Source organism: Streptomyces lacrimifluminis (genome assembly GCF_014646095.1).
Lineage (GTDB): Bacteria > Actinomycetota > Actinomycetes > Streptomycetales > Streptomycetaceae > Streptomyces > Streptomyces lacrimifluminis.
Map to the genome: position 1 here is coordinate 57,672 of NZ_BMMU01000021.1, position 56,977 is coordinate 114,648.

Genomic DNA, 56,977 nt, shown 5'->3' on the forward strand with positions numbered 1-56,977 from the left:
TCCGACCGTCCGGTTCCGCCGCGGGCACGTGAGATCCGCCCTTGTCCCACACCCGATCTGATCTTCATACTTGCGTTCTTTGTCATCACCCCCCACGAAAGGACGTACGTTGACCCACACCTCGTCGGTCGGAAGAGGTCTCTCCCTGGTCAAGCGGGCCGCGGCGGTCGGTGCCGCGGCCCTCGCGATCGGGAGCCTCCAGCCGCTCGCCGCACAGGCCGCGCCCGCGCCCGTCGTAGGAGGAACGCCCGCCGCGCAGAGCGAGTTCCCGTGGCTCGTGCACCTCTCGATGGGCTGCGGCGGCGCGCTCTACAAGAAGGACGTCGTCCTGACCGCCGCCCACTGTCTGGACGGCTCCGGCGCCAACACGGGCATCACCGTCACCGCGGGAGTCGCCGACCTGAACGCCCCGGGTGCGATCAAGGTCAAGTCGACCAAGGTCCGCCAGGCGCCGGGCTACGACGGCAACGGCAAGGACTGGGCGCTCATCAAGCTCGCCCGGCCGATCAACAAGCCCACGCTGAAGATCGCCACGACCACCCGGTACAACCGCGGCACGTTCACCGTCGCGGGCTGGGGCGACACCTCGGAGAGCGCCGGCACCGGCACGACCAAGCTCCTGAAGGCCACCGTCCCGTACGTCAGCGACGCGGGCTGCAAGCTGCACTACGGCAAGCGGCTCGTGCCCGGCGACGAACTGTGCGCCGGCTATCTGGCGGGCGGCGTCGACACCTGTCAGGGCGACTCCGGCGGGCCCATGTTCCGCAAGGACGACACCGGCGCCTGGATCCAGGTCGGCATCGTCAGCTGGGGCGACGGCTGCGCCCGGCCCGGCGTACCCGGCGTCTACTCCCAGGTGTCCACGTTCGCGAAGGACATAGCCCGGGCGGCGTCCGCGCTGTAGGGCGACCGAGTCCGGCGGGGCGCCCGGTCCCGCCGGAAACGGCTCGCCACTTCCCGCCCAGGCTGGCCGTAACCGCCGTAACCGCCGTAACCGCCGTAACCGCCGTAACCGCCGTACTCGTTCTCGACCCGCACCATCAGCACCCGGTCCGCCCCGGCCGGCCGGCCGCGACACGATCTCCGGGAGAGACGGCCGCACGATCGCCCACAGCCCCGCCTCCCGCACCGCGCCCGGGACCGGCCCGGTGCCCGGCATCGCGGACGTCACCGGGGTGCGGCTCGTGCGGGTTCCACGGGACGTACGTCTCCACGCGGTCGAGGCCCAGCGCCCGCGGCACCGCCGGCCTTGCGCCTGCGGCTCCTCGTGCACCCGGAACCAGTGCGGCGCCCCGGACAGCAGCCGCACCGGCCGCCCGGCCGGCGGGAATTCCGTGTCCCTCACCGTGAACTCGCTCAGGTGGCGCACCCTCACCTCTGGCGGCGGCGCCGTCCATGGACAAAGATCAGCGCCAGTCGGACCCGGGGACCGGGATCCTCAACTGCTCGTCGCCCTGTGCCGCACCCGCGCCGACCTGGCACCCGACGGCGACCAGGTCCTCGCCGCCCTCGCCCGGGACGCCTGCCGGCCCCTGAGCGTCGCCGAACACGCCGCCCGGCACGGCATGACCCCCGCCGGACTGCGCACCGCCGTACGACGCGGCGCCGGATGCGGCCCCAAGGACTACCTCCTCGGCATCCGGCTCGGCCGTGCCCAAAGAACCCTCGCCGCCACCGAACTGCCCGTCGCCGCCGTCGCCCGCCGTGTCGGCTACGACGACCCCGCGTACTTCTCCCGCCTCTTCACCCGCCGCGTCGGCATGGCCCCACTTCCGGGCCCGACAGGGACGCACGGTCCCGGGCGGCTGGAACGACCGCGTCCCCGACCCCGCCGACCCACCGACGATCGAACACCCGCACACGACATGACGCCGGGATCCCGTCCACCCCACCCAGCCCGCGCAACCCCGACGCCCCACGGCCCGCCCGATCCGCGCCACGTAATGTGGACGCCCATGACCACCAGCAACAACCGTGAAGTCGACCCCGCGATCCGAGCGGAACTCGGCCGGTTGCGCGAGAGCATCGACAACATCGACGCCGCCGTCGTCCACATGCTCGCCGAGCGCTTCAAGTGCACCCAGCAGGTCGGCCATCTCAAGGCCGCACACCACCTGCCGCCCGCCGACCCGAACCGCGAGGCCCAGCAGATCGCCCGCCTGCGCAGACTGGCCGAAAGTGCCAACCTCGACCCCGCGTTCGCCGAGAAACTCCTGAACTTCATCATCGCCGAAGTGATCAGACACCACGAGCGCATCGCCGAGGACGCCCTGAACGGCGTGAAACCACCGGTGAATTGACCCCCGGGGCGTGACAGCCGGGTCCCCGCGGAGGCATGCTGCGCTGTGCACTCCATGTGCACTCGCAGTCAGCTGACGGGCACGGCGCGTCAGCGGCGCGGGCACCAGCCGGTTGCCCACACGGGAGGGACGTCGGGCCATGCCGTCGGATGCCAAGATCCTCATCGTCGACGACCACGAGGACACCCTGTACGCCCTGGAAAGCGCCCTGGCCCCGCTCGGCTACCTGCTCGCCCGCGCCACCAGCGGCGACGAGGCGCTCAAACAGGTACTGCGCGGCCAGGTCGGCCTCCTCCTGCTCGACGTACGCATGCCCGGCGTCAGCGGCCTCGACGTCGTGCGCTACATGCGCCGTCTCGAACAGACCCAGCGCATCCCCGTCGTCCTGCTCACCGGCTTCGGCCCCGACGCCGAACTCACCTCCACCGCCTTCGGACTCGGCGTCGCCGACCTCGTCATGAAACCCGTCGACCCCTGGACCCTGCGCGCCAAGGTCCGCTACCTGTACGACGCCCACCGCCGCCACCTGGCCCTCGAACAGGAAGTGCGGGAACTGCGCGCCCGAGTCAAGGACCACGACGTACTCACCGAACACACCCTGCGCCCCGCCCTCCCGCACCCCCGCGGGACCGACGACGGGCCTGCCCGGGTCCCCGGCCCGGAACTGGAGGAGGGCCGCCGCGCGTAGGCAGCGTCCGAGCCCCGCAAACGGCCCCACGGGCCGGACGGAGGCAGGGGCGCGCGCACGGACAAAGGCCGTGTACCGATCCGCCCCTGTGCCCTGTCGGCGGCATCAGGCAGCATGTCCTCCATGTCCGTACTGACGCGCGACGAAGCGCAAGCCCGTGCCACCCTCCTGGACGTCCACCGGTACACGGTCGAACTCGACCTCACCACCGGGGACGACACCTTCGACTCCCGTACCGTGATCCGCTTCGCGGTGACGGCGGGCCACACCGGCGCGGACACGTTCGTCGAGGTCAGGCCCGCCGAGCTGCGATCGGCCACCCTCGACGGCCGGCCCCTGGACACCGGCACCCTCACCGACGGCCGACTGCCCCTGACGGGCCTCGCCGAGGGCGAGCACGAACTGCGCGTGGACGCCGCGATGCGCTACTCCCGCACCGGCGAGGGCATGCACCGCTTCACCGACCCCGTCGACGACGAGACCTACCTCTACACCCAGATGTCCCTGGACGACGCGGCAGCCGTCTTCGCCAACTTCAACCAGCCCGACCTCAAGGCCGTCTTCGAGTTCACCGTGCGCGCCCCCGAGGGCTGGACCGTCCTCGCCAACGGCATCACCACCGAAACCAGCGACGGACTCTGGCAGGCCGCCCCCACCCCGCGCATCTCCACCTACCTCGTCGCCGTCGCCGCCGGCCCCTGGCACTCCGTCCGCAGCGAGCACCGCGGCCTCCCCTTCGGCCTGCACTGCCGCCGCTCCCTCGCCCCCCACCTCGACACCGACGCCGACGAACTCCTCGACATCACGCGCGCGTGCTTCGACCGCTACCACGAGAAGTTCGAGGAGCCCTACCCCTTCGACTCCTACGACCAGGCGTTCGTCCCCGAGTTCAACTTCGGCGCCATGGAGAACCCCGGCCTCGTCACCTTCCGCGACGAGTTCGTCTACCGTTCCGCCGTCACCGACACCGAACGCCAGACCCGCGCCATGGTCATCGCCCACGAGATGGCCCACATGTGGTTCGGCGACCTCGTCACCCTCCAGTGGTGGGACGACATCTGGCTGAACGAGTCCTTCGCGGAGTACATGGGCTACCAGACCCTCACCGAGGCCACCCGCTACACCGACACCTGGACCGACTTCGGCGTCTCCCGCAAGGCCTGGGGCTACGACGCCGACCAGCGCCCCTCCACCCACCCCGTCGCCCCCGAGGCCGTCGACGACACCGCCGCCGCCCTCGTCAACTTCGACGGCATCTCCTACGCCAAGGGCGCCTCCGCCCTGCGCCAACTCGTCGCCTGGCTCGGCGAGAAGGACTTCCTGGCCGGCATCAACACCCACTTCGCCCGCCACCGCTTCGGCAACGCCACCCTGGCCGACTTCATCGACTCCCTGGCCGCCGCCACCGAACGCGACGTCCACGCCTGGGCCGACGCCTGGCTGCGCACCACCGGCGTCGACACCCTCACCCCGCGCCTCACCAACGGCGACGCCGGCGGGTACACCCTCACCGTCCGCCACGACGGCAGCCGCCCCCACCGCGTCGCCGTGGGCCTCTACGACCACGACGCCGGCGGCGACGGCACGCTCACCCTCCGCGAGCGCCTCCACGTCGACGTCCCCCAGGACGCCCCGGAGCCCATCGGCAAGCGCCCCGCCCTGCTCCTCGTCAACGACGGCGACCTGACCTACGCCAAGGTCCGCTTCGACCCCGAGTCCTTCAAGACCGTCCGCACCGCCCTCTCCGGCCTCCCCGACCCGCTCACCCGCGCGGTCGTCTGGAACGCCCTGCGCGACGCCGTACGCGACGGCCAACTCCCGCCCGCGGACTATCTGGAGACCGTCCGCGCCCACCTCCCGCGCGAAACGGACCTCGCCCTCGTCCAGGGCGTCCTCACCTTCGCGTCGACCGTCGTCGCCGACCGCTACCTGCCCCCGCAAAAACGCCCCGCGGCCCTCGCCGCCCTCGCCTCCCTGTGCCGCGACCTCATCCGCCGCACCGAGGACGGCGACCACCCCGGCCTGCGCCTCATCGCCGTACGCCACTTCATCGACGTCGCCGCCCACCCCGACACCATCGCCGCCTGGCTCGCCGACGGCACGGTCCCCGGCGGCCCCGAACTCGACCCCGAACTGCGCTGGCGCGTCCTGGCCAGGCTCGCGGTCCTCGGCGCCACCGACGAGGCGGAGATCGACGCCGAACTCGCCCGTGACCCCAGCGCCTCCGGCCAGGAAGGCGCCGCCCGCTGCCGGGCCGCCCTGCCCGACCCCGAGGCCAAACTCCGGGCCTGGGAACAGATGTTCAGCTCGGACGCGCTCTCCACCTACCTCTTCGTCGCCACCGCCCAGGGCTTCTGGCAGCCCGAACAGACCGACCTCACCGAGGAGTACGTCAAGCGGTACTGGACCGACGCCGTCGCCGTCGCCGCCGGCCGCGGCCCCGCCATGGCCGACGCCGCCGGCCGCTGGGCCTTCCCCGCCCACGCCGTCACCCCCGACACCCTCCGCCTCGGCGAGGAGTGCCTGCGCGACGCCGCCCCCATACCGGCACTGCGCCGCAAACTCGCCGACCAACTCGACGACCTGGACCGCGCACTGCGCGTACGGGAAGGAGCGCGGGAGCAGGCGTAACGCCCCCACCGTCCGGAACGGGTACGTACGGGTACGGGCAACGGGCCCGCGTACGGTACGGGTGTCCGTGTGGGGCCGGGGACACCCCCTGCTCCACACACCCTCCCCACGGCAAGCCCCGTACCCCCTTTCGGGTTCCGATCGTTGGTCTTCCCGGGCGCGTCGCCCCAGCCCCGTTCAAGCTGGAACTCCCCAGCCACGCGCCCCGGGAGGACCACCATGCGCACGCCGCCCCTCGCCTCAGGCGCCGAAGGCCCCGACGCCCTGCGGCCCTTGCTCGACACGGTCCTCGGCGCCCTCGCGGACGGTGGACACGCGCGCGGCGGCCCCCTCCCGGCCGGCGGACCCGAAACCGTCGCTCAGCGGATACGCGCCGCAGCCGGTGACTTCCTGCCCGACAAGGGCGACGACAACGCCCTGTACGACCTCGTGCGCGCCCTCGCCGAAGGCGCCGCCGACCCCGCGCACCCCCACTGCGCCGCCCACCTGCACTGCCCGCCCCTCGCCGTCGCCACCGCCGCAGACCTCGCCGCCAGTGCCCTCAACCCGTCCCTCGACTCCTGGGACCAGGCCCCGGCCGCCTCCGAACTCGAAGCACTGGTCACGAGGACCCTCGCCGCCGAGATCTACGGAGGCGCAAGGGCGAGTGAGCAGACACCGGCCGTAGCGCCCCGGAGGCGAACCGAGCCTCCAAAGCAAGGGGACGCCCTCGTCACCACCGGCGGCACCGAAGCCAACCAACTCGCCCTGCTCCTCGCCCGCGAGACACACCCGGGCGTCCGCCTCGTGCACGGCGCCAACGCCCACCACTCCCTGCCCCGCGCCGCCTGGCTCCTCGGCCTCCCCGAACCCGTCGTGGTCCCCGCCCCCGCCGGCACCCTCGACCCCGCCGCCCTCGACGAAGCCCTCACCGAGCTGCCGGGCCCCCGCGGCTCACTCCTCGTCGCCGCCACCGCCGGCACCACCGACGCCGGACTCATCGACCCGCTGCCCCAGATCGCCGCCCTCTGCGCCGCCCACGGCACCCGGCTCCACGTCGACGCCGCCTACGGCGGCGGACTCCTCTTCAGCGCGCGCCACCGCACCCAACTCGCCGGCCTCGAACACGCCGACACCGTCACCCTCGACCTGCACAAACTCGGCTGGCAACCCGTCGCCGCAGGCCTCCTCACCGTCAAGAACCCCAGCGACCTGGCCGCACTCGCCCACCAAGCCGACTACCTCAACGCCGACGACGACACCGAAGCAGGTCTCCCCGACCTCCTCGGCCGCTCCCTGCGCACCACCCGACGAGCCGACATCCTCAAGATCGCCGTCACCCTCAAAACCCTCGGCCGCCACGGACTTGGCGCCCTCGTCGACCAGGTCTGCGCCCACGCCCACGAGTTCGCCCGCCTCGTCCGGACCCACCCCGGCTTCGAACTCCACGACCCGCCCACCATCAGCACCGTGCTCTTCCGGCCCGCCGGAGCATCCGACGACGCCGTCGCCGCCGTACGCCGAAAACTCCTCCACGACGGACGCGCCGTCCTCGGCCGCGCCCATCTCGACGGCCGCCTCTGGCTCAAGGTCACCCTCCTCAACCCCCACACCCGGCCGGACGACCTGGCCGCACTTCTGAAGCTGGTGGAAGGAAACCTCCCCTCATGACACCCCCCACGCCCGCCGACAACCCGGCCGCCACCTCCACCCCCGACGCCCCCCACGACCTCGTCGGCATCGGCATCGGCCCCTGCAACCTCTCCCTCGCCGCGCTCGCCCACCCCATCCCCGACCTCGACACCGTCTTCTACGAACAACACCCCCGCTTCGACTGGCACCCCGGGCTCCTCATCGACGGCGCCACCGTCCAAGTCCCCTTCCTCGCCGACCTGGTCACCCTCGCCGACCCCGCCAGCCCCTGGTCGTTCCTCAGCTATCTCAAGAGCCGCGACCGGCTCTTTCCGTTCTACTTCGCCGAGCGCTTCCACATCCAGCGCGCCGAATACGACGCCTACTGCCGCTGGGTCAGCCAGAACCTGCCCCGACTGCACTTCGGCCACCAGGTCGACGCCGTCCGCTGGAACCCCGAACGAGACGTGTTCGAAATCGACTTCACCCAACTCGACACCGACGGAGAAGCCGAGGCCCTCGGCCGGACGTACACGAGGAACGTCGTCCTCGGCATCGGCAGCGAGCCCTACATCCCCGAACCCCTCAAACCACTCGTCGAAGCCCCCACCGTGCCCGTCCTGCACGCAGCCGACTACCTCACCCACCGCGACCGGCTCCTCACAGCCGAACACGTCACCGTCATCGGCTCAGGACAGACCGGCGCCGAGATCTTCCTCGACCTCCTGCGCCACCGCCCCGCCGGACGCGAGAAAATCCACTGGCTGGGACGCACCGAGGCCTTCGCCCCCATGGAGTACTCCAAACTCGGCCTCGAACACTTCACCCCCGACCACACCCGCTACTTCCACGCCCTCACCGAACCCGTACGCGACCGCCTCGTCGCCGCCCAGTGGCAACTCCACAAAGGCATCGGCGCCGACACCATCGCCGCCATCCACGACGAGCTCTACCGCCGGACCCTCCACGGCGGCTGGCCCGAAGCCGTCCTCACCCCCGGTGTCCGCGTCCGCACCGCCGGCCGCGTCGCCACCACCAAAGTCGAACTCCACCTCGAACACACCCAGCAGGGCAGCCGCTCCCGCCTCACCACCGACGCCGTCGTCCTCGCCACCGGCTACCGAGACCGCCCCCTCGACCGCATTCTCGCCGGCCTCGACCCCTACCTCCGCCGCGACAACGCCGAACGCCCCCGCATCGACGAACAGTTCAGACTCGACCTCGACCCGGCCATCACCGGCTCCGGCAGCCACGTCTACGTCCAGAACGCCGAACTCCACACCCACGGCGTCGGCACCCCCGACCTCGGACTCGTCGCCTGGCGCAGCGCCGCCATCCTCAACTCCCTCACCGGCCGGGCCCCCTACCCCCAGCCGACTAGAACCGCCTTCACCACCTTCGGCCTCGAACAACCACTGCCCGCGGTCCCGACCCCACGGCAGAGCCAGGAACGAGAAAAGGGCCAGCACCATGTGCTGACCCCCCTCGTGGACGGAATCTGAGGCACCCCGCCGCTCACCGAAGACCGGTGACTAGAACACCGGCGTGCCGTCGCGCGTCAACTTCCAGTCCACCGACGCGAACTCCTTCGGATCCAGCACACCCTTCGCCGTCACCCACTCGGAGATCCGCGTCCGGATCTCCGTCGACTCCGACCACAACTCCTGCGCCGACGCCACATGCGGGAACGCCCCGCCGCCATTGGCACGGTAGTTGTTCACCGCGAACACGAACTGCTGCGCGTCATCCAACGCCACACCGTTGTAGGCCAGGTTCTTGATCCGCGAACCCGCCGCCTGCGCGATGTCGATGTCGTACGTCAGCCCCGACACGTAGTCGTAGTTGTAGTCCGGCCGGTTCTCCGCGTTCGTCAGCTTCTCCACGTCGACCGCCGCACCCGCCGCCGTCCGCACGAAGTACTGCGCCGAGTACTCCAGGTACGCCCGCACCTGCGCGCCCGTCATCAACTTCGCGACCAGCGTGTTGTCGTACACGTACAGACTCGACAGATCCCGGATCGTCACCTCGCCGGCCGGGATCTCCGACGTCCGCGAGAACGGCGACGCCTGCGCGATCACCGGCAGCGAGGCATACGCCGTCCCCACCAGCGCCGCCCTCACCACGTCCTCCTGGACCTTCGTGATCAGGTCGATGATCGGAGCGTCCTTGTAACGCGCCTCCACCGTCGTGAGCGGGTCCGTCGCCGTACCGACCACCTGATTGACGTACGCCACGACAACGTCGTGCTCGTCCTTCAGCAACTTGGTGATCTTCGGATCATCGGCGACCGTCTTCGAGTCGCGCACCGTCGCCGCGACCGACTCGACAGCCCACTTGCCCTTCTCGAACACCAGCTCCACGTCGAACAACGACAACCGCTCCGCGTACGCCAGCGGCTCCGACAGCACCACCGTCCTGCCGGTCGCCGTGTTGGTGACCTTCAGCTCGGCGATCTCCGTGTGCGCGTGCCCGACAAGAATCGCGTCGATACCCGGCACCTGCTGCGCCACGAGCGCCGCCGAGTTCTCGATGTACGGCAACTGGTCACCGTACGACGAAGTGCCCGAGGACCCCGAGTGCGCCGACACGACCACCACGTCCGCGCCCATCGAACGCAGCTTCGGCACCCACTTCGCCGCCTGCTCCTCCAGACCCGGGAACGTCAGCTTCCCCTGCACATACGCCTTGTCCCAGATCGCGATCCCCGGGTTCGTCAGCCCCAGCACCGCCACCTTGACCGGCGGAGCACCCTTCACCTGGAACGTCTTCATGAAGTACGGAGGGAAGGCGGGCTTCAGCGTCTTCGCGTCCAGCGCGTTCGCACCCAGCAGCGGGAAACGGCACTGCGACTCGAACTTGCGCAGCGTCTCGATGCCGTAGTTGAACTCGTGGTTGCCGAGCGCCACCGCGTCGTACCCGATGGCGTTCATCGCCTGCGCCATCGGGTGCACCGGACCACCCTTGGCGGTGATCGGGTCGACCTTCGCGTAGTAGTACGTCAGCGGGGTGCCCTGAATCGTGTCGCCCGCGTCGATCAGCAGCGTGTTGCAACGCCCCTTCTCCTTGCGGACCTGCTCCACCAGCGTGGAGATACGGGCCAGCCCCTGCGCGTTGCCCTTCGCGTCGGAGTACTCCGCGTTCTTGAAGTAGTCCCAGTTGAAGATGTGCCCGTGCAGGTCGGTCGTGCCCATCACGGTCAGGGAGTACCGCTTCCCCGGCTTCGCGGGCTTCCTCGCCTCCGCGGCCTGCGCCGCCGGCGCCACGACAGCACTGGTCAGCGCCACCCCCGCCCCGGTCACAGCGGACTTCTTCAGGAACTTCCGGCGGTTCAACGGCATGTTTCGAGCTCCTCGGGGAATGGTCAATGACGCGCGTAGATTCTGACCCGGACACGACCGGCGGCAACAGCCCCCCAAGGTTTCGATCTGGTGACCGCCAGACTCCGGAACACCGTCCGCAACCGCCCCGCGAGTGACAGAGTGGGACGTATGACCTCCAGCCCGGAGCACCCCACCGCCGTCCCCTACGGCACCCCGGACGCCCCCCGCATCGCCGTCCGCGGCGAAGCCCACCTCGAAGTCGACCCCGAGATCGCCCGCATCGGCATCACCATCGGCGCAAGGGGCACAGACCGCCGCTCGGCGCTGGACGACCTGACCCGCCGCAACGCCACCGTCCTCGACCTCGTGAAAACGTACGGCGAGGCAGTGGAACGCCTGGAAACAGGAGCCTTCTCCATCGCCCCGGAACTCACCAGACACGGCCGCGGAGAACGCGTCCGGGCCTACCACGGCCGCGTCCACCTCACCGCCGAACTCACCGACTTCACCGCCCTCGGCGAACTGACCAGCCGCCTCGCCGACCTGGACCTCACCAGGGTCGACGGCCCCTGGTGGGCCCTGCGCCCCGACTCCCCGGCCCACCGCGACGCCCGCCGACAGGCGGTCCGGGAAGCGGTACAACGGGCTCGCGAGTACGCGGAAGCCCTGGGCACCTCGCTGGCGGCCCTGGTGGAACTGGCGGACGTGGGCGCCGAGGCCGCACAGCCCATGGGGTACGAGGCCCAGTCCCGCTCCCTGCACCGCGCGGCCTTCGCCGGCGCCGAGGCCGCGGACGAGGCGGCACCACTCGACCTGGAACCGCAGCGGCAACAGGTCTACGCACAGGTGAACGCCCGCTTCACGATGGCGCCGCCACAGCTGTGAATGGACAGGTGAACAGACGGGCGAACGGACAGGTGAGTAGATAGGAGAACAGGCAGGTGAACAGGCAGGTGAACAGACCACTGAAATGTTCAGCCGAAATGCTCATCAGAGCAGCCCCGCGCACAGTTCAATCGTTGTCAATAACCCTTCACGCAAAGGTTGTTGAGTAGTCATGCAGGGCCAATTCGCTACCCACCGGTAAGGCCTACGCTCGAAGTATGCGTCGAGCAAAGATCGTCTGTACCCTGGGCCCCGCCACCGACTCGTACGACCAGATCAAAGCACTGGTCGATGCCGGAATGGACGTAGCCCGCTTCAACCTCAGCCACGGCACCCACGCCGAACACGAGGTGCGTTACCAGCACGTCCGCAAGGCCGCCGACGAAACCGGCCGCAGCATCGGCCTCCTCGCCGACCTTCAAGGCCCGAAGATCCGACTCGGCAGCTTCGCCGAAGGCCCCGTACTCCTCGAACGCGGCGACACCTTCACCATCACCGTCGAAGAAGGCGTCGAAGGCAACCAGCAGACCTGCGGAACCACGTACGCGGGCCTCGCCACCGACGTCACCCCGGGCGAACTCGTCCTCGTCGACGACGGCAAGGTCTGCCTGGAAGTCACCGCCGTCGACGGACCCCGCGTCCACACCAGGGTCGTCGAAGGCGGAGTGATCTCCGACCACAAGGGCCTCAACCTCCCCGGCGTGGCGGTGTCGGTCCCCGCCCTCTCCGACAAGGACGAGGCGGACCTGCGCTGGGCGCTGCGCACCGGCTTCGACGTCATCGCGCTGTCCTTCGTGCGCAGCGGACGCGACATCGAGGACGTCCACCGCATCATGGACGAGGAACACCGGCGCCTCCCGGTCATCGCCAAGGTCGAGAAGCCGCAGGCGGTCGAAGCGATCGACGACATCGTCGCCGCCTTCGACGGCATCATGGTCGCCCGCGGCGACCTCGGCGTCGAGATGCCCCTGGAGCAGGTCCCCATCGTCCAGAAGCGCGCGATCAAGCTGGCCAAGCGCAACGCCAAGCCGGTCATCGTCGCCACCCAGATGCTCGACTCGATGATCGAGAACTCCCGCCCGACCAGGGCGGAGGCCTCGGACGTCGCGAACGCGGTCATCGACGGCACGGACGCGGTGATGCTGTCCGGCGAGACGAGCGTGGGCAAGTACGCCATCGAGACGGTCCGCACGATGGCGAAGATCGTCGAAGCGGCCGAGGAGGACATCCTGGCCAAGGGCCTACCGCCCCTCACGGACCGCAACAAGCCCCGCACACAGGGCGGCGCCGTGGCCCGCGCGGCGGCCGAGATGGGCGACTTCCTCGGCGCGAAGTTCCTGGTCGCGTTCACCCAGTCCGGCGACACCGTGAAGCGCCTCTCCCGCTACCGCTCCCCGATCCCGCTCCTGGCCTTCACCCCGGACCCGGCGACCCGGTCCCAGCTGACGCTGACGTGGGGCGTGGAGACGTTCCTGGGCCCACACGTCGACTCGACGGACGCGATGGTCGACCAGGTGGACGAGCTGCTCCTGAAGTACGGGCGCTGCCAGAAGGGCGACATCGTGGTGATCACGGCCGGCTCCCCGCCCGGGGTCTCGGGGTCGACCAATCTGGTGCGGGTGCACCACATCGGCGAGGACGACAGTCCCAAGTAGGCCATGAAAGCGAAGGGCCCCTCCCGGCGGAGGGGCCCTTTTCGGTTCAGTGCTTGGGGCCTACCTGGATGTCCATCAGGGCTACGGAGGCTTTGCGGGCGACGGAGGTGTTCTTGCCGTTCGGCCGTTTCCAGTCGACCCCGACTTTGTCGAGGGCGTCGGTGTAGAGCCGCGTGATGTCGGACGAGAGGTTCGTGAAGAAGTAGCGCGGGTATTCGTAGCGCTTGATTTCACCGGCGATGACCTTCTCGGTCCAGTTGGTGATTCGGCAGCCGTCGGAGTGGACGAGTCCCCGGATGAACTCCCATGGGTGCGAGTCGACGACAACCTGCTGCCAGTCGTCGAGAACGATCCGGCGCTCGTGCTTCTTGCCGGGCCCGTGCTGAGGGAACAAGCAGGGCCAGTGGGCGCTGTAGCCGACCACGGAAACGTAGCCCTGAGCTTGGACACGGTAAGCGCGCTTTCCAGGGTTCAGCGTCTGTACGGCCGCTTCGCACGCGTCGATCAGACCGGGCCACGCGTCCGCGCACGCGATGCGCAGGTAGTGCCCCGTGCGCGGATGGGCGCTGATACATCCGTCACCGAGATACAGGCCGAGCAGGTAGGAATAGGCCGCTGTGTCTTCGGGCTGGCTCGGGACAGGCCGGCATCGGACGCACGGGCTCACCTGCATACGTGGTAACGGGTCGATTCGCGTCTGCCAGGAGCGGATTGCGGCGCGGGATATCCCCGTCTCCTTGCTGACGGAGTTCAGGCTGCGTCCCTGACCCACCAGAACCAGGACTCGCTCGCGAGTGCCAACGTCGTACATGTGGACAGCCTGTGGGGTTGCCCACGTCGACGCGCAGCAAAAAGCGGATGTTCACTAGAATGAGAACATCCGCTTTCTGTAGCTACCTTGCAATCCAAGGAAAAGTGCCCCGAGTCGGATTCGAACCGACGCTGGATGGGTTTTGAATCCATGGCCTCTACCGCTGGGCTACCGGGGCCCCCTTCGAAACGAAGGTCAGCGGTCACCCGCCGTGACACCACCATACCGCAGCTGGGTACGCTCTTGGGAGCAGCACCCCTGCCCTGATCAAGGAGCCCCCGTGACCGCCCCCGAGTCGCCCCAGCCCGCAGACGCGCCCGACGACGACAAGTCGCACGTGCCTCCGCTGACGACCCGTGTCGTCATCGCCGAGGACGAGGCGCTCATCCGGCTCGATCTCAAGGAGATGCTCGAAGAGGAGGGCTACTCCGTCGTCGGTGAGGCCGGTGACGGCGAGGAGGCCGTGGAGCTCGCCCGTGAGCACCGGCCCGACCTCGTCATCCTCGATGTGAAGATGCCGAAGCTCGACGGCATCTCGGCGGCCGAGAAGATCGCCGAGGAGTCCATCGCGCCGGTGCTGATGCTGACCGCCTTCTCGCAGCGCGACCTCGTCGAGCGGGCCCGGGACGCCGGGGCCATGGCGTACCTCGTGAAGCCGTTCAGCAAGAGCGATGTCGTGCCGGCGATCGAGATGGCGGTGTCGCGGTTCAACGAGCTGCGGACGCTGGAGAAGGAGATCGCGGATCTCACCCTGCGGCTGGAGACCCGCAAGCTCGTCGACCGCGCCAAGTCGGTCCTGCAGACGGAGTACGGCCTGTCCGAGCCCGCCGCGTTCCGGTGGATCCAGAAGACGTCGATGGACCGGCGCATGTCCATGCAGCAGGTCGCGGAGGCGGTCATCGCGGACGCCGAGGAGAAGAAGGCGGCGAAGGGGTAGCCTCCGCCCGGTACAGCGGAAGAGGCCCGCGTCCCCTGGCAAGGGGGCGCGGGCCTCTTCGTGGCCTGGGGAGGATCAGTCCTCGCCCAGGTAGGCCTTCCGTACGGACTCGTCGTGCAGCAGGTCCTGACCGGTGCCGGAGAGCACGATGTTGCCGACCTCCATGACGTGTCCCTGGTCGGCGAGGGAGAGCGCCGCCTGGGCGTTCTGCTCGACGAGGAGGATCGTCGTGCCGGATGCCTTGAGTTCGGCGATGGTGGCCATGATCTTCTGCATCATGATCGGCGAGAGGCCCATGGAGGGTTCGTCGAGCATCAGCAGTTTCGGCTGGGACATGAGCGCGCGGCCCATGGCCAGCATCTGCTGTTCGCCGCCCGACAGTGTTCCTGCGGCCTGCTTGCGGCGCTCTCCGAGGATGGCGAAGAGGTCGTAGGCGCGCTGGATGTCCTTCTCGATGCCGGCCTTGTCGTTGCGGAGGAAGGCGCCGAGCCGCAGGTTGTCCTCGATGGTCATGCGGGGGAAGATGTGCCGCCCCTCGGGGGAGTGGGCGAGCCCCAGGGAGACGATCTGGTGGGCGGGGACCTTCTTCAGCGACCGGCCGTCGAACTTGATCTGGCCGCCGACGGGCTTGAGGAGGCCCGACAGGGTGCGCAGGGTGGTGGTCTTGCCGGCGCCGTTGGTGCCGATGAGGGTGACCACCTGGCCGGCTTCGACCTTGAACGAGATGCCCTTGACGGCTTCGATCTTGCCGTAGGCGACTCGGAGGTCCTCGACCTCCAGGAGTGCGGTCATCGGTCGGTCTCCTTGCCGGGCGCGGCGTCCTTGGTGGTGTCGGCGTGTGTCTCGGCTGCCGAGACCTCCGTGATCTCGTCGGTGCCGGGGGCGCCTTCGAAGGGTTCTCCGAGGTAGGCGGCGACGACACGCTCGTCGCCCTGCACGGTCGCGCTGTCGCCTTCGACGAGTTTTTCGCCCTGCACGAGGACGGCGACGCGGTCGCAGAGGTTGAAGATGAACCGCATGTCGTGCTCGATGACGAGTACGGCGATGCCCTGGTCGCGGATGGCGAAGACGAGTTCCTCGGTGGCCCGGGTCTCCTGCGGGTTCATTCCGGCGGTGGGCTCGTCGAGGAGGAGCAGCCCGGGCTCGCTGGCCAGGGCTCGTGCGATCTCGAGCTTGCGCTGCTCGCCGTAGGGGAGGTTCCTGGCGAGGTGGTCGCGCTTGTGGGCCAGGCCGATGAACTCCAGGAGTTCCATGGCGCGTTCTTCGGAGGCTTTCTCGGCCTTCTTGAAGCCGGGACCGCGCAGGAGTGCGGACCAGAGGCCTTCTTTGGTGCGGGTGTGGCGGCCGACGAGCACGTTTTCGAGGACCGTCATGTTGGCGAAGAGACGGATGTTCTGGAACGTGCGTGCGACGCCGGCCGCGGTGACCTTGAAGGACTTGGGCGGCAGGACGGTGCCCTTGTAGCGGACCTCTCCCTCGGTGGGGATGTAGAGGCCGGTGAGGCAGTTGAAGAAGGTCGTCTTGCCGGCGCCGTTGGGGCCGATGAGTCCGACGATCTCGCCGCTGTTGACGGTGAGGTCGACGTTGCGTACGGCGGTGAGGCCGCCGAAGCGCATGGTGACGCCGCGTGCGTCGAGTACGGCCTGGCCGGTGGCGGCGGTGTTCGGTGCGGTGGTTTCGGTAGTCATGGTGGTCAGACCCCTGTCTTGCTGAGGACTGTGGGTGCTTCCGCGTCTTCGTGGAATTCGAGCTGGCGGCGCCGGTTCGGGATGAGGCCTTCCGGGCGGAAGCGCATCAGCAGGACGAGCGTGAGGCCGAAGGCGAGGAGCTGGTAGTCGCCGAGGAACTGGAGCTTGGCCGGGATCAGGTAGAGCAGTGCGGCGCCGACGAGGGGGCCGCTGATGGTGCCCATGCCGCCGAGGACGACGGCTGCGAGCAGGAAGGCCGAGTTGGGCGGTACTACGTGGGCGAACTGGTACTGCTCGGGGGTCACGGTGTAGGTGACGTGGGCCTGGACCGTACCGGCGAGGCCGGCGAGGGCGGCGCCGAGGGCGAAGGCGATGAGCTTGACCCGGAAGCCGTTGATGCCCATGGCGAGGGCGGCGGTCTCGTCCTCGCGGATGGCGATCCAGGCGCGGCCGATACGGGAGTCGCTGCTGCGCCGGAAGACGATCACGACGATCAGGGTGATCAGGAGCATCAGCAGGAAGTAGTTGGCGAAGCGGGCGATGGTGAAGCCGCCGAAGCTGTGCGCCTGGCCGAAGTCGAAGCCGAGGATGTTGAGGTTGGGGATGGAGGAGATGCCGTTGGAGCCGTTGGTGATGTCCGGGCCGGAGGTGCCGTCCATGTTGAGGACGCCGATCCGGAAGATCTCACCGAAGCCGAGGGTCACGATGGCGAGGTAGTCGCCGCGCAGCCGCAGGGTGGGGGCGCCGATGAGGACGCCGAAGATCATGGCGACGGCGGCGCCGAGCAGGGCGGACAGCCAGAACGGGAGGTGGATGTCGAAGGGGGAGGAGGGGGAGCCGGAGACCATGGCCGCGGTGTAGGCGCCGACGCCGAGGAAGGCGACGTATCCGAGGTCGAGGAGGCCGGCGAGGCCGACGACGATGTTCAGGCCGAGGGCGACGGTGGCGAAGATCAGGATGTAGACGCCGATGGTCGCGTACTGGTCGTCGGACTGGGTGAAGGGGAAGGCGGCGGCTGCGAGGAAGGCGCCGAGCAGCGTCACGTTGCGGTGCTTCGCCGTGATGGCGGAGATCCTGCTGACGAGGCCGGCCTTGGCGACGGCGGCGAAGCCGAAGCCGGTGGTGAGGAGGAAGCCGAGGAAGAGTTCGTCGTATTCGGTGCCGATGCCGTAGGTGAAGACGGTCAGGGCGAGGCCGAGTACCGCGACGATGATGAGGATCTCGGCGTACGCGGGCAGCTTGCGGGCCGGGGTGGGGGTGCCGGAGGCGAAGGCCGCTTTGATGACGGCGATGTTGTTGCGTGCGTCGAGGACGAGTCGCTCGCGGGGGGTGTCCTCGGGGTCGGCGGTGTCGGGCTCGGGCCGTTCGAACGGCAGGGCGAGTGCTCCGAGGAGGGCGCCGAGGGTGGCGATGGCGACGATGTAGCCGCCGGGTTCGAGGTTGACGATGCCGCCGAGCTGGAAGGTGATCGCGAGGATCGTGTACCAGGCGGTGGCGAAGGTACCGAGGGCGGCGAGCCGGAGGGCGCTGGTGGCGCCTGCGGGTACCAGCCAGCCCAGGCCCTTGACGCCGTAGGAGGCGAGGCCGAACAGGGTGGTGAGGACGCCGCCGATGAGGACGAGGACCTGGAGGCCGCCCGGGTAGCCGTAGACGGTGAGGTCGCCGGGGAACGCCGACGTCCAGGTCCAGGCGAGGAAGGCGGAGACGATGGTGAGGGCGCCGCCGCCGGTGGCGAGGGCGCGGCCGATGGCCGGGGGGATGGGGACGAGGCCCTCGGGCGTTCCCGGGTTCGGGGTGCTGGGCGACTCGGGGGTGGTGGTCTGTGTGGTCATCGGTGTCACGCCCTGTCCGCAACGCGCTCGCCGAGCAGGCCCTGTGGCCTGAACAGGAGTACGAGGATGAGGAGTACGAAGGCCCAGACGTTGGCCCAGGACTGGCCGCCGAGCTGCGACATGCCGGGGACGTCGGCGATGTAGGCGGTGGCCATGGTTTCGGCGAGGCCGAGGGCGAGGCCGCCGATCATGGCTCCGTAGATGTTGCCGATGCCGCCGAGGACGGCGGCGGTGAAGGCCTTGAGGCCGAGGATGAAGCCCATGCGGAAGTTGATCTCGCCGTACTTGAGGCCGTAGGCCAGGCCTCCCACGGCGGCGAAGGCGGCGCCGAGGGCGAAGGCGACCACGATGATCTGGTCGGTGTTGATGCCCATGAGCTTGGCGGTGTCCGGGTCCTGGGCGGTGGCCTGCATGCCGCGTCCGGTGCGGGTCTTCATCACGAAGTAGGCGAGGATCGCCATGCTGATGGGGGCGGCGGTGAAGAGGAAGATGTCACCGGTCTGGATGGTGACGCTGCCGATCTCGAAGGGTCCGCCGGGGATGTTCGGGAAGACGATGGACGACGTGGCCTTCGGGTACCAGGCCCACACCGCCTGCTGGAGGGCGAGGGAGAGGCCGATGGCGGTGATGAGGGGGGCGAGGCGTGGCGCGCTGCGCAGGGGGCGGTAGGCGAACCGTTCCGCTCCTACGGCGACCGTGACGGAGACGAGGACGGCGCCGACGAGCATGAGGGGCAGCGCGAGCCACATGGTGGTGCCGTTGGGCATGATGTACAGATAAACCGTGAGAGCGCCGAACGCCCCGGTCATGAAGATCTCGCCATGGGCGAAGTTGATGAGCTGGACGATGCCGTAAACCATTGTGTAGCCGATGGCGACGAGCCCGTACATGGATCCCAGTAGCAGGCCGTTGACCAGCTGCTGCGGCAGTTCGTTCACCGCATGTCCTCCGAGACGTTCGGATGTCGGATGTTCGACGGATGTGACCGGATGTGAGTCCGCGCGGGGCGCCTGTGGTGCGGCGCCCCGCGCGGCTCTTCCGTGCTGTGGGTGAGGGTCAGCCGGTGTAGGTACCGGACTTCACGGGCGACCAGGCGCCGTTCTCGACGGCGTAGACGGTGAGCTGCTTGTTCGTGGCGTCACCGTACTCGTCGAAGGAGACCTTGCCGGTCACACCCTCGAAGGAGACGTTCTGCATGGCCTCGGTGACCTTGGCGCGGGCGTCGTCCGGGAGCTTGCCGTCGTTGTCCTCGACGACCTTCTTCACGGCCTCGATGATCGCCCAGGCGGAGTCGTAGGAGTAGCCGCCGTAGGCCTCGTAGGCCTCCTTGTAGCCCGCGGCCTTGTAGTTGGCGACGAACTCCTTGGCGGAGGGCAGTTCCTCGACCGGCGCGCCGACCGAGGTGGCGAGGTCGCCGGTGGCGCTGGCGCCGGCCAGCTTGATGAAGTCGGCGCTGTAGATGCCGTCACCGCCGACGACCGGGATCTTGGCGCCCGCGGCCTTGATCTGCTTGCTGAGCGGGCCGGCCTGCGGGTACTCGCCGCCGTAGTAGACGACGTCCGCGCCGGAGCTCTTCACCTGCGTGGCGATCGCGGAGAAGTCCTTGGTCTCGGGGTCGATGTGCTGGGTGCCGACCACCGAGCCGCCGAGCTTCTTGAACTCCTCCGTGAAGGTGGCGGCCAGACCGGCGCCGTAGGTCTTCTTGTCGTCGATGACGAAGACCTTCTTCTTCTTGGAGTCGTTGAAGACGTACTGCGCGGCGAACGGGCCCTGGATGGCGTCCGTGGTCGCGGTGCGGAAGTACGACTTGTACGGGCGGGTCTTGGTGCCGCCGTTCCAGTCCGTGCCCTGGGTCAGGGCCGGGTTGGTGTTGGCGGGGGAGACCTCGACGAGCTTGGCGTCGTCGAAGACCTTCTGCATGGACTCGGCGACGGAGGAGTTCAGCGGTCCGACCACACCGAGGACCGCCTTGTCGGCGACCAGCTTGGTGGCGTTCTGCTGGCCCGAGGAGGGCTGGGCCTGGTCGTCGAGGGCCTCGATCTTGAACGTGATGCCGTCGACGTACTTCTTCTCGTTCGCCTGCTTGGCGGCGAGGTCGACGGAGTTCTTGATGCCGAGGCCCAGTGCGGACAGGTCGCCGGTCAGCGGGGCGTCGACACCGATGGTCACGGTGGTGCCACCGCTGCCGGAGTCCGAGTCACCCTTGTCGTCGCGCGAACCGCAGGCGCTGAGGGTGAGAGCTCCTGCCGCCAAGGTGGCGGTTAGGGCGATGAGCGAGCGTTGACGCACGATCAGTCCTTTCGTGGCACGTCCCTTCCCCGCGGAAGCGACTGAGTCGAGCGCTGGGCCGAAATGACTTCGAGTCCGATGGCGCGGTGACTGGCCGTGACTCTAAGCCCTGGTCCGAGCGTGAAGGCATCGTGAGGGCTGGCTTGTGACTTTCTTGTTATGACGTGCCGGTTGATGATCCCTGAGACGCGGATGTTATCGGCCAGTTTGTCACAAATTATCCGCCGTCCACATTTTGAGAATTTGCACTTCCGGTCGCCCGTCGGCTTGGCCGCGCGGGCACCGGGCCGCAGGCCTTGTGGAGGAGTTCGGAGAGGTCGTGCGGGTATGTACCGCCGAAGATGAAACTGTGCCTTTGTATTGCGCGCGCGTTACGCAGCGTTACGTCCAGCGAGGGCATGCCTGCGTCAAGCGGAAGGCCCGCGCAGTCGACCACCGAGATCTGGACGGTGATCCGGCGGGTGGTCCCGGCGCTGACGGTGGAGGTCTCGGTGGGCGAGATGCGGGCGGTGAGACCGTCGAAGGCGGCGCCGGTGACGCGCAGGGTCACGGGTGGGCCGCTGTGTACGGTCACCGCGAACCGGTACATGCCGCTGGTGGGTTCGGAGGCGAAGGTCGCGGCGAGTCCTGTGTACCGGAACGTGGTGACGTTCGCAGGCCACGGCATGGGGTCGAGGGTGCCCGTGGGGGCGGACGGCTTCGCAGGCGGCAGGGCGATGACTCCGGCTGCCGCGACGGCGAGCGCGGTGGTGCCGAGAACGGCTCTGCGGACGCGTGGCGACAGGGCTCGCCAGCGGTCCGTGAGGCGCGGTGTGTCGGCACCGATGACTTCGTAAGTCTCTTGCGCGTCCGGCGAGTTGACGGGTTCGACGGGGCCGATGCCGGTCATGGTCGCAGCCTCATGGGGGAACCGTAGTGGGGGGTCGGGGGGCGGGCAACGGTGACCTCGGGACGGGTGCGGCCCGGGCCGGGGTTTCCGCCGGCCGGGGGGGGCGCGGGCCGCGCTGCCCGGGCTTCGTCACCTCTCGGCCCCGGCCCGCACCCCCCGGTCCGTCCGGTGTTCGAGGGCGAGGCCCGTCCAGGGCCGTGGCGGGGGTCTGGGGTGCCGCCCCGGGGGAGGGGTGTGGGTGTTGTTGGGGCGGCGGGGGCGGGGATTCCCTCAGCCGGCCGTGGGCGCGTCCCGCAGCAGGCATGTCAGGCGCGCCGTGCACACGCGCTTGTCGGCCTCGTCCGTGATCACGACCTCGTAGGTCGCCGTCGACCGCCCCCGGTGCACCGGCGTGGCCACACCGGTGACCAGTCCGGAGCGGGCCCCGCGGTGGTGGGTGCAGTTCAGGTCCACGCCGACGGCGATCTTCGTGCTGCCGCCGTGCAGCATCGCCCCGACCGACCCGAGCGTCTCGGCCAGCACCGCGGACGCGCCCCCGTGCAGCAGCCCGTACGGCTGTGTGTTGCCCTCGACGGGCATCGTGCCGACGACACGGTCGGCGGACGCCTCGACGATCTGCACGCCCATCCGGTTTCCCAGGTGGCCCGCGGAGAACATGGCGACCACGTCGATACCCAGTGCCGTGTACTCGTCGATGACTTCCTGCGGGAACTTCACGTGCTGCTGCTCACCCATGGGGCCCGGCTCCGTTCGTCCTGGTCGCTGCGGCGTCCGTACGCTACGTCCATCCACTGAGCAAACGCTCAGTCGGTAGCCGATTGTTCCAGACGCACGACCACGGATTTGCTGGCCGGGGTGTTGCTGGTGTCGGCGGTGGCGTCCAGCGGGACCAGGACGTTGGTCTCCGGGTAGTAGGCCGCCGCGCATCCCCGCGCCGTCGGGTAGAACACGATCCGGAAGCCTGGCGCCCGGCGCTCGACGCCGTCCTTCCACTCGCTGACGAGGTCGACGTACGACCCGTCGGCGACCCCGAGGGTCCGCGCGTCCTCGGCGTTCACCAGGACGACCCGGCGGCCGTTCCTGATGCCCCGGTAGCGGTCGTCCAGGCCGTAGATCGTGGTGTTGTACTGGTCGTGCGAGCGCAGGGTCTGCAGGAGCAGGCGGCCTTCGGGGAGCTCGGGGAACTCGACGGGCGCGGCGGTGAAGTTCGCCTTGCCGGTCGCCGTCGGGAAGCGCCGCTCGTCGCGCGGGGCGTGCGGGAGGGTGAAACCCGCCGGGTCGGCCACGCGCGCGTTGAAGTTCTCGAAGCCGGGGATCACGCGCGCGATGCGGTCGCGGACCGTGGCGTAGTCCTTCTCGAACTCCTCCCACGGCGTGCGGGACTCCTCGCCCAGGACTCGCCGGGCCAGCCGGCAGACGATGGCCGGTTCGGAGAGCAGGTGTGCGCTCGCCGGGTCCAGGCGGCCCCTGGAGGCGTGCACCATGCCCATGGAGTCCTCGACCGTCACGAACTGCTCTGTGCTTTTCCCGTTCGGGCCGACCTGGAGGTCGCGCTCGGTGCGGCCGAGCGTCGGCAGGATCAGCGCACGCGCGCCCGTGACGGCGTGCGAGCGGTTCAGCTTCGTCGACACGTGCACGGTGAGGCGGGCGCGGCGCATGGCCGCTTCGGTGACCTCCGTGTCCGGGGAGGCGGAGACGAAGTTGCCGCCCATGGCGAAGAAGACCTTGGCCTCGCCGTCGCGCAGGGCGCGGATGGCCCGTACGACGTCGTAGCCGTGTTCGCGGGGCGGGGCGAAGCCGAACTCCTTCTCCAGGGCGTCCAGGAAGGCGGGGGCGGGGCGTTCGAAGATGCCCATGGTGCGGTCGCCCTGCACGTTCGAATGGCCGCGCACCGGGCACACGCCGGCGCCCGGGCGTCCGATGTTGCCGCGCAGGAGAAGGAAGTTGACGACTTCGCGGATGGTGGGCACGGAGTGCTTGTGCTGGGTCAGGCCCATCGCCCAGCACACGATGGTGCGTTCGGAGGCCAGGACCATGCCGAGGGCTTTTTCGATCTCCGCGCGCGTGAGGCCCGTCGCGGTGAGGGTCTCGTCCCAGTCGGCGGCGCGGGCCGCCTCGACGAACTCCTCGTAGCCGTGCGTGTGTTCGCGGACGAAGGCCTCGTCGACCGCGCCTTCAGTGTCCAGGATCAGCTTGTTGAGGAGGCGGAAGAGTGCCTGGTCGCCGCCGATGCGGATCTGTAGGAACAGGTCGTTGAGGGCCGCTCCCTTGATCATGCCCTGGGGGGTCTGCGGGTTCTTGAAGCGTTCCAGGCCGGCCTCGGGCAGCGGGTTGACGCTGATGATCCGTGCGCCGTTCGCCTTCGCCTTCTCCAGGGCCGAGAGCATCCGGGGGTGGTTGGTGCCCGGGTTCTGGCCGGCGACGATGATCAGATCGGCCTGGTAGAGGTCCTCCAAAAGGACGCTGCCCTTGCCGACGCCGATGGTCTCGGAGAGCGCGGACCCCGACGACTCGTGGCACATGTTGGAGCAGTCGGGGAGGTTGTTCGTGCCCAGTTCGCGGGCGAACAGCTGATAGAGGAAGGCCGCCTCGTTGCTGGTGCGGCCCGAGGTGTAGAAGAGGGCCTCGTCCGGCGAGCCGAGGGCCTTCAGTTCCTCGGCGACGATGTCGAAGGCGCGGTCCCAGGAGACCGGTTCGTAGCGGTCGGCGCCCTCGGGCAGGTACATGGGGTGGGTGAGCCGGCCCTGCTGGCCCAGCCAGTAGCCGCTGCGGCCGGCCAGGTCGGTCACGGTGTGGGCGGCGAAGAACTCAGGGGTGACGCGGCGCAGGGTGGCTTCCTCGGCGACCGCCTTCGCGCCGTTCTCGCAGAACTCGGCGGCGTGCCGGTGCTCGGGCTCCGGCCAGGCGCAGCCGGGGCAGTCGAAGCCGTCCTTCTGGTTGACACGCAGGAGGGTGAGAGCGGTGCGGCGGACGCCCATCTGCTGCTGGGCCATGCGCAGGGTGTGGCCGATGGCGGGCAGTCCGGCCGCTGCGTGCTTGGGGGCGGCGACCTGCGGCGCGTCCTGGACCGGATCACTCTTGGGCGGCTTGCTGGCCATGGCTGAGCCCCTTCGCTTGCACGTGTCTCTCCGCTTGCACGTGGTGGGCGTGCGCATGGTTCACCTGCGTGTGTGCCACCTCTTCGATCCTCGCACGCGGCGGTGACAACGGCGGTGCTGGGTTCTGGACGGCCCGGAGGGCCCGGACGGCCCGCGTTGTCAGTGGCACGTGGCAGGATCGGGGTCGTGGCAGAAACAGCATCGAAGAAGACCGAGAAGACCTCCGGCACGGGCCGCCCCCGGCTGATGCTCATGGACGGGCACTCGCTGGCGTACCGCGCGTTCTTCGCGCTGCCCGCGGAGAACTTCACGACCGCGACCGGACAGCCGACGAACGCGATCTACGGCTTCGCGTCGATGCTCGCCAACACGCTGCGCGACGAGGCGCCCACGCACTTCGCGGTGGCGTTCGACGTGTCCCGCAAGACCTGGCGCTCCGAGGAGTTCACGGAGTACAAGGCGAACCGGTCGAAGACGCCGGACGAGTTCAAGGGGCAGGTCGAGCTGATCGGCGAGCTGCTCGACGCGATGCACGCGGAGCGGTTCGCGGTCGACGGCTTCGAGGCCGACGACGTCATCGCCACGCTGACCACGCAGGCGGAGGCCGAGGGCTTCGAGGTGCTGATCGTCACCGGCGACCGGGACTCCTTCCAGCTGGTCACCGAGAACACGACGGTGCTGTATCCGACGAAGGGCGTCTCGGAGCTGACCCGGTTCACTCCGGAGAAGGTCTTCGAGAAGTACGGGTTGACGCCGGCCCAGTACCCGGACTTCGCGGCACTGCGCGGCGACCCGTCCGACAACCTGCCGGGCATTCCCGGGGTCGGTGAGAAGACGGCGGCGAAGTGGATCAACCAGTTCGGGTCGTTCGCGGAGCTGGTCGAGCGGGTCGAGGAGGTCAAGGGCAAGGTCGGGCAGAACCTGCGCGACCACCTGGAGGCCGTCAAGCTCAACCGCCGGCTCACGGAGATGGTCCGGGACGTCGAACTCCCGAAGTCGGTCACGGACTTGGCGCGGGCGGCGTACGACCGTACGGCGGTGGCGGTGGTTCTCGACACCCTGGAGATCCGCAACCCCTCGCTGCGTGAGCGGCTGCTGGCCGTCGATCCGGGCGCCGAGGAGGCCGACGCGGGCCCGGTCGCCGAGGCCGGTGTCGAGGTGGACGGGACGGTGCTCGGCGCGGGCGAACTGGCCCCCTGGCTCAGCGAGCACGGCACGGAGGTGCTCGGCATCGCCACGGTCGACACCTGGGCGCTGGGCAGCGGCTCCGTCGCCGAGGTCGCGCTCGCCGCGGCCGGGGGAGCGGCGGCCTGGTTCGACCCGGCGGAGCTGGACGAGGCCGACGAGAACGCGTTCGCGGCCTGGCTGGCAGACCCGGACCGGCCCAAGGTGTTCCACAGTGCCAAGGGCGCGATGCGGGTCTTCGCGGAGCACGGCTGGACCGTGGCCGGGGTGGGCATGGACACCGCCCTTGCCGCGTACCTGGTCAAGCCGGGCCGGCGTTCCTTCGACCTGGACGCGCTGTCCCTGGAGTACCTCGGCCGTGAACTGGCGCCCGCCGCGACGGCGGACGGCCAGCTGGCCTTCGGTACGGACGAGGGCGCGGAGGCCGACTCCCTGATGGTGCAGGCCCGCACGATCGTCGACCTGGGCGAGGCGTTCGGCCAGCGCCTCCAGGAGGTCGGCGCGGCGGATCTGCTGCGGGACATGGAGCTGCCGACATCGGCACTGCTGGCCCGCATGGAGCGGCACGGCATCGCGGCGGACCGGGCCCACCTGGAAGCCATGGAGCAGATGTTCGCGGGCGCGGTGCAGCAGGCGGTGAAGGAGGCGCACGCGGCGGTCGGCCACGAGTTCAACCTCGGCTCGCCCAAGCAGCTCCAGGAGGTCCTCTTCGGGGAACTGGGCCTGCCGAAGACGAAGAAGACCAAGACGGGCTACACGACGGACGCGGACGCCCTGGCGTGGCTGGCGACCCAGACCGACAACGAACTGCCGGTCATCATGCTCCGCCACCGTGAGCAGGCGAAGCTGCGTGTCACCGTCGAGGGCCTGATCAAGACGATCGCGGCGGACGGCCGCATCCACACGACGTTCAACCAGACGGTGGCGGCGACGGGCCGGCTGTCCTCCACGGACCCCAACCTCCAGAACATCCCGGTCCGTACGGACGAGGGCCGCGCCATCCGTCGCGGCTTCGTGGTCGGCGAGGGCTTCGAGTCGCTGATGACGGCGGACTACAGCCAGATCGAACTCCGGGTGATGGCCCATCTCTCCGAGGACGAGGGCCTGTTGGAGGCGTTCACCTCCGGTGAGGACCTGCACACCACCGTCGCCTCCCAGGTGTTCGCGGTCGACCGCTCAGCGGTGGACGCGGAGATGCGCCGCAAGATCAAGGCGATGTCGTACGGCCTGGCGTACGGTCTGTCGGCCTTCGGCCTGTCCGGGCAGCTGAACATCGACGCGGGCGAGGCGCGCGGCCTGATGGACACGTACTTCGAACGCTTCGGCGGTGTACGGGACTATCTGCGCCGGGCTGTCGACGAGGCGAGGGCGACGGGCTACACGGAGACCCTCTTCGGCCGCCGCCGCTACCTCCCCGACCTGAACAGCGACAACCGTCAACGCCGCGAGATGGCCGAGCGCATGGCCCTGAACGCCCCGATCCAGGGCACGGCGGCGGACATCGTCAAGATCGCCATGCTGAAGGTGGGCCAGGCACTGGAGGAGACGAACCTCAAGTCCCGCATGCTGCTCCAGGTCCATGACGAAATCGTCCTGGAGATCGCCCCGGGCGAGCGCGAGGCCACGGAGGAACTGGTCCGCCGGGAGATGGCGGGCGCGGTGACCCTCCGGGCACCGCTGGACGTCTCGGTGGGCTCGGGGCTCGACTGGGAGTCGGCCGCGCACTAGCGGTCCGGCGGGCGGTTCGGGCGGGCGGGTTGTCCGCCTCCGCCGGTGGGGCTGGACGCGCAGTTCGTCTGCCTCGGGCCGGTGGGGCGGTTGATCGCGCAGCTTCCCTGTCGCGGGCCGGTGCCGGCTGGGCGCGTCCGCGCGGCGGGGCCGCCTGTCGACACGGCCCCGCGTCTCTTCGGGGGCGTGGACGAGTCGCCCATGCCCTGCGCTGCCGCCCGGGTCGCGGGCGGTGTCCCGGGCGGCAGCGCATACGGCGGCCGAACAGCCAAGTCCGCCTTGCCGGCCGGACGGGGCGAGGCCATCGGCGGAAGTGCGCTGCCCTGGGCCGGGCGGGCCGGCCGAGGCAACCGGACCTGTCCGTGCCGCTCGGGGCCCCCGCCGGGTACGGGGCCCGGTGCAGCCTTCCGGCCTCGCCCCGAGGCCTTCGAACGGGATCCGCACAGGCCCCTGCCCGACTCGCGCGGGGCCCGTCACTCGCGTGGCCCCCGCGAACACGCCTCCCCCCGTGCCGGCCCGACAGGATGCGGGCATGGGTATACGCACGCTCATCCGCCGGACGGCCCCCGCGCGCTCTCCGGTACCGGTGTTCGCGGCCGACGCGAGCACCGCCCGCATTCCCGGCAGTGGTCCGGCCGGCGCACCTCTCGGATGTCGTGCGGACGGGCTTCGCCGCGCACTCGCGCCGCACGCCCGCACCCGCCGTGCCCACCTCGGCCGGCGCTCCGGCCTCCCGGCGTCCGGCCGTGCCCACGCCTGGCGCCTCTGGGCCGGTCGGGGGCGGCAGTGGCTGCGCCGGCCGCTTCGCGGCGGTCAGCGAGAACCCGCACGCCCTCCGGCCCTGCCTCCCGCGTGATCCTCCGCGTCCCTCTCCGTATGACCTTCCGTACGGCCCACCGCGTGGCCTTCGGTGCAGAGGGGGTGGTCCTCCGGGGCACGGGCCGGCGTCCGTTCCCCGGAACGCAGGATCCTGACCCCCGCCGCGTAAAGGATCAGCCCCGACAGCAGGCCCGCGCCCACTCCGAAGCACAACGTCGGGATCACCTCCCACGGCTTTGCCGTCGCACCCTGGTGCGCCCACCAGCGCAGCACCCGCTGCACCGCCCCCACCGCCGCGCAGCCGCCGAGCACGGCGCCCGCCAGCCACCGGTCCCGTACCGACAGCACCGGTACGCCCGTCGGCTCGCGTGCCTCGGTCCGTCGTAGCGCGTAGTGCACGAACCCCGCGATGACCACTGCGGCCAGCGCCGAACTGCCGTACTGCAGGTACCAGTACAGAGGTGAGCCCCGCAGTTCGGTGTCCAGGACGGGGAACAGCCGCACCCCCCACCGGTCGTGGTGCGTGAACGCGTCCCACACGACATGGGTCAGAGCGCCGAAGGCCGCAGAGGCGTACCACCGGAGCGCCAGGGACGGTGTCACCCGCGCGCGGGTGACTCCGCAGCGCAGCAGGGTCGCCGTCCGGCCCTGTCGGGCGCGGGGAAGCAGGGCGACCAGCGGCTCGCGCAGGAGCAGCCAAAGGGCCACCAGCGCCCAGGCGACGACCACGTCGATCGTGAAGACGCCCGGGAAGGAATGGGTGACGGCGCCGAACTCCATCGCCTGCGGCAAAACACTCGCCGCGAAGTAGGTCAGATCGGGGGAGAAGGAGCCGGCGACGAGTGCTGCCGGAATCAGTCGGCCGCGCCCGGTTCCGTCGGCGCGTACGGCGGGCAGTACGGCCGCCGCGTGGCTGAGAGTGAACGGCAAGAAGGCTCCCTGGAGCGGATGTTGACGGGCGTGGACCACCCCGATGATCACCGTCGTCCAGTATGCGGGACGGGCCGCGGGCTGGGACGGGCGGTGACGGGACGGTGGAAGGAATGCGTGAAAAGCCGAGTGCGGGCCACCCGGGTCTGCGGAACGCGAGGAATCACAGTTGGCCAATCGGTGAATATCGGGCACGAACGGGTGTCCGCGCAACGCAAGTTGTCGTAGGGTCGCCTGGGTCGGCCTGCTGGGGAGCATGACCGAACACGGAAGCGCAACGCAGGCGTAACGCGCCAACAAGGCGTGTAATCGGGCGAAATGGCCGGTTTGCAAGGTCGACTGAGGTCGGTAGCAACCGGTCGAGAGCGGTCAGAGCTGGACGGAAACAGGCGGAACAGGGCGCTTTGTCGCCCGCGGGAGGGGTTCTCTGTATGGCGGCGTACATCGGCAGGAGGCTCCGCAAGGGGGCGGCGACGACCGCCGTGGCCGCGCTCGCGGTCGCGGCTCTGTCCGCGTCCCAGGCTCCGGGGGCGACGGTCGACGACCAGGGCAGACGGACCGCCGGCGACTCCCAGCCCACGTCGGAGGCCACGGCCGACGACAGCGCGAGCGCGACCGGCAACTCGCCGTACTACACGGACCTTCCACCACTCCACAGCCCGAACCCCAGCCCCAGCCCGGGACAGTCGTCGGCCATAGGTACGCCGGTCTCGATCGGCGAGGCCGAGGCCGGCATACCCGCGACCGTTCTGGACGCCTACAAGAAGGCCGAGGCGGCGCTGGCCACGGCCAAGCCCGGCTGCAACCTCCCCTGGCAGCTCCTCGCGGCCATCGGCAAGGTGGAGTCGGGCCAGGCCCGTGGCGGCCAGGTCGACGCGAACGGCACCACGACCAGCCCGATCCTCGGCCCGCAGCTCGACGGCAACGGCTTCGCGCTCATCAGGGACACCGACAACGGCGCGTACGACGGCAACAGCAGCTACGACAGCGCCGTCGGGCCCATGCAGTTCATCCCCTCCACCTGGGCGTGGGCGGGCCGCGACGGCAACGCAGACGGCAAGGAAGACCCCAACAACGTCTACGACGCGGCCCTCGCCGCCGGTCACTACCTGTGCCGGTTCGGCTGGGACCTGTCGACGCAGGCCGACCTGAACCGCGCGATCCTCAGCTACAACCACTCGACGGACTATCTGAACCTCGTCCTGTCGTGGCTGGAGTACTACCGCAAGGGCACCCACGAGGTCCCGGACGGCACGGGTACGGTGCCCGTCGGCCGCAGCGACGGCAACCCCCGGGCGATCCCGAACCCGTCGCCGGGCAGGACGACGCCGAGTCCCGTTCCGAACAGGCCGGGGACGAGCACCCCGCCCCCGGCGAAGCCGGGCAAGCCCACCGCGCCGACCCCGACGCCCGTGCCCACACCCACGCCCACCGACACGGTGGACCACCTGGAAAACGCGGGCACCGCCAGACTCACCGCGACGGCGGGCGACGCGTTCACCCAGAGGATCAGCACGCGCGCGGAGACCGCAGCGGGCAAGGCGGTAGGCAAGGTAAGGATCCGCTTCACGATCGTCGGCGACACCGACAGCACCTTCGCCGGCGGCGAGAACGTCGCCACCGTCGTCACCGACAGCACCGGAGTAGCGGTCGCACCCGCGCTCGAGGCGGGCGAGAAGGCGGGTGACTTCACGGTCCGCGCTGTGGTCGTCGGCCGTACGGTCAGCGCCCTCGACTACGCGGTCACCGTCACCGCCCGCGCCGCCGACACCCTCGCCCGCACGGCCACCACCGCGCTCACCTGCGTGGCGGGCGGCGAGTTCGCCGAGCAGGTCGAGGTCAAGGCGACGTACGACGGGGCCGTCGCGGACGGCGTCGCGGCCACCGCGACCCTGGTCGCCTCTGCCGACGGCGCGACCGTGAACGACAAGGGCCCCTACTTCAAGGACGCGGACGGTAAGACGGTCCGCACCCTCACGGGTCTCGAAACGGACGCGAACGGCCTGCTCAAGCTGCCGAAGCTGTACGCGGACGACACTGCTGGCACCTTCCTGCTCCGCGTCACCACCACCGGCGGCGCCACCCTGACGGTCGAGCTGACGGTGACGCAGCCACTGATTCCGATCGAATCGGCGACTCCGAGCGAGTCGGCCGACCCGTCGGCCTCCGCCTCCCCGAGCGCGTAAGCCGTCGTACACGTACATACGCAGAAATGCGGCACCCCGTTCACGGTTCACGGCGGGGTGCCGCTTTCGTGTGTGCGAGTTGTTCTCATCTCGGCCGCCCGTTGCTACGGTGCCCCGACCTGACACCCCATCAGTTCTCTGTCAGTAGCCGGGGAGGCCACGTATGCGTGCCCTGATCGCCGCCGCGACCGGACTCGCCCTCGCGTTCGCGCTCGTCCTCACGATCACGGCCCTGGGCTCTCCGGCGGGCACGACGTCCCCGAAGCCGCTGCTGACCACGGTCCCGTCACACCCCTAGCCGTCGTACCTCTCCGGGAGGAACGCCGAGATGCGCCGAAAGTCCGGCCTGATCCTGCTCGCGCTCGCCGTGTTCTTCGCGGCGCTGTCCCCGCTGCTGCGCTGGTACGCCTTCCCGCGCCTGGCCAAGGTCCCGGCCGATCAGTACACGACCATGGTCCTGGAGGCGAAGGACGCGACCCTCCTCGACTACGACTCGTTCCAGGCCGTGAAGGTCCCCAAGGTCACCATCGTGCAGACCCTCAAGGGCAACGTCGAGGCCTCGGAGAAGATCGAGAGGACGGCGGGGCGGGACGTGGTCGTCTGGGACGGCCTCTCCTATGTCCAGGGACCCGACGGGAAGATGGTCTCGAAGATCCCCGAGCGCTACATCTTCGACGCGCACACCCAGGAACCGGTCCACGCCACCGGCGAGATGGTCGACGGCGACCCGGTGAAACGGGAGGGCATCGAGTTCAAGTGGCCCTTCCTGACCGAGAAGCGGGACTACGAGTACTTCGACGCGCAGGCACGGGTGACCGCCCCCATCCACTACAAGGGCACACAGAACTTCCGCGGTGTCCCGGTCTACTACTTCGAGCAGACCATCCCGTGGACGAAGGTTCCCTTCCCCACGTACATGCCGGTCAAGGGCGTCACGGCCGAGACGGTAGCCGCGACCGGTACGACCCGCTGGTACACCACGGTCCGCAAGTTCTGGGTGGAACCGGTCACCGGTGCGCCCGTCTACGGCGAGGAGATCCACGAGGAGGAACTGCGCGGAGGCAGGCTCCTTGAGGGACGCGAGAAGGTGACGGCCTTCTCCGGACACGTGAAAATGCGCGAGGACTACATCGAATCGACGGTCGCCCTCGTCAAGTCCCAGCGCGTACTGGTTCTGTGGATGACGTCGTACCTGCCCTGGGGCTTCCTGACCCTGGGCGTGCTTCTGCTGGCCCTCGCCCTCTGTCTGGAGGCCCGCGGTCGCAGGCCGGCCGATCCCGCCCCCGCGCAGACCTCCGCCCCCGAGCCGGTCACCGCCTGAGCCGCGCGTTCGTGTGCCGCGTCGGCTCGGCGGTCGCCGGGTCCTCGGGCCACGGATGCTTCGGATACCGGCCGCGCAACTCGGCGCGTACGCCCTTGTAGCCGTCCTTCCAGAAGGAGGCCAGGTCGGCTGTGACGGCGGCCGGCCGCCCGGCGGGCGACAACAGGTGGACCAGCACCGGCACACCGGCCACGGCGGGCGACTCCCGCAGGCCGAACATCTCCTGCAACTTCACCGCGAGCACGGGCCGTTCGGGATCGGAGTAGTCGATCCGGATCCTGGACCCGCTCGGCACCGCCATCCGCTCCGGCGCCAGCTCGTCGAGACGGCCGGCCTCCCCCGAGGCCCACGGCAGAAGCCGGTTGAGGGCCTGCCCCGCCTCCATCCGCCCCAGGTCGGCCCGCCGCCGCGCCCGGCTCAGCTCGGGCTCCAACCACTCGTCCACGCGCGCGTGGAGGGCGTTCTCGGAGACGTCCGGCCAGGGAGCGCCCAGGTGCAGATGGAGAAACGTGAGCCTCTGCCGCAGCGTCCCGGCGTCCGCGGACCACCGCAACAGACCGAACCCCTCCTGCCGCAGCCCCTCAAGAAGCGCGTCACGTACGAGTCCGGGGTCGGGATCCCGCAGCGGACGCACCGCCAGTTCCACCGCCCCGAGCCGCTCGACCCGCCGGGCGACGACATCCCCGTCGGCCCAGCGGACCTCCTCGCCCCTGGCGTGCAGGGCGCGGGCCGCCGACCGCGCGGTCTCCTCGTCGACGGTGGCGGCGAGGCGCACGCGCGCGTGCCCGGACCCCACCGGCCGGTCCGCCACGGCGACCGCGATCCAGGGCGCGCCGCGCAGCGCCGAACCGTCACCTGCCTCGGCGCGGGTGCCGGACACCATCAGATACGAACCCCCCTGAGCTCTGGCGACCCGCTCGGGGAAGGCGAGCGCGGCGACGAGCCCGACCGCGCGGTCGTCGCCGGTGCCCGGCGCGGAGCCCTGCGCGGGTTCGCGGGACGCGGGGTCCGGCGCCGCCGAGCGCAGCCTGCGGGCCTCAGTCCGCCAGCGGGCCGCGTACGCGTCGGTCCCGCGCCGGGCCGTACGCCAGGCCGCCGCGAGATCGTCGCCGTACTCCCGGGGCGGCTCCTCGCTCAGCAGGGCGACCACCTCGGCGGCCCGGGCCGCGCCCACCTCGCCGGCCGCGTCCAACAGGGCCCGGGCCAGCCGGGGATGCAGTCCCAGGCGGGACATACGGGCGCCCCGGTCCGTGGCCCGCCCACCGGCGTCCACCGCGCCGATCGCCGTCAGCACCGCCCGCGCCGCCGCCATCGCACCGCCCGGCGGAGGGTCCAGCAAGGCCAGCCCGGAGGCATCAGGATCGCCCCAGCAGGCCGCCTGAAGGGCGAACGCCGTCAGGTCGGCCACCTTGATCTCGGGGGACGGAAAGCGCGTCAGGCGGGCGTCCTCGGCCTCCGCCCAGCAGCGGTACACCGCCCCCGGCGCCTCACGCCCGGCCCGCCCCGCCCGCTGCCGCCCGGCCGCCTGCGAGGCCCGTACCGTCGTCAGCGCGCTCAGCCCGCGCGCGTGGTCCACCCTTGGTTCCCGCGCCAGCCCGGAGTCCACGACCACCCGCACCCCCGGAACCGTCAGCGACGACTCCGCCACCGACGTCGCCAGCACCACCCGGCGACCCGTCCCGCCCGACAGCACCGCGTCCTGCACGGCCGCCGGTGCCCGCCCGTGCACCTGGAGCACCTCCACCGCGGGCCCGAGGTCCCGCAACTGGCCCGCCACGCGCGCGATCTCTCCCACACCGGGCAGAAAACACAGCACGTCCCCCGCACGCTCGGCCAGCGCCCGCCGCACCACCGACGCCACATGCGTCAGCAGCGCCGGATCGACGCGCGTACCGTGCGGCGGCCGTACCGGACGTCCCGGCGGCGCCCACACCACCTCCACCGGGTACGACACACCCGCGGCCTCGACCACCGGCGCGCCGCCCAGTAGCCCCGCCCAGCCCTCGGCGTCGGTCGTCGCCGACGCCGCCACCAGCCGCAGTTCGGGGCGCAGTGCCGCCCGTACGTCGACCAGGAACGCCGCCGCCGTGTCCGCGTCCAGGTGCCGTTCGTGGCACTCGTCGAGCACGACCACGTCGACGCCCGGCAACTCCTGGTCCCGCTGCAGCCGTTGCAGCAGCACGCCGGTCGTGACGACCTCCACGCGCGCGCGTGGCCCGACGACCCGCTCCCCGCGCACGGTGTACCCGACGCTCGCGCCGACCTGCTCGCCCAGCAGCCACGCCATCCGCCGCGCCGCCGCCCGCGCGGCGATCCGCCTCGGCTCGGCGACCACGACCCGCCGCACGGGCCCGCCGTCCCCCAGCAGTCCCGCCAGCGCCAGGGGCACCAGCGTGGTCTTGCCGGTGCCGGGCGGTGCCACGAGGACGGCGGTGCCGTGCGTGTCGAGCGCGTCGGCCAGGTCGGGCAGGGCACCACGTACGGGCAGAACGTCCAGGGCGTCGTAACGGATCACGCCCCCAGTGTCGTACGTCCAGGAAAAACGCCCCCCACGCGTGCGGGGAAGGCGTTTTCGAGGCCCGTTGCCTCAGTCGCGCTCGCAGACCAGGATCGCCGTCCCCGGGATGAGGTTGCCGCGCAGCGGGGACCAGCCGCCCCACTCGGACGTGTTCCAGGCCGGCCACTCCGGCTCGACCAGGTCCACCAGGCGGAAGCCGCCGGCCACGACGTCCCGGACGCGGTCGCCGATCGTCCTGTGGTGCTCGACGTACACCGCGTTGCCCTCGTCGTCCTGTTCGACGTACGGCGTGCGGTCGAAGTACGAACCCGAGACGGACAGGCCCTCCGGACCGGGCTCGTCGGGGAACGCCCAGCGGACCGGGTGCGTCACCGAGAAGACGAAGCGCCCGCCCGCGCGCAGCACCCGGCGCACCTCGCGCAGCACCAGCACCGGGTCGGCGACGAAGGGCATCGCCCCGTACGCCGAGCACACCAGGTCGAACGAGCCGTCCGCGAAGGGCAGGGCGCCCGCGTCCGCCTCCACGAGAGGGACACCGCCGCCGATCCGCAGGGCGTGCTGGAGCTGACGGTGGGAGAGGTCGAGGGCCACCGGACGGGCGCCCTGGGCGGCCAGCCAGCGCGAGCACTGGGCCGCGCCGGCGCCGATCTCCAGGACGTCCTTGCCCTTGAGGTCCTCGGCCGGGCCGAGCAGCTCGGCCTCCACCTCGTCGAGGCCCTCGGGACACCAGACGAAACGGTCGTCGCCGAGGAAGGTGCCGTGCTCGTTCTGGTAGTCGTCCGCGTTCCGGTCCCACCAGCCCCGGTTGGCCCGGGAGCTCTCGGTGACTCCGGCGGCGCGCCGGGTGGCGTCCGGCTCGGGCGATTCGGGCTCTTGGATGATCGGCTCCCTCGTATTAGTCTGCGGGCTCTTCCGTCGGACCTGTCCCGGCGGTGTCGCGAATGGGGCGTCACCGGGCCCGCGTGGCCTCCTGGGACACGTCTTGTGCCGGGTATGCGGCGATCCGCCCCGGGTGTGCGCCTTCGCGCATTGACCCTGCCCGGCTGCCCCCGTATGCTACAAGTTGCGCTGCGGGCCTGCGCACCTCAGACGTAGCAGGTTGCGCTCGCATCTGTATGTATGTCCCCTCGGTTGTCGAGGCGCCACAGGATCTTCGGGTCCTGATGTGGCGCTTCCTTGGCTGTCCGGCCTTCTGCAGAGCGAAACGGGCTCCCGGCGTAAGCAGTACCTACGACTCTCTGTCCGTACCGGAGCCCTTTCCCACATGACGAGCAGCACCGAGATCACCGCCACCACTCCGCAGGTTGCGGTCAACGACATCGGTGACGAGGAAGCATTCCTCGCCGCTATCGACGAGACGATCAAGTACTTCAACGATGGCGACATCGTCGACGGCGTCATCGTCAAGGTTGACCGGGACGAGGTTCTCCTCGACATCGGTTACAAGACCGAAGGTGTCATCCCGAGCCGCGAGCTCTCGATCAAGCACGACGTCGACCCGAACGAGGTCGTCAAGGTCGGCGACGAGATCGAAGCCCTTGTTCTCCAGAAGGAGGACAAAGAAGGCCGCCTGATCCTCTCGAAGAAGCGCGCCCAGTACGAGCGCGCCTGGGGCACCATCGAGAAGATCAAGGAAGAGGACGGCATCGTCACCGGTACCGTCATCGAGGTCGTCAAGGGTGGTCTCATCCTCGACATCGGCCTCCGTGGCTTCCTGCCGGCGTCCCTCGTCGAGATGCGTCGTGTCCGCGACCTCCAGCCCTACGTGGGCAAGGAGCTCGAGGCGAAGATCATCGAGCTGGACAAGAACCGCAACAACGTGGTCCTGTCCCGCCGCGCCTGGCTCGAGCAGACCCAGTCCGAGGTGCGCCAGACGTTCCTCACGACCCTGCAGAAGGGTCAGGTCCGCTCCGGCGTCGTCTCCTCGATCGTCAACTTCGGTGCCTTCGTGGACCTGGGTGGCGTCGACGGTCTCGTGCACGTCTCCGAGCTCTCCTGGAAGCACATCGACCACCCCTCCGAGGTTGTCGAGGTCGGCCAGGAAGTCACCGTCGAGGTTCTCGACGTCGACATGGACCGCGAGCGTGTCTCCCTGTCGCTGAAGGCGACGCAGGAAGACCCGTGGCAGCAGTTCGCCCGGACGCACCAGATCGGTCAGGTCGTCCCGGGTAAGGTCACGAAGCTCGTCCCGTTCGGTGCGTTCGTCCGCGTGGACGAGGGCATCGAGGGTCTGGTCCACATCTCCGAGCTGGCCGAGCGCCACGTGGAGATCCCGGAGCAGGTCGTCCAGGTCAACGACGAGATCTTCGTCAAGGTCATCGACATCGACCTCGAGCGTCGTCGCATCAGCCTCTCGCTGAAGCAGGCCAACGAGTCCTTCGGTTCCGACCCGGCCTCGGTCGAGTTCGACCCGACGCTGTACGGCATGGCCGCGTCGTACGACGACCAGGGCAACTACATCTACCCCGAGGGCTTCGACCCCGAGACCAACGACTGGCTCGAGGGCTTCGAATCCCAGCGCGAGGTGTGGGAGAACCAGTACGCCGAGGCGCAGCAGCGCTTCGAGCAGCACCAGGCTCAGGTCATCAAGTCCCGCGAGGCCGACGCTCAGGCCGAGGCCGAGGGCACCAGCACGACGAGCGCGGCTCCGGCCGCCTCCGGTGGTGGCGGCGGCGGTTCGTACTCCTCGGAGTCGGACGACACGTCCGGCGCCCTGGCGTCGGACGAGGCCCTTGCGGCGCTCCGCGAGAAGCTGGCCGGTGGCCAGAGCTGATCGCAGCCGCTTGGCTTAGCAGCTAACTGAGGGCCCGCACCTTTCGAGGTGCGGGCCCTCAGTCCTGCGTGCTGCCGGTTGTCGTTCGACTGCGGGGCGGGCCGTGGCTTGTCGCGCAGTTCCTCGCGCCCCTCAAGGGAGTTGGTGTCGGCGTTCTCGCGAGTTGTGACTCCGAGGGGGTGTTGGCGGGAATGCTCGTATCCCGCGCGGCGTTGTGGAGTGTGAACACGAGGAGGAGCGGTCACAGTGCTTGATCCGCAGGGTTTGTACGCATGGGAGCCGAAAGGCCTGGCCGTCGTCGACATGGCGCTGGCGCAGGAGTCGGCCGGTCTTGTCATGCTCTACCACTTCGACGGATACATCGACGCGGGCGAGACCGGCGACCAGATCGTCGACCGGCTGCTCGACACGCTGCCCCACCAGGTGGTGGCCCGCTTCGATCACGACCGTCTCGTGGACTACCGCGCGCGCCGCCCGCTACTGACGTTCAAGCGCGACCGCTGGACCGACTACGAGGTGCCCACGCTCGATGTGCGGCTCGTCCAGGACGCCACGGGTGCGCCCTTCCTGCTGCTGTCCGGACCCGAGCCGGATGTCGAGTGGGAGCGCTTCGCCGCCGCCGTCCAGCAGATCATCGAGCGTCTCGGTGTACGCATGTCCGTGAACTTCCACGGCATCCCGATGGGCGTCCCGCACACGCGTCCCGTGGGTCTCACCCCGCACGGCAACCGCAACGAACTGGTGCCGGGCCACCGCAGCCCCTTCGAGGAGGCGCAGGTCCCCGGCAGTGCCGAGTCACTCGTCGAGTACCGCCTCATGGAGGCCGGCCACGACGTCCTGGGCGTCGCCGCGCACGTCCCGCACTACATCGCCCGCTCCCCGTACCCGGATGCCGCCCTGACCGTCCTGGAGGCCATCACGGCCGCCACCGGTCTGGTCCTGCCCGGCATCGCGCACGCGCTGCGCACGGATGCCCACCGCACCCAGACGGAGATCGACCGCCAGATCCAGGAGGGCGACGAGGACCTCGTGGCCCTGGTCCAGGGCCTTGAACACCAGTACGACGCGGCCTCGGGCGCCGAGAGCCGGGGCAACATGCTCGCGGAACCGGTCGACATCCCGTCCGCCGACGAGATCGGGCTCGAGTTCGAGCGGTTCCTCGCGGAGCGGGAGGGCGAGGGCTGACCCCTGAGGGCCGAGCCCTGAGGCCGAGTGCACTCGGGCGCCCTGTCGGTGACGCCGTCAGTGGCAGGCCCTAAGCTGCCAGGCATGCTGACAGTGGGCCTGACCGGCGGCATCGGGGCCGGCAAGAGCGAGGTGTCGCGGCTGCTCGTCGCGCGGGGTGCCGTCCTGATCGACGCGGACCGCATCGCGCGCGAGGTCGTCGCCCCGGGGACCGAAGGCCTCGCGGCGGTCGTCGACGCCTTCGGTACGGAGGTGCTCGGCGCGGACGGTGGCCTGGACCGGCCCAAGCTGGGCTCGATCGTCTTCGCCGACCCGGAGAAGCTCGCCCTGCTCAACTCGATCGTGCACCCCCTGGTGGGCATCCGCTCCCGCGCTCTCGAAGCCGCCGCGGCGGATGACGCCGTCGTGGTCCACGACGTACCGCTGCTCGCGGAGAACGGCCTCAAGTCGCTGTACGACCTCGTGATCGTGGTCGACGCGAGTCCCGAGACCCAGCTCGACCGGCTTGTCCGGCTGCGCGGCATGACAGAACACGACGCACGCGCGCGCATGGCCGCCCAGGCCACCCGCGAGAAGCGCCTGGAGATCGCGGACGTCGTGATCGACAACGACGTCCCCCTGGAGAAGCTCGAACAGCGGGTGACCGACGTATGGGCGGCCCTCGTGAGCAGAGCGCGGACGGCGCGGGAATAGCGTTGCCGCGGCCGGGCGTTGAACCGCCGTAGTGAGGGAAGGACTCAGCCGTGCCCGAGACCAGCGGATGGACCGGACGTACTCCGGAGACGCATGTCATCGACTTCCGCGCGGCCGAGCGACTGCTCGCCGCCCGCGATCCCCGAGGCGCGGTGAAACTGCTCGACCCCGTGATCGCCGCGCACCCCGAGAACACGGCCGCCCGGCTGCTGCGCGCGCGTGCCTTCTTCGCCGCCGCCCAACTGCGCCCCGCCGAGCTGGAGTTCACGATCGTTCTGGAGCGCGAGCCGGACAACGCGTTCGCGCACTACGCGCTCGCCCGCACCTACGAGCGCCAGCGCCGTCCCGACCAGGCCAAACGCCACTTCCGTCTGGCGGCGGCGTTGGACCCGAACCCGCGCTATCTGGAAGCGGCACGCTTCGACGACCCGGAGTCCTGAGCGTTCGGCAGCGGCAACAGGCGACTCCCACGGCTGCACGCGCGTGTGTGTGTGGTTCACGGGCCGTGTCGGTCCGGTGGCCGGTACGGCGGGATGTCGGGGCCCGGCTGGTAGTGCGGCCCCTGCCGGATGTGCCGGAGGATCATGGTCAGGTCGACGGTGACGACCAGCCACAGGACACCGCAGGCAGCCGCCCAGCCGGGGCGCCCGGCGAGCGCGAACGCGGCCGTCCCCGCGATCGCCCAGAGCAGCCCCCACACGCTCAGCCACAGCCGTGCCCGCAGGGCACTGCGTGCTGTCGTCGGCTCACTGCCTGTACGCATCGGTACCACTCCTCCTTCCTGCAACGTACTCTTCGCTCCGGACGTTGACCAAGTGCCGCCGACCGGGGTGCCGGCCGCTGAGACGACGGGGGACAACCAGCGTGCTGCCGGATGCCGACGACCTTCCCGAGATCCTGCTCGACCTGGCCGTACCTCATGAGGACATCAACGAACTGGTCGCCCTGCACCGGCTGTTGACCCGCGACTTCGGCGCGATGCGACTCCTGGAGGAGTGCGTCGAGGGACTGGTGCGGGACATGGGGGAGATCGGCGGTGCGACGCCCTGGCCCGCCGAGCGGATCGCGGAGCTCTTCACCGGGCAGGCGGAGGGGCGGGCGGACCAGGAGCCGGGGGCACTGGGCCGGTATTTCGCCGTGTACGTGTTCGTCGCGGCCCTTCCGTACGTACGTGCCCACCATCACGCACTCGGGATTCCGCCCGAGGTGTCCCGCCGCACGCTCGCCGACCTCGGGCGGAACATGGCGCTGCACCGCAGGAGGCACGGCCGGGGCGGTGTGGAGACGATGTGGTGGCTCGCCCTGCATTTCCACGGGGAACTGTTCCAGCTGGGGCGGCTGCAGTTCCAGCGGGCGCGGGTGGGACAGCGGGCGGCGGAGCTGCTCGCCGCCACCGGCCCGGCCCCGGACGCCGACGCGATGTGCCTCAGCCTTCACATCCCCGACTTTCACGGGCCGCTGTCCCCGGCGGCCTGCGACCGGTCCCTGGCACTGGCGCTGGACTTCTTCGCGCGGCACTTCCCGGCGGAGCGGTACACGGCCGGGGTCTGTCACTCCTGGCTGCTGGACACGCAGCTGAAGCGGTACCTGGAGGCGGATTCCCACATCGTCCGCTTCCAGGAACGCTTCCGGATCGCGGTGGACGAGGTCGAGTCGGCCGACTCCCAGCCGGTCCGGTTCGTGTTCGGGAATCCGGACCTGCCGGTGGCCGGGCTGCCCCGGCGGACCACGGTGGAACGGGCCGTCGGGGATCATCTGCGGGCGGGCGGCCACTGGTACATCGGGCACGGATGGTTCCCGCTGACGACGGTTTGACTCGAACGGGTGAACAGGCCGGGGGTGGGAACGGGCTTGCCGACGCGGGCCGTTGTGCGGGCATGGGACTGGAAATGCGAGAAGGATATGAAGGCACGGGACCGGGGGCGATCACCCCGGACGGCTGCGCGGTCGAGCTCTACTCGCGGCTGCCGATCGGGGACGAGCCGGACATCATCGCCGCGGCGGTGCCCGCAGGCGCGCACATCCTGGAACTCGGAAGTGGCGTAGGACGCATGACCCACCCCCTCCTGGAGCGCGGCTTCACGGTCACGGCGGTGGACGAGTCGGCCGAGATGCTGGAGCGCGTCCGGGGAGCGCGCACGATATGCGGCCCGATCGAGGACCTCGACCTGGACGAGAGGTTCGACGTGGTGCTGCTCGCGTCGTTCCTCGTGCACGCCGGGGACGCCGAGGTCCGGCGGGGGCTGCTGCGCACCTGCGCCCGGCACCTCGCGGAGGACGGCCATGTGCTGATCCAACGCGAGGGCGCGGACTACCACACGAACCTGCCCCGCGAGCGGGTCGGGCCGAACGGCTCCACGATACGGCTGGTGTCGTCGGAGCCGGTCGGGGACGGCGTCAACTCGGTGCGCGCGGAGTACGCGTTCCCGGACGCGGTGTGGACCCAGACCTTCCTGGCCCGGCCGTTGACACCGGAGCAGTTCGAGGAGGCTCTGGGGGAAGCGGGGATGAGGGTGGACCGGTATCTGACGGAGGACGGGGTCTGGGTGAGGGCGGTGCGTGGGTAGGGGAAGGAGGTAGCGAACAGGGATACGTCAGCGAGGGGATTCCGACGATGAGCGGCACGGTCGTGGCGGTCAGCAGCAACAGCGGGTACTCGTTCAGCAAGCCGAACCGGGACAGCGTCAGACTCCTGGCCGGGCTGGGTGTGGAGGGGGACGTGCATGCCGGGACGACCGTCAAGCACCGCTCGCGCATGGCGAAGGACCCCACGCAGCCGAATCTGCGCCAGGTCCATCTGATCCATGAGGAGCTCTTCACCGAGGTCGGTGAGGAGGGATTCGAGGTGGAGCCAGGAGAACTCGGCGAGAACATCACCACCCGGGGCGTCGATCTGCTCGCGCTGCCGGTCGGCACCCTGCTGCACATAGGCGACGAGGTGGTGCTGACGGTGACCGGCCTGCGCAACCCCTGTCCGCAGATCGACAGGTTCCAGGACGGGCTGCTGAAACGGGTGGTGGGACGGGACGCCGCAGGGAACGTCGTCCGCAGGGCCGGAATCATGAGCATCGTGGAGGAGGGCGGCGAGGTGTGCCCCGGAGACACGGTCAAGGTCGAACTTCCCAGTGGGCCGCACCAGGCTCTGCGCCCCGTCTGAGAAGTCCCGCCGAGCGGCGATGAGTTCCGGGCCGGCGGTCGGTCTACCTCTGTGAAAGCAACGCGAAACCGCTGCCCACAGGAGACCTCCATGTCCGAGACCACCGCTCCCGTCACGTCCCCCAGCTCCGCCCCCACCACGCAGGTGGCTTCCGCCAGGTCCGTGTCCGCTCGTGGACGGCGCGCCCGGATCGCGCTGCGGGCGCTTCAGGTGGTGCTCGCCCTCTTCTACGGGTTCGCCAGTGCGCTGCCCAAGCTGATCGCGCACCCGTCGGCCGCCGAGTCCTTCGACAGGCTGGGCTGGGGCAGCGCGGGCATGTACACCATCGGGCTGCTCGAACTGGCCGGAGCCGTCGCACTGTTGGTTCCGGTGCTGCAGTCGGTGGCCGCGATGGGCCTGGGCGCGCTGATGGTGGGCGCGTTCATCGTGCAGGTCGCGGTCTTCGACGGGCAGTACGCGGCGACACCACTGATCCTCATCGTGCCGCTCACCCTCATCGCCTGGGCCCGCCGGGGGCACAACGCGGATCTGCTGCGGCTGGTACGGCGACGGGCGTGACGGTGTCGGCGTACGGCCAGGAGTGGCCTACGGCAGGCGGTGGCGTCCGACGGGTCGTGGTGACCCGGTCGGGCGCCGCCGCCGCGTCCACGGGGCCGGGTGGGGTCGTGTCCCGGCCTGCCGGCCTTGGGGGAGGGTGGTTCGGTGGTCGTCTTACGAGGCGTCGTCGGGTCCGGTGAGGCCTCGCAGGCGTTCCATCTCGCGGCGGTCGCGCTTCGTCGGGCGGCCCGTGCCACGGTCGCGGACACCGGCGGGGGCGACGGCCTCGCGGGGTGGCGGCGGAGGGCTGTTGTCGACGTAGCACTGGACGGCCACCGGGGCTCCGACCCGCTTGCGGATCAGGCGTTTCACCACGACGACCCGTTCCTGACCGGCGTGGCGGAGGCGGACCTCGTCTCCGACGCGCACGGCGTACGCGGGCTTCACACGGTCCCCGTTGACGCGTACGTGGCCGCCCCGGCAGGCGGTCGCGCCCATGGAGCGGGTCTTCACCAGACGCACCGACCAGATCCAGCTGTCGATGCGGACCGTCTCGCCGCTCGCCGGCCGGGCGGCGTCGGCCGCGGCCACCGCCGGTGCGACCGGTGGAGCCGGTGCGGTGTCGGTCGCGGTGCCGTCTTCGGTGTGCGCGCTGCCCTCGGTGTCCGCGCCCTCGGAAGCCCTGCCAGATGCCATGCCCTCGACCTTAGTACTCCAGGCCGGGCGGACCGGACGGCTTTTTCCGGTCTCGGTGCGGATACATGGCCCTGATACCCGGCTCTGTCATCGGGACCTGATTCCGGGGGGTGGCTGTCGTCCACCGCTCTACCGTGGACGTATGGACATCGACGGTCCGGCCGGACTGACCGCGCTGGACGAGCGGATCGCCGGGTGCCGGCGCTGCCCTCGGCTGGTCGCCTGGCGGGAGGAGGTCGCCCGTACCAAGCGGGCCGGCTTCGCGGACCGGGACTACTGGGGGCGGCCGGTGCCGGGGTTCGGGCCGGCGGATGCCCGGCTGCTGATCGTCGGGCTGGCGCCCGCTGCCCACGGCGGGAACCGGACCGGGCGGATGTTCACGGGGGACCGCTCCGGAGACGTGCTGTACGCGGCGCTGCACGAGGTGGGGCTCGCGTCGCAGGCCGGTGCGGTGAGCGTCGACGACGGGCTCGAACTGTACGGCGTACGCGTCACCTCGCCCGTGCACTGCGCCCCGCCCGCCAACAGACCGACGCCCGAGGAGCGGGACGCGTGCCGGCCCTGGCTGGTGAGTGAGCTGGAGCTGCTCCGGCCGACACTGCGGGCCGTGGTGGTGCTCGGGGCGTTCGGGTGGCAGGCGACGCTGCCCGTCCTCGACGCGGCCGGCTGGAGCGTGCCGCGTCCGCGCCCCGTCTTCGGGCACGGGGCGCGGGTCACGCTCGGCGGCGGGCTGCGGCTCTTCGGCTGTTTCCACGTCAGCCAGCGCAACACCTTCACCGGCCGCCTCACGCCCGCGATGCTCCGGGATGTGCTGCGGGACGCGGCGGGCGCCGCCGGCCTGCCCCACCAGCGGCAGCAGTAGGTGAGAGCAGCAGCGGCGAGAATTGGTGAGACCGGACCGGCGTAGGCACGTTACGTTGCCGCGATGGGCCTGTATCCGGAGATCGAACCGTACGACCACGGCATGCTCGACGTCGGGGACGGCAACCGCGTCCACTGGGAAGTCTGCGGCGACCCGCGGGGCAAACCGGCGGTGGTGCTGCACGGGGGGCCGGGGTCGGGGGCGAGCGCGAACCTCCGGCGGTACCTCGATCCGGCCGCGTACCGGATCGTGCTGCTCGACCAGCGTGGGGCCGGGCGTTCGACACCGCACGCGAGCGCGTACGACACCGATATGAGCGTCAACACGACAGGTCACATCCTGGCCGATCTCGAGCTGCTGCGGCGGCACTTGGGGATCGAGCGGTGGCTGGTGTGGGGGGTGTCGTGGGGGTCGGTGCTCGGGCTGCGGTACGCGCAGACGCATCCGGAGGCCGTGTCCGAGCTGGTGCTCACCGCGGTCGCGACCGGTTCCGGCGCCGAAGTGGCCCTGCTGACCAGAGGCCTGGGGAATCTGTTCCCCGAGGCGTTCGAGAGGTTCCGCGCCGAGGTGCCCGAGGACGAGCGGGACGGGAATCTGGCCGCCGCGTACAACCGGCTGCTGGAGTCGCCCGACCCCGAGGTCCGGGCACGCGCCGCACGGGCGTGGACCGACTGGGAGACGGCCATGGTCCCGGCGCCGCCCCGTTCCGTACCGCGCTACGAGGACCCGGTGTTCCGCATGGGCTTCGCCCGGACCGTCACCCACTACTGGGGCGGGGACCACTTCCTGGGCGAGGGGAACGGGGGCGCCGAAGGCGTCGTACTGCGCGACGCGCACCGGCTCGAGAACATCCCCGGCACCCTTGTCCAGGGCAGCCTCGACCCCGGGAATCTGCTCGGCACGGTCTGGCGGCTCCATCACGCCTGGCCCGGCAGCGAGTTGATCGTCGTCGACGAGGTGGGGCACAACGCGGGGGCGCCGGGCATGGTGGACGAGCTGGTGGCGGCCACGGACCGGTACGCCGCCCGCGGCTGAGTCGGCGGACGGCTAGCGACGGCGGGTGCGGGTGCGTTCGCCCGCGGACTGCACGAACTGGAGTTCCAGCGTGGGTGGGGGAGGAACGACACCCGGGCCGCCGGCCTCCGCCCAGCGGAGTATCTCGTCGGTGCAGTCGTCGCCCATCGACCAGCCGATCCACACGGCTTTCCCGCCTCGACTGCGGCCCTCGCCCGAGGGCTGTACGACGATGACGTTCGCCTGGTCGCAGGGGCCGAGGCAGTCCGTCGTACGGACGGAGAGGCGCCCGGCGGAGGCGGTGGCCGCCGCGCGCAGCCGCTCCAACTGCCAGTCGTGGTCGTAGCCGGGGTACTTGCGCGGGTCGCCGCAGCAGCAGCCACGGCAGACGACCAGCGTGCAGGGGCGGGTGCGGGCGGCACCGATCACCGTACGGGTGGTCACAGGTCGCCCTCCGGGGTCTTGCCGGTTGTGGCCGGGATGCTGTCGAGACGCGCGGCCGGTGTGCGTCCGACCAGCCGGTCGCCGTGCCCCGGTCGGCCCGCGATCTTCCTCTCCCACGGAGCCGCCACGGCTCGCTCGTGCACTGCTCCGAACGGTTCGATCTTCGTCATGGGCCCATCTTCGCCGACCCGGGGGTGAGGTACGGACGCGGCAGAGCGGACGTGCGCGGGCTCGCCCCGCGGTCTCTCGGCCGCCGCTGTCCCCGACTCCGCGACGAACGGCGGGGGCGGAGCCGGGGCCGCTGCCGGTGGGGTGATCTTGGGGCGGCTCGGTGGTGGTGCGCGCGGTGCCGGCAGGTGGTGACCGCAGACTCCGGGGAGGTCGGATCGTCGTCGCCGACGCGGCCCGTCGGCGACGGGAACGGAGTCGCCTGTGCCCGGGTTGCGCAGATCGCCGAGGTTGTTCATGTGGTCACCGAGAGGTCTCGTGGTCGTCCTGCTCGTGGGGGGCTGCTGTGTGGGGGTCCTCGGGACAGGGGAGGAGGACGCTCGTACGGCGGGGCCGGGGACGGGTGCGTCCGTCGGTTCCGGGGAGTACGCGGGTGGGCGGGAAGGGGCGGGCTTCGAACCGCTGTGGGTGGATCCCCGGTCGCCCGCGGCGCGGCAGGCCGCCGAGTGGCGGCTCGCGGGGCGGGACGAGGACGCCGAGCTGATGGACCGTATCGCGAGCCGTCCCCAGGCCGCGTGGGTGACCGGGGAGAGTCCCCGGGCCGAGGTCCAGACGGTCACCATGGCCGCGGCACGCGACGGGCGGACGGCCGTGCTGGTGGCGTACGACATCCCGGGCCGGGACTGCGGACAGTACTCCGGCGGCGGTGCCCTGGGCGGGCTGGACTACCGCACCTGGGTGGACGGGTTCGCGGCGGGCCTCGGGGACCGGGGTGCCTATGTGATCGTCGAACCGGACGCCGTCGCCCAGGTGGTCGCGGGCTGCGCACAGGTCGACGCGGAGGAGCGGTACGCGCTGCTCGCCTACGCCGTCGAGCGCATCAAACGGCAGCCGCACGCGCGCGTGTACCTCGACGCGGGCAACTCCGGCTGGATCCCGCAGCCGGCGCGGCTGGTCGAGGCGTTGCGGTCGGCGGGGGTGGGACAGGCCGACGGGTTCGCCCTGAACGTCTCCAACTTCCAGACCGACCAGGACAGTTCGGTCTACGGCGACACCCTGTCGAGGGCTCTCGGCGGCAAGCACTACGTCGTGGACACCAGCCGCAACGGCAACGGTCCCTACAGCGGTACCGACACCGGGATCGGTGCGGACGCGGAGTCGTGGTGCAATCCACCGGGACGGGCCCTGGGGACACCGCCCACGACGGTCACCGGCCGTCCGCGGCTCGACGCCCAGCTGTGGATCAAACGGCCGGGCGAGTCCGACGGCACCTGCCGGGGCGGTCCGCCGGCCGGGCAGTGGTGGTCGTCGTACGCCCTCGAACTCGCCCGCAACGCACGGTCGTGAGCCTGGGCCGAGCCTGCGGGGCCCCGGGGCGCGCTACGGCTGCCAGACGTACCGCACGTCAGGCTCCCGCTCCTCGTTTCCGCCGCCGTCCGTGTACTCGACGGCGGTGAAGCCGTGGCGTTCGTAGAAACGATGGGCGGGCTTGTTGACCTGGAAGGTCCACAGGGTCAGTCCGCCAGGGCCGCGCCCCTTCGCGAGAGCGAGGAAAAGGTCACCGATGCCATGGCCACGCCAGTCCGGGAGCAGGTACAGCTGCGACACCTCGTCACCGGCGAGCACCATCACTCCGACGATCCCGTCCGCGGACGACGCCTCCGCGACCCAGGTCTCGCGGTGCGGCACCACCACGTCCCGGAAGTAGTCGCGGACCTCGTCGTCGGACCGTGGCCAGGCGACGGTCGGCAGGGCGGCGGCTCTGGACCGCAGCAGTACGTCGGCCGCGGCACCGGCATCGTCGGCCGTGGCACGGCGAAGGGTGATTTCAGGGCTGGGGGACGAGGGAGTCACGAGGGAGTCACAAGGGTGGAGCCTGTCAGAGGTGCCGTGCCGAACGCACCTGGATCCGGCGGAGTTCCAGCGCGCCCGGCAGGCTCCTCCGACCTCGCCTCCGGTTCCGAACCCGCCTTCGGCTCCGGTTCCGGGACGGCAGCCGTCGCCGTGATCTCCACCAACTGCCCCGGGTAGCCGAGGCAGGCCACCCCGATCAGGGTCGAAGAATGAGGTCCGGTGGACAGGCCGGACGCCTCCACGACCTCCCAGACGGCGGACAGAACCCCGGGCTCGCCGCTCACGACATACACGTCGGTCGTCAGGACATGTGCGAAGTCGCTGTCCACCGCCCGGAGTTGCTCGCCCAGATTGGCGATCACCTGTTGCGCCTGTCGTACGGGATCGCCCACGCCGACGATCCTCCCCTCCGCGTCCAGTGGCACGGAGCCCGCGAGAAACGCGAGACGCGTGCCCGCCTCGACGACGCTGGCGTGGGAGTACGTGGGCGGCGGGAACAGGCCGGGGACAGTGACGCGCTTGAGCATGGGGGCTCCTGGAGTGCGGGGCGAAGGCGGGACGGCGGAACGAGCGGCGGACCCATGGGGGCGCCCGCAGGGCAACCTGCCGATCATGCGGAGTGCCGGGTGGCGTGCGCACCCGATTTTCCGTCGGGGCGCGTTGTTGTTGCCGTGCAGCGGTCGCTGTTCGCCCTCGGCCCCTCCTGTCCGCGGCCTGTCTGTGTGTCCGCCCCTCAGGTTTCCCGGCTGCCGCGGTGGTGTGTCAGTCGCGGCGTGAAGGGGACGACCGGCCGTACAGGCCCGTCAGTCGCCAGCCGTCGTCGCGGGCGACCTGCTCGAAGATCTGGATCTTCCGTGCGAGTCCCTCCGGGTCGCCGATGTCGCACCAGCGGCCCGCGACCGCCTCGGCCCACTCCTCCTCCCCTCTCACCAACGGCCATCCGCGCACGGCGAGATGCAGTGCGATCGTCGACCGCGCGTAGTACCGGACGGCGTTCGGTTCGTCGCGGGTACGGGCGTACTCCTCGGCCTCCCGCAGCCGCAGCCGCCCGTCGACGGCACCGGCGACGAGCAGCGGGACCGTGGCACCGGCTGCGCACGCCTTCGGATCCGCGACCAGGAACGTCAACTCGCCCTCGCTCTCCGTGACTTCGTACCGGGGCAGATATGACAGCCGGGCGAGCCCGAGCGCGTGCTTCCACGACGTCACCCACAGGCCCCGGTTGAGGTAGTAGCGGACGCTCCGCTGCCAGGTCCAGTACGTGTCGAGGCGGAAGCCGTGCAGGCCCTCGGCGCGGCACGCCTCGTACACCGTGTCCAGTGCCGACGAGGCCAGGCCGCGCCGCCGGGCGACGGGATGGACGTACAGTGACGAGACCCGCAGCGAACCCACGCCGCTCGGCCAGGTGTCCACGGCGACGGTCCCGAGCGGTCCCCTCGGCCGACCGTCTTCCCTGTCCTCGGCGGGGTCCCGGATCCAGTACCTCCTGCAGTGGTCGTCCTCGTGCTCGTACTCCCGCCCGGCCGCCCCCAGCCGGAGGCGCAACCGCTTCTCGTGCGAGGCCGTGATCGAGTCCGGGTCGGCGCACGCGCCGAGGGCGCCCTCGGCGAGTGAGGCCAGGTCCCAGCGTGCGAACCGCTGTCCTTCGGCGGGCCCCACCGGGCACAGGCCGGGGCACGCCGACAGCCGTTCGTGCACGCGCAGGGCGAGATCGTCTTTCATGGCCGGAGCGTAGGGACGGGAGTGGTGCGCCTGTCCGGCTCAGGAGGGGATCTCACCTGGGTGTTCACCTTGGCGATGGACCCGCCTATTGGTCGCGCGTTTGCCTCTCGCACTCCTGTTCCAGTGGCGGATACGCCTCGGCGATGGCCGCGCGGATCCGTCGGCGGAGCAGGTCCGTGGCCTCGGCCCGTGCGGAGTCCCGCTCGCCTCCCGGCAGACCGTCCAGCAGTTGGTCGTAGTGGTTCATCCGGTGCCGCAGATAGTCGACCTTCCAAGGGGCGAGAGAGGCGCGGCCGGCACGGCCCGTGTCCTGTACGGAGTTGGCGTCGGTCAGCTCGATCGGCCCGCCGGCCGCCGCCTCGCGGCGCGCCCGGTGTTCCACCGCCCGCAGGGCCAGCTTGCGCGGGTCCAGGCGCGGAACCTCGATCGGCTCGGTCCTGATCCGCTCCAGGACCTCCGACCGCCGACGCCGGACGGCGTTCCGCACCGCAACCGACCGTCGCGCCGAGGATTCCGCCACCCTCCGGTACTCGTCGGTCCGCTCGGCCGCCGTGACCCGCTCGACGCGGTACAGCCGGACCTGGGGCGCCGTCCTGAGCCGCGGATTGACTCTGAGGCGGTCAGGTGTCCCGAGCAGCCGGTGCACCATCCCGCCGGTCCACCCACGAGCCCGCAGCCCCGCCGAGGAGACGTACCGCTGCCCGTCCTCCTCATAGCCCTCATAGTCCTCGGAACCCTGACGGTCCTGAGGCTCCCGACTGTCCTCGTAGCTCTGATCACTGGCATGGCAGTCCATGGCTACCTCCCCGCAGTTCGGTCGTCACTCTCTGTGACGACACCCCCTATTGAAGCGCCCACCACTGACAACCGCCCGAGCCGCCCTGGGGCAGGGAGCCGAACGGTTCGCTCTCGGGAGGTCAGCACAGGACCGAGTCCCGTTGCCGGCCATGCCCGCAGGTTCCGTCAGGAGGGCTCGAAGCTCTCGGTGCCAGTCGCCACCGTTGTCCGACAGCCGGTCCACCGGACCGCCCTTCCGTTCATAAAGAAAGCGGGTTTCCCGCCGACCGTCACATCCCCGAAATGCTTGCGGCCCCTCTCCTCCACCGACCCGATCTACGCTGGACACCACAGCCCGGCCGACGTCGCCCGAAGGCATCGCACCCCCGCCCTCGCCCGACAGGAGCCCTGTGTCACGCCCCAGCAGCACGCGCCCGCGCCTCGCCCTGCCGCCCTGGCTCGCCCACGCGCTGCGCGCCCAGCGAGGGCCCGTTCCCTGGAACGCGGTCGTCCGGGGTGCGCTGGCCGCCGGGCCGTTGCTGCTGGCCGGAGTGCTGGCCGACCGCACCTCCCTCGGCGTCGTCGCCGCGCTCGGTGCCATGCTCGCCGGGATCAACGACCGGCCGGGCAGCCGGCGTTCCTCCGTCAGGCGGCTCGGCGTGCCCGCGTCGGCCGGGGCTGTCGGTCTGGTCGTCGGGACGTACGCCGGACAGCAGTTCGCCGCCGTGCCGCTGACCCTTCTCCTCACCGCCCTCGGGCTCCTGGCGGGCGGGATGAGTGCCATCGGGCCCGTCGCGTCCGGCGCCGGTACACAACTGCTCGTCGCCGCCGCCATCGGGGCCGGGATGCCGTTGCCCGAGCCGGGCTGGCAGCGGGCCCTGTTCTTCGTCGCGGGCGCCGGCTGGCTGCTCGCCCTGCGGCTCGCGCTGCCCACCCCCGGTGCCGGCGCCGGTGACTTCCGCTTCGACGGGGAACGTGCCGCTGTCGCCGCCGTGTACGACGCCGTCGCAGACCTCCTCGACGCCGCCGGTACGGACGAGGCAGGCGCCCGGCGCGTCGCCCTCACCGCCGCGCTCGACCACGCCCAGGACGCCCTCGGCGGACCCCGGCTGCGCCAGTACGCCAGCTCCGCGGACGAGCGACGGCTGCGCACCCAGTACGCCGCCGCGCTGCCCCTCGCCGAGGCCGCGACCGCCCTCGCCTGGACCGGGGACGCCCTCCACGCGCGCGTGGCGCAAGGGCCCCGGCGTCTCGCCGCCGCCGTACGGACCAACACCCACACCGGGCCGCTGCCCGCCCCGGCCCGCTCCGCGCCCGGGCTGCGCGCCCTCGACGACGCGCTGCTGCACGCCGCCGACGCCTTCGACCGGGGCGGCGACACACACGACCTGCACACCCGGCGCCGTACCGTCGCCGCCCTGCTCCGTACGGCCGTCGACTCCGGTGGACGCGAGTACGGGCTGCGGGTGGCGCTCTGCTTCGGGGCCGGTTCGGCCGTCGCGCAGACGACGCACCACGCCCACTGGTACTGGATTCCGGCCACCGCCGTCTTCCTGGTCAAGCCCGACCTGGGGCCGCTCGTCTCGCGCGTCCTGTGCCGGGCGGCGGGGACCGTCCTCGGGGCCGTTGTCTTCGCCGGGTTCGCGGCCGTGCTGCCCCGGCCCGAGGGGCTCGTCGCGCTCGTGGCCGTGAGCGGCGCGCTGATCCCGGTCGCCACCCGGCACTTCGCCGCCCAGACCGCCGTCGTCACGGTGCTGGTGCTCGCCCTCGTGATGGTGGGCGGCGAACCCCAGGCGTCCTGGAGCCGGATCCTCGAGACACTGGTCGCCTGTGCCCTCGTCCTCATCGTCGGACATCTGCCGATGCCCGGTCAGCGCGGCGGAGGCGTACGGGCGCGGCTGGCGCGGGCCGCCGAGGCCGCGCAGGCGTACCTCCAGCATGTGCTGAGCGGCTCGGACGACCGGCACGCGCGCTGGATGCTGCGCCGCGAGGCCTATCGCGCGCTCGCCGAGGCCCGTACGGCCATCGCGCACTCGGCGGCCGAACTGCCCGCGCTGGCCCGGCACACCGAGGGGACGGAGGAAGTCGCCGCCACCCTCGAACGACTTGTCGACACGACGACAGCCTGTGCCGTGCACCTGGACGACACCGGACGCCTCAGTCGCCGGCACACCGAACACCTCACCGAACTTCTGGACGAACTCGCCGAGCGGCGTGAGCGCGCCGGGCTGCGCCTGCGCGTACCGGGAGCGGGGGAGAGGCCCCTCGCGGGCTGAGGGCGGGTCCGCGCCGGCCGCGTCAGCCGATGCGTACCCATACCGGCGCGTGGTCCGAGCCCGGTGCGCCTCGTCGGGCCTCCGGGTCCGGGCCGACCGACGGGAGGGCGGGCGCCGAGTTTCCCGGCAGGCCCGTGCCCGCCTCCACCGTGCGGTGCACCAGGCGGTGGCTCAGGAGGACGTGGTCGATGAGTTCGCGGCGTCCCGAGTTGATCCGCGAGTAGCGCTGTTCGGCCGGAATGAGCGGGGCCACGTCCCACAGACGCGTCGCGTCACCTTTGTCGTCGTGGTCGTAGCCGGGCGTGCCGATCTCCGAGCCGGGCGGGCCGAGCAGGATCTGGGTGGTCGCCGCCTGCACCCCGTCGTTCAGGTCGCCCAGGACCAGCACGTCCCGCGTGCGGCCCTCACCGGCCAGCAGATCGACCGCGAGAGCCCGCAGCGCGGTCGCCTCGGCGGTGCGCCGGTACAGGGCGTACGCGCCGAAGCGGGCCCGTTCACCCTCGTCGAGCGGGTGGAAACGGCCGTTCGGATACGACAGCAGCTTCGACTTCAGATGGGCGACGGCCGCCCGCAACGGCCCGCCCCCGGTGTCCGCCTCCACCGCCAGGAAACCGCGACCCGCCACGGAGACCTCCAGGCCCGAGTCGTCCACCTGCACCGGAACCAGCTTCGCCGGGAAGGCGTTCGTGTCGGCGAGCACCTCGAACGGCAGGCGGCCGAGGAAACCGACCCGGATGCCCCGGCTGTCCGGGAACCGCGAGGTCGCGACGCTCCAGCCGCTGCCCAGCAGGTCGACCAGATCGTGCAGCGCCTCGGTGTCGCCGACCTCCTGGACGGCGAGCAGCGTCGGGTCGAGCTCCGTGATCACGGCGGCGAGGGCGGCGAGTTTCGCCTCGTACGCCGCGTCGTCCTTCGGCCCGGACGGGCCGCCCGGGCGGTAGAGGTTCTCCAGGTTCCAGGTGGCGACGAGCATGCCGGCTCCCCCTCAAAGTCCCAGCAGGTTCCGCGAGTTCCAGCGGTGACGCGTCCAGCGTGCCCGCGCCGCCATCCCGGCGACAGGGCTGCGCCGGGATGCGCGGTCCACGTCGCGCACGGGCACGACCGCGCCGTACGGTGGCCGCATGACGCCTTCTCCCGCTGCTCCCGCGGATCTCGGCATCACCGGCTGCACCGCCCTCCTCCACACCGACGCCGGCGAAGGGATCGAGTTCGCCGAGGACGCCTCGATCGCCGTACGGGGAGGGGCCACCGAGGCGATCGGGGTGGGCGTCGAGCTCCCGGACGCCGTGGAACCCATCGACGCGCGCGGGCGGTGGACTCGGCGAGTGGATCGGCGGCCTGGCACCGGGCCGGAAGGCCGACATCATCCTCGTCGATCTCACCGGGCCGCACACCCAGCCCGTGCACGACCTCGCCGCCACCCTCGTCCACAGCGCCCGCTCCTCGGACGTCCGGACGACGATCGTCGACGGCCGCGTCCTCATGCGCGACCGGGAACTGCTGACCCTCGATGTACCGGAGATCGTCCGGGAGCTGGGGGAGCGGCTGCCCGCGCTCGTCGACCGGAGCCACGGCAGGCGGATCCAGGAGTACGACGCCTGAAGTCCTTCCGCCGGCGCCGATGAGTTTCGCGTGCCCCACCGGTCCACCCCTGAGAACGGACTGTTCCACAACGGGGCATGGAGGGGCGATGACACTTCCGCGGATCGTTTCGCGCGACGAGTGGCGGGCGGCACGCGAGGCGTTGCTGGTCAAGGAGGAGGTCGTCACGCGCGCGCGTGACGCGCTGGGCGCCGAGCGGCGTGAGCTGCCCATGGTCGAGGTCGACGCGGAGTACGTGTTCGAGGGCGGCGACGGCAAGGCGACCCTGCTCGACCTCTTCGGGGGCCGCCGCGGGCTCGTGGTCCACCACTTCATGTTCGACCCCGAGTGGGAGGCGGGCTGCCCCGGCTGCTCGGAGTTCCTCGACCACGTGGGTCACCTGGCGCACCTGTGGGCACGCGACACCTCGTTCGCGGTCGTGTCCCGGGCCCCGTACACGCGGATCCTGTCGTTCAAGGCACGGATGGGGTGGACGGTGCCGTGGTACTCGTCGCACGGCACCGACTTCGACCGCGACTTCCCGGTGCTGCCCGAGAGCGCGGAGGAGGTCGTCGAGCGGTCCGGGGTGAGCTGCTTCCTGCGGGACCGTGACCAGGTCTTCCACACGTACTCGGCGTACGGACGTGGCCTCGACGGCCTCGGCTCGGCCACCAGCTTCCTGGACCTCATGCCCCTGGGAGCGCCCGGGGACAGCGAACGCGTGCGCCATCACGACGCGTACGAGTACTGATACGGGCAGCGACAAAGAGGGCGTAGTGGGGGTAACGGGATGAGGTGATCCTCACATCCGGCGGTGAACGAGTGTCAACTGCGTCTCAGTACGGTCACCGGGCGAGGCCCTTTCCCCATGATGAGCGTTTATCTCTATGAGATCAGCGCTACATGGAGGTGCAGGGTGAACGGGCGAAAGGTGCTCGAACGCTTTCCCGCCGGCGGGCCCCGTGGTTCCTGGCCCGCGGAGGAGTTCGCGCAGGCGCGGCGCCTGGAGGGTCAGGCCGCCGAGGTCGTCATGGACCTCGCGACGGACACGTTCCTCGTGATCGTGCGGGGCGGAGTCATGGCGGAGTGAAGCGGTCGCCGGGCCCGAACGAAGGGGTTCAGGCGCTGATCGGCCTCGACCACGTCGGAATGGTCCCCGTCACCTGACAGAGGGCGAGGTAGAGGGGTATCGGCGGGGTGTACGGGAGGGTGTCGTGCGGGCGGTGCAGAAGAGCTGGGAGGCGCGGGGCGCCGAGGACCACCGCTCCCGTGGAGTAGTGCGCCGGGGTCGGCCACTCCAGGGCGTAGTCGGAGTCGGCGGGGACGAGCCACCACCAGTGACCCGCGTCCGCGTACACACAGCCCACGCGCGGGAGCCGGGGCAGTATCTGAGGGCCGAAGCGGGCGGGCACCGCCACCGCGTCGCAGCCCAGGGGAGCGGTCATGCCGCCCGGTATCGGAAGACGCAGGGGAGTTTCCGGACGGGGCGGACTGTGCAGGTGGCGATTCACGCGCACCAGCGTGTCCATGCTGATCACCCGGCCCCCGGTGGACGAACCCCTTACACCCATTCGGCCTCTGTCCCCGTCCCCGTTGTCGCGTGCCCCTGAAACCGGTGGCGCCCGTGATGCCCGTGGTGCGCCTGAGTGTCGTCGGCGGGCTCCGGTTCCGGGTCGCCGCCCGTGCCGGGGCGGGGCGGTGGCGCGCCCCAGCCGAGGTCGCCGCGGACCGCTGTGCCGTCGTGGGCGTCGGCGCCCGTGTCGGCCGCCCGGGCGAGTTCCGCCCAGACCAGCAGGCCGGGGCCGTGCTCCTGGGCGCCCCAGGCCCTGCACATGGCCTCGACGAGGAGCAGCCCCCTCCCCTGCTCGTCATCGGGGCGCTGCGGCGACTGATGGGGCACGCCGGGCGCGCAGCCCT

General features: G+C 70.7%; 50 protein-coding genes, 1 tRNA gene and 3 pseudogenes (1 of these 54 running past the window's edge). 29 read left to right on the forward strand and 25 right to left on the reverse strand.

Features of this window, described 5'->3' with window-relative positions; genetic code table 11:
- Positions 1-109: 109 nt before the first annotated feature.
- From IEY89_RS27345 to IEY89_RS27380, 7 genes and pseudogenes are all read left to right on the forward strand, one after another.
- Complete coding sequence (locus IEY89_RS27345; RefSeq protein WP_189150170.1) at positions 110-904, forward strand: S1 family peptidase; 795 nt, start codon at positions 110-112, stop codon at positions 902-904.
- A 535-nt stretch (positions 905-1,439) separates the two neighbouring features.
- Positions 1,440-1,869: pseudogene (locus tag IEY89_RS27355) on the forward strand (helix-turn-helix transcriptional regulator); the annotation flags it as partial.
- An 86-nt stretch (positions 1,870-1,955) separates the two neighbouring features.
- On the forward strand, positions 1,956-2,300 hold the full coding sequence (locus IEY89_RS27360; protein ID WP_189150171.1) for a chorismate mutase: 345 nt from the start codon (positions 1,956-1,958) through the stop codon (positions 2,298-2,300).
- Positions 2,301-2,439: 139 nt separating this feature from the next.
- Positions 2,440-2,988: a response regulator gene (locus IEY89_RS27365; RefSeq protein ID WP_229695436.1), complete on the forward strand. Its 549-nt coding sequence runs from the start codon at positions 2,440-2,442 to the stop codon at positions 2,986-2,988.
- A gap of 114 nt (positions 2,989-3,102) precedes the next feature.
- On the forward strand, positions 3,103-5,619 hold the full coding sequence (gene pepN / locus IEY89_RS27370; RefSeq protein ID WP_189150172.1) for an aminopeptidase N: 2,517 nt from the start codon (positions 3,103-3,105) through the stop codon (positions 5,617-5,619).
- Positions 5,620-5,838: 219 nt separating this feature from the next.
- Positions 5,839-7,269, forward strand: a complete 1,431-nt coding sequence (locus IEY89_RS27375; RefSeq protein WP_189150173.1) for a pyridoxal phosphate-dependent decarboxylase family protein — start codon at positions 5,839-5,841, stop codon at positions 7,267-7,269.
- A complete protein-coding gene (locus IEY89_RS27380; protein ID WP_189150174.1) occupies positions 7,266-8,732 on the forward strand; it encodes a lysine N(6)-hydroxylase/L-ornithine N(5)-oxygenase family protein in 1,467 nt (488 codons plus the stop codon). The genes IEY89_RS27375 and IEY89_RS27380 overlap by 4 nt, the downstream gene beginning before the upstream one ends.
- Positions 8,733-8,762: 30 nt before the next feature.
- Here IEY89_RS27380 and IEY89_RS27385 read toward each other — a convergent pair whose 3' ends face one another.
- Complete coding sequence (locus tag IEY89_RS27385; RefSeq protein ID WP_189150175.1) at positions 8,763-10,568, reverse strand: bifunctional metallophosphatase/5'-nucleotidase; 1,806 nt, start codon at positions 10,566-10,568, stop codon at positions 8,763-8,765.
- A gap of 150 nt (positions 10,569-10,718) precedes the next feature.
- Here IEY89_RS27385 and IEY89_RS27390 point away from each other — a divergent pair, with 150 nt between their 5' ends.
- Both IEY89_RS27390 and pyk read left to right on the forward strand, forming a co-directional pair.
- Positions 10,719-11,435: an SIMPL domain-containing protein gene (locus IEY89_RS27390; protein WP_189150176.1), complete on the forward strand. Its 717-nt coding sequence runs from the start codon at positions 10,719-10,721 to the stop codon at positions 11,433-11,435.
- A gap of 218 nt (positions 11,436-11,653) precedes the next feature.
- A complete protein-coding gene (pyk, locus tag IEY89_RS27395; protein WP_189150177.1) occupies positions 11,654-13,090 on the forward strand; it encodes a pyruvate kinase in 1,437 nt (478 codons plus the stop codon).
- 46 nt (positions 13,091-13,136) lie between these two features.
- Here the strand turns inward: pyk and IEY89_RS27400 are convergent, their stop codons facing one another.
- Complete coding sequence (locus IEY89_RS27400; protein WP_189150178.1) at positions 13,137-13,901, reverse strand: transcriptional regulator; 765 nt, start codon at positions 13,899-13,901, stop codon at positions 13,137-13,139.
- A 105-nt stretch (positions 13,902-14,006) separates the two neighbouring features.
- Positions 14,007-14,079, reverse strand: a tRNA-Leu gene (locus IEY89_RS27405).
- A gap of 102 nt (positions 14,080-14,181) precedes the next feature.
- On the opposite strand from IEY89_RS27405, the gene IEY89_RS27410 reads away from it, so the two are divergent.
- Positions 14,182-14,838: an ANTAR domain-containing response regulator gene (locus tag IEY89_RS27410; protein ID WP_189150179.1), complete on the forward strand. Its 657-nt coding sequence runs from the start codon at positions 14,182-14,184 to the stop codon at positions 14,836-14,838.
- Between the two features lie 75 nt (positions 14,839-14,913).
- Here the strand turns inward: IEY89_RS27410 and IEY89_RS27415 are convergent, their stop codons facing one another.
- From IEY89_RS27415 to IEY89_RS27450, 8 genes are all read right to left on the reverse strand, one after another.
- Complete coding sequence (locus IEY89_RS27415) at positions 14,914-15,630, reverse strand: ABC transporter ATP-binding protein (RefSeq protein ID WP_189150180.1); 717 nt, start codon at positions 15,628-15,630, stop codon at positions 14,914-14,916.
- A complete protein-coding gene (locus IEY89_RS27420) occupies positions 15,627-16,526 on the reverse strand; it encodes an ABC transporter ATP-binding protein (RefSeq protein ID WP_373287299.1) in 900 nt (299 codons plus the stop codon). Before IEY89_RS27420 ends, IEY89_RS27415 begins: the two co-directional genes overlap by 4 nt.
- 5 nt (positions 16,527-16,531) lie before the next feature.
- Positions 16,532-18,358 carry a branched-chain amino acid ABC transporter permease gene (locus IEY89_RS27425; protein WP_189150181.1) on the reverse strand — a complete coding sequence of 609 codons (1,827 nt, stop codon included), beginning with the start codon at positions 18,356-18,358 and terminating at the stop codon, positions 16,532-16,534.
- A 5-nt stretch (positions 18,359-18,363) separates the two neighbouring features.
- Positions 18,364-19,296, reverse strand: coding sequence for a branched-chain amino acid ABC transporter permease (locus IEY89_RS27430; RefSeq protein ID WP_189150182.1), 933 nt, complete (start codon positions 19,294-19,296; stop codon positions 18,364-18,366).
- A 118-nt stretch (positions 19,297-19,414) separates the two neighbouring features.
- Positions 19,415-20,647, reverse strand: coding sequence for a branched-chain amino acid ABC transporter substrate-binding protein (locus IEY89_RS27435; protein WP_189150183.1), 1,233 nt, complete (start codon positions 20,645-20,647; stop codon positions 19,415-19,417).
- A 217-nt stretch (positions 20,648-20,864) separates the two neighbouring features.
- Positions 20,865-21,536: a hypothetical protein gene (locus tag IEY89_RS27440; protein ID WP_189150184.1), complete on the reverse strand. Its 672-nt coding sequence runs from the start codon at positions 21,534-21,536 to the stop codon at positions 20,865-20,867.
- Between the two features lie 270 nt (positions 21,537-21,806).
- Positions 21,807-22,271: a PaaI family thioesterase gene (locus IEY89_RS27445; RefSeq protein ID WP_189150185.1), complete on the reverse strand. Its 465-nt coding sequence runs from the start codon at positions 22,269-22,271 to the stop codon at positions 21,807-21,809.
- A gap of 68 nt (positions 22,272-22,339) precedes the next feature.
- Positions 22,340-24,634: an FdhF/YdeP family oxidoreductase gene (locus IEY89_RS27450; RefSeq protein ID WP_189150186.1), complete on the reverse strand. Its 2,295-nt coding sequence runs from the start codon at positions 24,632-24,634 to the stop codon at positions 22,340-22,342.
- Between the two features lie 186 nt (positions 24,635-24,820).
- Here IEY89_RS27450 and polA point away from each other — a divergent pair, with 186 nt between their 5' ends.
- Positions 24,821-27,547 carry a DNA polymerase I gene (gene polA, locus IEY89_RS27455; RefSeq protein WP_189150187.1) on the forward strand — a complete coding sequence of 909 codons (2,727 nt, stop codon included), beginning with the start codon at positions 24,821-24,823 and terminating at the stop codon, positions 27,545-27,547.
- 813 nt (positions 27,548-28,360) lie between these two features.
- Here the strand turns inward: polA and IEY89_RS27460 are convergent.
- Positions 28,361-29,296 carry a DUF4184 family protein gene (locus IEY89_RS27460; protein WP_189150188.1) on the reverse strand — a complete coding sequence of 312 codons (936 nt, stop codon included), beginning with the start codon at positions 29,294-29,296 and terminating at the stop codon, positions 28,361-28,363.
- 431 nt (positions 29,297-29,727) lie between these two features.
- Between IEY89_RS27460 and IEY89_RS27465 the strand changes: the two genes are divergently transcribed.
- The 3 genes from IEY89_RS27465 to pgfA all read left to right on the forward strand — a co-directional run bounded on the left by IEY89_RS27465 (position 29,728) and on the right by pgfA (position 32,803).
- Complete coding sequence (locus IEY89_RS27465) at positions 29,728-31,482, forward strand: lytic transglycosylase domain-containing protein (protein ID WP_189150189.1); 1,755 nt, start codon at positions 29,728-29,730, stop codon at positions 31,480-31,482.
- 163 nt (positions 31,483-31,645) lie between these two features.
- Entirely contained in the window at positions 31,646-31,780 is a 135-nt protein-coding gene (locus IEY89_RS27470; RefSeq protein WP_164314740.1) for an SPW_0924 family protein, read from the forward strand.
- Positions 31,781-31,810: 30 nt separating this feature from the next.
- The gene (pgfA, locus tag IEY89_RS27475) at positions 31,811-32,803 is read left to right on the forward strand and encodes a cell envelope lipid trafficking protein PgfA (RefSeq protein ID WP_189150190.1); all 993 of its coding nucleotides are present in this window, start codon (positions 31,811-31,813) and stop codon (positions 32,801-32,803) included.
- Here pgfA and hrpB read toward each other — a convergent pair.
- Positions 32,793-35,318 (reverse strand): ATP-dependent helicase HrpB, encoded by a 2,526-nt coding sequence (gene hrpB, locus IEY89_RS27480; protein ID WP_189150191.1) that lies wholly within the window; start codon positions 35,316-35,318, stop codon positions 32,793-32,795. The two genes, pgfA and hrpB, sit on opposite strands and share 11 nt — an antisense overlap.
- A 72-nt stretch (positions 35,319-35,390) precedes the next feature.
- Positions 35,391-36,203 carry a class I SAM-dependent methyltransferase gene (locus tag IEY89_RS27485; protein WP_189150261.1) on the reverse strand — a complete coding sequence of 271 codons (813 nt, stop codon included), beginning with the start codon at positions 36,201-36,203 and terminating at the stop codon, positions 35,391-35,393.
- A gap of 382 nt (positions 36,204-36,585) precedes the next feature.
- Here IEY89_RS27485 and rpsA point away from each other — a divergent pair, with 382 nt between their 5' ends.
- From rpsA to IEY89_RS27505, 4 genes are all read left to right on the forward strand, one after another.
- Positions 36,586-38,094 (forward strand): 30S ribosomal protein S1, encoded by a 1,509-nt coding sequence (gene rpsA / locus IEY89_RS27490; RefSeq protein WP_189150192.1) that lies wholly within the window; start codon positions 36,586-36,588, stop codon positions 38,092-38,094.
- Positions 38,095-38,340: 246 nt separating this feature from the next.
- Positions 38,341-39,279: a PAC2 family protein gene (locus IEY89_RS27495; protein ID WP_189150193.1), complete on the forward strand. Its 939-nt coding sequence runs from the start codon at positions 38,341-38,343 to the stop codon at positions 39,277-39,279.
- An 84-nt stretch (positions 39,280-39,363) separates the two neighbouring features.
- Positions 39,364-39,972, forward strand: a complete 609-nt coding sequence (gene coaE, locus IEY89_RS27500) for a dephospho-CoA kinase (RefSeq protein WP_189150194.1) — start codon at positions 39,364-39,366, stop codon at positions 39,970-39,972.
- Positions 39,973-40,022: 50 nt separating this feature from the next.
- Complete coding sequence (locus IEY89_RS27505) at positions 40,023-40,412, forward strand: tetratricopeptide repeat protein (RefSeq protein WP_189150195.1); 390 nt, start codon at positions 40,023-40,025, stop codon at positions 40,410-40,412.
- Positions 40,413-40,468: 56 nt separating this feature from the next.
- Here IEY89_RS27505 and IEY89_RS27510 read toward each other — a convergent pair whose 3' ends face one another.
- Positions 40,469-40,735: a DUF6343 family protein gene (locus tag IEY89_RS27510; RefSeq protein WP_189150196.1), complete on the reverse strand. Its 267-nt coding sequence runs from the start codon at positions 40,733-40,735 to the stop codon at positions 40,469-40,471.
- A gap of 101 nt (positions 40,736-40,836) precedes the next feature.
- Here IEY89_RS27510 and IEY89_RS27515 point away from each other — a divergent pair, with 101 nt between their 5' ends.
- The 4 genes from IEY89_RS27515 to IEY89_RS27530 all read left to right on the forward strand — a co-directional run bounded on the left by IEY89_RS27515 (position 40,837) and on the right by IEY89_RS27530 (position 43,687).
- Positions 40,837-41,787 (forward strand): acyltransferase domain-containing protein, encoded by a 951-nt coding sequence (locus IEY89_RS27515; protein ID WP_189150197.1) that lies wholly within the window; start codon positions 40,837-40,839, stop codon positions 41,785-41,787.
- A gap of 74 nt (positions 41,788-41,861) precedes the next feature.
- On the forward strand, positions 41,862-42,539 hold the full coding sequence (locus tag IEY89_RS27520) for a class I SAM-dependent methyltransferase (protein ID WP_189150198.1): 678 nt from the start codon (positions 41,862-41,864) through the stop codon (positions 42,537-42,539).
- Positions 42,540-42,586: 47 nt separating this feature from the next.
- Entirely contained in the window at positions 42,587-43,129 is a 543-nt protein-coding gene (locus tag IEY89_RS27525; protein WP_189150199.1) for an MOSC domain-containing protein, read from the forward strand.
- Positions 43,130-43,219: 90 nt separating this feature from the next.
- Positions 43,220-43,687 (forward strand): DoxX family protein, encoded by a 468-nt coding sequence (locus IEY89_RS27530; protein WP_189150200.1) that lies wholly within the window; start codon positions 43,220-43,222, stop codon positions 43,685-43,687.
- Between the two features lie 153 nt (positions 43,688-43,840).
- On the opposite strand, the gene IEY89_RS27535 is transcribed toward IEY89_RS27530, so the two are convergent.
- Complete coding sequence (locus tag IEY89_RS27535) at positions 43,841-44,362, reverse strand: RNA-binding S4 domain-containing protein (RefSeq protein WP_189150201.1); 522 nt, start codon at positions 44,360-44,362, stop codon at positions 43,841-43,843.
- 142 nt (positions 44,363-44,504) lie between these two features.
- Here IEY89_RS27535 and IEY89_RS27540 point away from each other — a divergent pair, with 142 nt between their 5' ends.
- Both IEY89_RS27540 and pip read left to right on the forward strand, forming a co-directional pair.
- Positions 44,505-45,224: a uracil-DNA glycosylase gene (locus tag IEY89_RS27540; RefSeq protein WP_189150202.1), complete on the forward strand. Its 720-nt coding sequence runs from the start codon at positions 44,505-44,507 to the stop codon at positions 45,222-45,224.
- A 63-nt stretch (positions 45,225-45,287) separates the two neighbouring features.
- The gene (gene pip / locus IEY89_RS27545) at positions 45,288-46,259 is read left to right on the forward strand and encodes a prolyl aminopeptidase (protein WP_189150203.1); all 972 of its coding nucleotides are present in this window, start codon (positions 45,288-45,290) and stop codon (positions 46,257-46,259) included.
- Between the two features lie 12 nt (positions 46,260-46,271).
- Here pip and IEY89_RS27550 read toward each other — a convergent pair whose 3' ends face one another.
- Both IEY89_RS27550 and IEY89_RS27555 read right to left on the reverse strand, forming a co-directional pair.
- Positions 46,272-46,682, reverse strand: a complete 411-nt coding sequence (locus IEY89_RS27550; RefSeq protein WP_189150204.1) for a (2Fe-2S) ferredoxin domain-containing protein — start codon at positions 46,680-46,682, stop codon at positions 46,272-46,274.
- Positions 46,679-46,852 carry a hypothetical protein gene (locus IEY89_RS27555; RefSeq protein ID WP_189150205.1) on the reverse strand — a complete coding sequence of 58 codons (174 nt, stop codon included), beginning with the start codon at positions 46,850-46,852 and terminating at the stop codon, positions 46,679-46,681. The genes IEY89_RS27550 and IEY89_RS27555 overlap by 4 nt, the downstream gene beginning before the upstream one ends.
- A gap of 295 nt (positions 46,853-47,147) precedes the next feature.
- Here IEY89_RS27555 and IEY89_RS27560 point away from each other — a divergent pair, with 295 nt between their 5' ends.
- A complete protein-coding gene (locus IEY89_RS27560; RefSeq protein WP_189150206.1) occupies positions 47,148-48,197 on the forward strand; it encodes a glycoside hydrolase family 6 protein in 1,050 nt (349 codons plus the stop codon).
- A 33-nt stretch (positions 48,198-48,230) separates the two neighbouring features.
- On the opposite strand, the gene IEY89_RS27565 is transcribed toward IEY89_RS27560, so the two are convergent.
- The 4 genes and pseudogenes from IEY89_RS27565 to IEY89_RS27580 all read right to left on the reverse strand — a co-directional run bounded on the left by IEY89_RS27565 (position 48,231) and on the right by IEY89_RS27580 (position 51,222).
- Positions 48,231-48,704, reverse strand: a complete 474-nt coding sequence (locus IEY89_RS27565; RefSeq protein WP_189150207.1) for a GNAT family N-acetyltransferase — start codon at positions 48,702-48,704, stop codon at positions 48,231-48,233.
- Between the two features lie 125 nt (positions 48,705-48,829).
- Positions 48,830-49,231: pseudogene (locus IEY89_RS27570) on the reverse strand (RidA family protein); the annotation flags it as partial.
- A 235-nt stretch (positions 49,232-49,466) separates the two neighbouring features.
- Positions 49,467-50,426 (reverse strand): GNAT family N-acetyltransferase, encoded by a 960-nt coding sequence (locus IEY89_RS27575; RefSeq protein ID WP_189150208.1) that lies wholly within the window; start codon positions 50,424-50,426, stop codon positions 49,467-49,469.
- An 85-nt stretch (positions 50,427-50,511) separates the two neighbouring features.
- On the reverse strand, positions 50,512-51,222 hold the full coding sequence (locus IEY89_RS27580) for a hypothetical protein (protein WP_189150209.1): 711 nt from the start codon (positions 51,220-51,222) through the stop codon (positions 50,512-50,514).
- A gap of 391 nt (positions 51,223-51,613) precedes the next feature.
- Here IEY89_RS27580 and IEY89_RS27585 point away from each other — a divergent pair, with 391 nt between their 5' ends.
- Positions 51,614-53,479, forward strand: coding sequence for an FUSC family protein (locus IEY89_RS27585; protein ID WP_189150210.1), 1,866 nt, complete (start codon positions 51,614-51,616; stop codon positions 53,477-53,479).
- A gap of 22 nt (positions 53,480-53,501) precedes the next feature.
- On the opposite strand, the gene IEY89_RS27590 is transcribed toward IEY89_RS27585, so the two are convergent.
- Complete coding sequence (locus IEY89_RS27590; protein ID WP_189150211.1) at positions 53,502-54,452, reverse strand: endonuclease/exonuclease/phosphatase family protein; 951 nt, start codon at positions 54,450-54,452, stop codon at positions 53,502-53,504.
- Positions 54,453-54,811: 359 nt separating this feature from the next.
- Between IEY89_RS27590 and IEY89_RS27595 the strand changes: the two are divergent.
- From IEY89_RS27595 to IEY89_RS27605, 3 genes and pseudogenes are all read left to right on the forward strand, one after another.
- A pseudogene (locus IEY89_RS27595) lies at positions 54,812-55,081 on the forward strand (amidohydrolase); the annotation flags it as partial.
- Between the two features lie 88 nt (positions 55,082-55,169).
- A complete protein-coding gene (locus IEY89_RS27600; RefSeq protein ID WP_189150212.1) occupies positions 55,170-55,811 on the forward strand; it encodes a DUF899 domain-containing protein in 642 nt (213 codons plus the stop codon).
- Positions 55,812-55,976: 165 nt separating this feature from the next.
- Positions 55,977-56,150, forward strand: coding sequence for a DUF8839 family protein (locus tag IEY89_RS27605; protein ID WP_189150213.1), 174 nt, complete (start codon positions 55,977-55,979; stop codon positions 56,148-56,150).
- A gap of 28 nt (positions 56,151-56,178) precedes the next feature.
- On the opposite strand, the gene IEY89_RS27610 is transcribed toward IEY89_RS27605, so the two are convergent.
- Both IEY89_RS27610 and IEY89_RS27615 read right to left on the reverse strand, forming a co-directional pair.
- Complete coding sequence (locus tag IEY89_RS27610; RefSeq protein WP_189150214.1) at positions 56,179-56,631, reverse strand: hypothetical protein; 453 nt, start codon at positions 56,629-56,631, stop codon at positions 56,179-56,181.
- A protein-coding gene (locus tag IEY89_RS27615; RefSeq protein WP_229695438.1) for an ATP-binding protein crosses the window boundary here: on the reverse strand, positions 56,622-56,977 show its 3' portion. 328 nt of this gene lie beyond the right edge of the window; 356 of the gene's 684 nt are visible here — the last part of the coding sequence; its start codon lies beyond the right edge, outside the window — the gene reads right to left on this strand; it ends in the stop codon at positions 56,622-56,624. Before IEY89_RS27615 ends, IEY89_RS27610 begins: the two co-directional genes overlap by 10 nt.

Excerpts from the sequence above, each read along its gene's own strand:
- IEY89_RS27385 (WP_189150175.1), bottom strand. The coding sequence starts at position 10,568 with ATGCCGTTGAACCGCCGGAAGTTCCTGAAGAAGTCCGCTGTGACCGGG.
- IEY89_RS27470 (WP_164314740.1), top strand. The coding sequence starts at position 31,646 with ATGCGTGCCCTGATCGCCGCCGCGACCGGACTCGCCCTCGCGTTCGCG.
- IEY89_RS27450 (WP_189150186.1), bottom strand. The coding sequence starts at position 24,634 with ATGGCCAGCAAGCCGCCCAAGAGTGATCCGGTCCAGGACGCGCCGCAG.
- IEY89_RS27580 (WP_189150209.1), bottom strand. The coding sequence starts at position 51,222 with ATGGACTGCCATGCCAGTGATCAGAGCTACGAGGACAGTCGGGAGCCT.
- IEY89_RS27390 (WP_189150176.1), top strand. The coding sequence starts at position 10,719 with ATGACCTCCAGCCCGGAGCACCCCACCGCCGTCCCCTACGGCACCCCG.
- pip (WP_189150203.1), top strand. The coding sequence starts at position 45,288 with ATGGGCCTGTATCCGGAGATCGAACCGTACGACCACGGCATGCTCGAC.
- pepN (WP_189150172.1), top strand. The coding sequence starts at position 3,103 with ATGTCCTCCATGTCCGTACTGACGCGCGACGAAGCGCAAGCCCGTGCC.
- IEY89_RS27575 (WP_189150208.1), bottom strand. The coding sequence starts at position 50,426 with ATGAAAGACGATCTCGCCCTGCGCGTGCACGAACGGCTGTCGGCGTGC.
- IEY89_RS27400 (WP_189150178.1), bottom strand. The coding sequence starts at position 13,901 with ATGTACGACGTTGGCACTCGCGAGCGAGTCCTGGTTCTGGTGGGTCAG.
- IEY89_RS27465 (WP_189150189.1), top strand. The coding sequence starts at position 29,728 with ATGGCGGCGTACATCGGCAGGAGGCTCCGCAAGGGGGCGGCGACGACC.
- IEY89_RS27420 (WP_373287299.1), bottom strand. The coding sequence starts at position 16,526 with ATGACTACCGAAACCACCGCACCGAACACCGCCGCCACCGGCCAGGCC.
- pyk (WP_189150177.1), top strand. The coding sequence starts at position 11,654 with ATGCGTCGAGCAAAGATCGTCTGTACCCTGGGCCCCGCCACCGACTCG.
- IEY89_RS27380 (WP_189150174.1), top strand. The coding sequence starts at position 7,266 with ATGACACCCCCCACGCCCGCCGACAACCCGGCCGCCACCTCCACCCCC.
- IEY89_RS27510 (WP_189150196.1), bottom strand. The coding sequence starts at position 40,735 with ATGCGTACAGGCAGTGAGCCGACGACAGCACGCAGTGCCCTGCGGGCA.
- IEY89_RS27610 (WP_189150214.1), bottom strand. The coding sequence starts at position 56,631 with ATGGGTGTAAGGGGTTCGTCCACCGGGGGCCGGGTGATCAGCATGGAC.
- IEY89_RS27425 (WP_189150181.1), bottom strand. The coding sequence starts at position 18,358 with ATGACCACACAGACCACCACCCCCGAGTCGCCCAGCACCCCGAACCCG.
- IEY89_RS27525 (WP_189150199.1), top strand. The coding sequence starts at position 42,587 with ATGAGCGGCACGGTCGTGGCGGTCAGCAGCAACAGCGGGTACTCGTTC.
- IEY89_RS27445 (WP_189150185.1), bottom strand. The coding sequence starts at position 22,271 with ATGGGTGAGCAGCAGCACGTGAAGTTCCCGCAGGAAGTCATCGACGAG.
- IEY89_RS27520 (WP_189150198.1), top strand. The coding sequence starts at position 41,862 with ATGCGAGAAGGATATGAAGGCACGGGACCGGGGGCGATCACCCCGGAC.
- IEY89_RS27375 (WP_189150173.1), top strand. The coding sequence starts at position 5,839 with ATGCGCACGCCGCCCCTCGCCTCAGGCGCCGAAGGCCCCGACGCCCTG.
- IEY89_RS27555 (WP_189150205.1), bottom strand. The coding sequence starts at position 46,852 with ATGACGAAGATCGAACCGTTCGGAGCAGTGCACGAGCGAGCCGTGGCG.
- IEY89_RS27360 (WP_189150171.1), top strand. The coding sequence starts at position 1,956 with ATGACCACCAGCAACAACCGTGAAGTCGACCCCGCGATCCGAGCGGAA.
- IEY89_RS27600 (WP_189150212.1), top strand. The coding sequence starts at position 55,170 with ATGACACTTCCGCGGATCGTTTCGCGCGACGAGTGGCGGGCGGCACGC.
- IEY89_RS27590 (WP_189150211.1), bottom strand. The coding sequence starts at position 54,452 with ATGCTCGTCGCCACCTGGAACCTGGAGAACCTCTACCGCCCGGGCGGC.
- rpsA (WP_189150192.1), top strand. The coding sequence starts at position 36,586 with ATGACGAGCAGCACCGAGATCACCGCCACCACTCCGCAGGTTGCGGTC.
- IEY89_RS27560 (WP_189150206.1), top strand. The coding sequence starts at position 47,148 with ATGTGGTCACCGAGAGGTCTCGTGGTCGTCCTGCTCGTGGGGGGCTGC.
- IEY89_RS27365 (WP_229695436.1), top strand. The coding sequence starts at position 2,440 with ATGCCGTCGGATGCCAAGATCCTCATCGTCGACGACCACGAGGACACC.
- IEY89_RS27540 (WP_189150202.1), top strand. The coding sequence starts at position 44,505 with ATGGACATCGACGGTCCGGCCGGACTGACCGCGCTGGACGAGCGGATC.
- IEY89_RS27440 (WP_189150184.1), bottom strand. The coding sequence starts at position 21,536 with ATGACCGGCATCGGCCCCGTCGAACCCGTCAACTCGCCGGACGCGCAA.
- IEY89_RS27415 (WP_189150180.1), bottom strand. The coding sequence starts at position 15,630 with ATGACCGCACTCCTGGAGGTCGAGGACCTCCGAGTCGCCTACGGCAAG.
- IEY89_RS27535 (WP_189150201.1), bottom strand. The coding sequence starts at position 44,362 with ATGGCATCTGGCAGGGCTTCCGAGGGCGCGGACACCGAGGGCAGCGCG.
- coaE (WP_189150194.1), top strand. The coding sequence starts at position 39,364 with ATGCTGACAGTGGGCCTGACCGGCGGCATCGGGGCCGGCAAGAGCGAG.
- IEY89_RS27530 (WP_189150200.1), top strand. The coding sequence starts at position 43,220 with ATGTCCGAGACCACCGCTCCCGTCACGTCCCCCAGCTCCGCCCCCACC.
- pgfA (WP_189150190.1), top strand. The coding sequence starts at position 31,811 with ATGCGCCGAAAGTCCGGCCTGATCCTGCTCGCGCTCGCCGTGTTCTTC.